The following is a 56,267-nucleotide window of genomic DNA, read 5'->3' on the forward strand; positions in this document are numbered from 1 at the left end:
ATCAGCAATGAGTAAGGCCCAATCAGCATTGATGGCGCGTGCATCACCTTGAGCTATTACATCTATTCTCTAACAGCTTCCGCAATCCCCTGCAGGTAATGTATAGTCCGCGTTTTACGGAGATCCCATGCTGACTAACTCATCCATTCGTCTGAACAAATACATTAGCGAGAGCGGTATCTGCTCACGCCGCGACGCCGATCGATACATCGAACAGGGCAACGTTTTCATCAACGGTAAACGCGCCACCGTTGGCGCCCAGGTATTTGCCGGCGATGTGGTGAAGGTTAACGGTCAGCTGATCGAACCGCGCAATGAAGAAGATCTGGTGCTGATCGCGCTGAACAAGCCGGTCGGCATCGTCACCACCACCGAAGACGGCGAGCGCGACAACATCGCCGACTTCGTCAACCACAGCAAACGCATTTTCCCGATCGGCCGCTTGGACAAAGATTCGCAGGGGCTGATCTTTCTGACCAACCACGGTGACCTGGTCAACAAGATCCTGCGCGCCGGCAACAATCACGAGAAAGAGTATCTGGTGACGGTCAACAAGCCGGTGACCGACGAGTTTATTCGCGGCATGGGCGCCGGCGTGCCGATGCTGGGCACGGTGACCAAAAAGTGCAAGGTGAAGAAAGAGGCACCTTTCGTGTTCCGCATCACGCTGGTGCAGGGGCTGAACCGCCAGATCCGCCGCATGTGCGAACACTTCGGCTACGAGGTCACCAAGCTGGAACGCACGCGCATCATGAACGTCAGCCTCAAAGGCTTGCCGCTGGGCGAATGGCGCGATCTGACCGATGACGAGCTGATCGAGCTGTTCAAACTGATTGAAGGCTCTTCATCCGAGGCCAAGCCGGCGAAGAAGGCCCCGGCCAAATCCGCCGCGGCGAAAAAACCGAGTGCCGGCGGCCCCAAAAGCGCCGACAAAGCCGCTGCGCCGGCCGGCCGCAAGCGCTTTACCCAGCCAGGGCGCAAGAAAAAAGGGCGTTAACCCCCCGCTCACGCTTCTCGCCAAGCCCGCCGTTGCGCGGGCTTTTTCATCATAAAAGTCAGCCACAGGCCGCCACTGAGTTCTCACCATAAAAAAGGCCCGCATCAAGCGGGCCAGTCAGTACCAGAGAAGTCTAGAGGAAGAATCAGAACGACCAGCGCAGGTTGGCGTTGACCGAATTAACGCGGGTATCGGCGCCGAATTGCCCCTGATAGCCGACATCCAGCGTCGCGGCGCGCGACAGTTTCACGCTCACGCCGATATCGCCCACCATCACGTTGTCATCCACGGCCTGGCCCTGAGTGACGAACGCGTCACTGCCGGCAAACGCCATGCGCGATGAGGTGTTCTTATCGCCGTAGGCGTGCTGCCAGCCGAGCGAGCCGTAGAGGCTGACGTTCTTCGGCAGCTCGGTCACGCCGCGCACCCCGAGCGTGGAGTAGAAGGTGTTCATCGTTTCATTGCGCACGCTCAGCGCCGCCGCGCCCCCCGACTCCTGGAAGCTGTCGGTATGCAGACGGATGTAGCTCAGGTTGATGAACGGTTCGACGTTCATCTCCGGCTGGCCGAAACGGTAGCCCGCTTCGGTGAACGCCAGCAGCGAGTTGGCATCGTAGTCCGACTTCAGCCGATCCGAGAAGCCGCTGAAATCGACGTTGCGCTTGCCTTCAATCTTGTGCCAGGTGTAACCCAGCGCGCCGCGCAGCGAGAACGCATCCTGCTGCCCCGCCGCATACAGGCCGAGGTGGTAGTTGTCGGTATCGGCCTTGGAACGGCGGCTGTCGACGTCGTAGTCGCCGCGGCTGTAACCGAAGTAGCCGCCGATACGCACGTTATGATCAGTCAGCTTGCGATCCGCCCCCAACAGGAAGCCGGTGGTGTTGCCATCCAGCTTGCCCACGTTGCCGTTGCCGCTGTTTTTGCCCCATGAACTGAAGGTCTGCCCCCAGACGCCGCTGTTTTGCGCCTGCGCCGGTTGCACCAGCGACATCGCCAACGGCGGTATCGGCAGGCTGTCGTTGTCGAACAGGCGCAGCATGCGCTGGTTCAGCACGTTGAACAGCTGGGTGCTGCCGGCGATCAGGTTAGACTGCATCGACGGATAGACTTCGCCGGACAGCTGATTGAACGCCTCGCGCGCTTCCGGCGCACTCAGCAGCAGCAGCGAGTTGTACAGCGCCAACGAAGGGCCGCTCTGCGTCAGCGTCGAGAGCGCACCGGCGGTATTCCACTGGTTGCCGCTTTCGGCCACCGTTTGGAAAATGCCCGGCTTGCCGCTGCCTGGGTTCTCGCCCCCCGGATTTTCACCGCCTGGGTTTTCCCCACCCGGGTTCTCGCCCCCTGGATTCTCACCGCCTGGGTTTTCTCCACCCGGGTTTTCGCCCCCTGGATTCTCACCGCCTGGGTTTTCTCCACCCGGGTTTTCGCCCCCTGGATTTTCACCGCCCGTGTCTTTCTGCGCGATGGTCAGATCCACGGCGTTGGCGCTGTGATTCAGCGCTACATCGAGGAAGGCAGACTTGGAGACCGCCGCCGCGAACTGGCCGTCAATGCCGCCGTCCGAGGTCAGAATGCGATAGCTTTGGCCGGTTTTATAGCTGGTTTGCGGATCCAGCGCCGTAACCTGCACCTTGGCCCGATCGCTGATGGTGGTTTTGCCCGCCACCAGCAACTGGTCGCTGCGGCCGTCGCCGGCGATATCGACGTCGTAGAAGGATTCGCCGATAAAGTTCAGGTAGCGTTTCAGCGTCAGCGTGCCGATATTGCCGTCGCCGGGCGAGATATGGCCGCCGGACTGGATCTCGGTCTGGCCCAGCGTGCCGTTGCCGCCCAATGTGCCGCCGGCCTTGATCGACGCGGCGCTGCTGTAGCCCTGCCCGTTATTGACGTCGGAACCCGCCGTCGCGTTGAGGATCAGCGTGCCGCCGTTCTCTGCGCTGAGGGTTTGGATCTCGAAGATGTCGTCTTCTTTCTGGGTATTGATGTCGCTGGCGATGATGAGCTTGCCGCCGCGCGCGGTGACGTTCGCCTGCAGCTCAGAGAGATCGCCGTTCAGCGTCGTGTGCCCGGCGCTGTTGATCACCTCGCCTTCGCCGCTCATCTTGTTGCTGAAAACGTAATTGCCGTCGGTATGGTTAAAGTACACATAGCTGCGGAACAATCCGCCCCGCAGGGCGATCGCCGTCTGGGCATCGATGGTGCCTGCGGCGCCCGCCGCGCCGAGCGTCGGCTCAGTCAACCCGGTGCCGGTGTCCATGTTGCCGCGGCTGCCGATAATCAGCGCGCCGCGGTTAGAGCCGGAGCCGGTCTTGCCCAGCACCACTTCGTTGCCGCCGGCGGAGAATGTCCCGCCGTCCATGACCGCCAGCACGCCGTTGCCGTAATCGCCGACGTTGACGCTGCTGCCGCTGGTAAACCGTGAGCCGTTGCCGGCGATCGTCAGCTCGGCGGTTTTACGCGCGCCGGAGACGCCCGCCACTTCGATGCTGCCAACGCTGACCGCGCCACCGTTCAGCACGTCCAGATCGCCGTAAAGCGTGAGCGCGCGGCCGACGTTCCATTGGGAATTGGCCCCGGTGACCGTGGCTTTCGGGCTCAGCGTATCGGTCTCGCCCGGCCCGCTACCATTGCCGATGCGCGCGTCAAAGGCGGTGTTCAGCACCGCGCCGTCTTCAATCGCCAGCGTGGATCGTGCCCCTAAATCGGTGCCGACGCTGAGAAAATTGCTGGTGACGCGAGAACCGGCGCCGGTGGCGATCAGATGGCTGTCGTAGCCACGCGTGGTGCCGACCACGATCTCTTTCGCGCTGGCCAGCGCGCCGTCTTCAACCCGCAGGGTGCCCCGCCCCAGATTCAGGCCGCCGCGCAGCACGAACTGATCGTTCACCGCGTTCAGCTCGGCGTTCGGCCCGCGGACCGTGACCAGGCTTTCATGAATTTGGCCGTTGAACATCCGGCCGATATTGATGTTATAGGCGCTGATCTTGCCATTATCGATCAGCAGGTTGCCGCTTTGATTACGGCCGACGTAAACGTCCCCGGTGTAGGCCAATGATTCGGTAATTTTTGCGTCGCCATCAAAAATGGCATCATCTGCGCGAGCGATATCGGCGGGCGCCAGCATCAACAGCGGCGCAGAAAATAGAGCGAGGTAAAGTTTGGAAAGCGGTGTTTTAACCGCTAAAGGATGCGATGTCTTGTCATTCACGGGCTATCTCCGTACTCGTTGGCATGATGGCGCGAAATTTATTGTTATAGGGAAACTCAATGCACTAGAGGAGGTGTAAGGCGTTATTTCGCGCACGCCGGTTTAGTGATCGTCGAAGCAAAAGCTTATTGCCCCCCGGCGCTGACGCTCCGACGATGGAAAACCAGGAAGCGGCAATACCGCCCCCAAAGCGAATTATTTATGCGTGACCACCGGCGTACAGGTCGGCGCGCTCAGCGACGGCGACGACCCTAAAATTCCCGGCATCATCAGCGACGAACAATCGAAAATGCGGCCTTTTTCCGTGGTGGCACGATAAGAAAGTTTTTGGCCGCCCAGCGCATCTGGCTGTGCGCCATTGACATTGGTCACGGTAATTTCGTCCGATGAGCCCAGGCCCAGCATTTTGGCGGTTTCCGCCTGCAGTAATGGAATGGCCTGATCGGTTTTCAGGGTGGAACAACCGGCTATCATCATCGTAACGGTTAAAGCGATAAGTGGTTTTTTCATAAATTATCCTTTATAACCAATCAGTTAAAATTATCGATTGGCTTTATGTTTTCTCTTATCCAAATCCTCGAATAATATATTTCCCTTTCCTAAACGAAAAAACCCTCCTAAAGTAGGGAGGGTTGATAATAATTCATCAGACCTATCTGAACTGTGAAGGCGAAAGGAGAATCCTTTGGGGCAGGATTATGCGTTGGTCGTTGATGACCATCCATTGGTAGCAAGCGGTATCGCTAACTTTCTCAGCACGCATTGCCGATTCAAACAGGCACATGTGGTGACCAATGAAGAAAATTGCTACCGTCATATTAGGGAAAATGGCCCGCCGCGTTTACTGGTGATCGATTTTTGGCTCTCTTCCGGTACGGCGTTGAAATTACTCAAAGAAGTAAAACAACGTTATTCTCAGGTGCGCATTTTGGTGGTCAGCGGCGACGAAAATAACGATATCTGGCAGAAAGTGCACAATGCCGGCGGGCATGGGTTCGTATTAAAAAATGAACCCCCGGAATTATTCGCCAGAGCGGTTTTTGCGTTGAATAATAATCAGGAGTGGTTCCCGGAAGGAAATGAATCCGCCATTAAAAACAGTCATGAACATTTAAATAAATTCAATTTAACGCCGAGACAAATCGACGTATTAACTATGATACTGCGCGGCCTGCCGAATAAAAGGATCGCGACGCAGCTGTCTATTTCCGAACCCACCGTGAAAGAGCATATCAGTAATATCTTGAAAAAGATCGGCGTCAACAGCCGGGTAGAAGCCATCACGCTGTTGCACGGCAAACGGGATCCGTCACAATGAAGTTTTTCCAGAATTTACAAAATGATGGCATCTCCTCACGCGCGCAGATCCGCCTGCTGGACAACACCTTCATGCGGTTGGTGTTCAGCTTCACCGCCGTGCCTTTCGTCGGCATCCCGTTCGCCATCTGGATTTATTTGCTGGGGGATGAACTCGGCCCAACCATTGCCTGGATCATGGTTTACCTGCTATGCGCCGTGGCGATCAGAATATGGCATCGGCGCTACCAACGCGAGGCCAAAGAAAATGATGAAGACGCCGTGCTGCGCCGCTGGCTGCCGCGCATTAATAAGGTGGCGTTTATTCACGGATTGGGGATCTCATCACTCTATTTAATTACGCCGCAGACCCATAACTTTGACTTTTTTCTGCTGCTCAATATCAGCATCGCCGCGATCGTCGCCGCCAACGCAACGCATCTGACGCCGGTTATCAGCACCTTTACCCGCTTTTTCTTCGCTTCCTGGGGGCTGCTGAACCTCGGCATCATCTGGCGGCTGGAAGACGTGATGTTCATCGTGCTGATGCTGAACTTGCTGTACGGCTTCGCCATTTACCGCCACGCGTTAACCTCGCATGCGTTCTTTATCCAGCAGGCGTTGCTCGAAGAACAAAGCTCCCGCCTGGCGGAACAGTTCCGGCAAGCTAAAGAGGAGGCGGAACAGGCGCTGCTGGACAAGAACCAGTTCCTGACCACCGCCAGCCACGATCTGCGCCAGCCGGTGCACGCCATGGGCTTTCTGATCGAAGCCATCATCCACAAGAACCGCGACGACAGCCTGACGCCGCAGCTGCTGGATCTGCAACAGAGCGTGCGTTCGGTGCATTTGATGTTCAATTCGCTGCTCGATCTCAGCAAGATCGAGTCCGGCAACGTGCGCACCGCCGCCACCCATGTGGATATCGGCGCCCTGCTCGACTCGGTGATCACCCTGTTCCGCGAAGAGGCCAACAGCCGCGCCCTGGCGCTGCGCACCTGGCGGCCTAAACGGCGCATCAGCGTGATGGGCGATCCGCTGCTGGTGCGGCAATCGTTGATCAACCTGATCCAAAACGCCCTGCGCTACACGCAACGGGGCGGCGTGCTGATCGCCATCCGCCCGCGCGGCACCGAGTGCCTGGTGGAAGTGTGGGACACCGGCGTGGGCATCGCCGACGAAGAGAAAAGCAAAATCTTCTCCCCTTACTACCGCCCCGAACTGGCGTGGAAAATCGACAGCGCCGGCCACGGGCTGGGGCTGGCGGTGGTGGCGCGCTGCGCCAAGCTGATGAAGGTGAAGTACGGCATGCACTCCGTCGAAGGCAAAGGTTCGCGCTTCTGGATGCGCTTCACGCAATACATCGGCGAAGACAAAGCGCCGGAAACCGCGGCCGCCTACGACAACACCGCCACGCCCATCCGCTATGCGCCGCTGCGCGGCGCCTGCCTGGTGGTGGACGACGATCCTTTGGTGACTTCAGCCTGGGAGAGCCTGATGAGCACCTGGGGCATCACCGTGCGCTGCGCGGCCTCCGCCGAGGAAGCCTTCGCCATCGTCGACGACGGTTTTACGCCGTTCGCCGTGCTGTGCGACCAGCGCCTGCGTTCCGGCGAGAGCGGTTTCGACATCCTGAAAGCGCTGTTCGAACGCCTGCCGGACGTGAGCGGCGCCATGGTCAGCGGCGAGTTCAACTCGCAGATATTGCAAGAGGCCGAGCAGGAAGGCTATCTGGTGCTGCGCAAACCGCTGGAGCCGGCCAGGCTGCATGCGCTGCTGACGCAGTGGGGGGCCGGCTAGCGCGAGGCGGAATCTTAGCGGGCCAGATGACGCAGCAGGCCTTCAAGATTGCGCTCCCCCTCCGGGGTTTGCGCTCCGGCCTTCAGCCCGCCGCGAATCAACCGCTCCGCGGCCGGGCGTGCGAACAATCCTGCCCAGGCGTCGTGCTCGCGATAAAAACCGGCCTGCAGATCCGGCGCAGGCATCGCCTGTTTGGCCGCCGCAATCACGCCCTCTGGCAATGCCGCGATATTGCGCGCTAACCGATCGACGAAATCATCGAGCTCGGCAGCAGGCAAGGCGCGGTTAATCCAGCCGTAGCGTTCTGCGGTAGCGGCATCGAAAAGCTCAGCGCCCAGGATCACTTCCAGAGCGCGGCCGCGCGTCATTCGGCTCGTCAGATACTGCGTCGCGCCGCCGCCGGGCGTAATGCCCATCAAGGCCTCGCACTGGGCCAGTCCCGCCGCTTCCCGTGCAGCGAAAGCCATATCGGCCGCCGCCACAAACTCGGCGCCGCCGCCGCGCGCCAGCCCAGCCAGCTTAACGAGAGTAACCTGCGGCTGGCTGCGCAGCAGTTCGCCAAACGCCTGGAACGGATTAAGCCCCTCCGGCGCGTTGCTCGCCAGTTCGTCGAAAGCGTGCGGCTCATCGATCAAGGTCATGTCGACGTGAGCAATAAAGAATTCTGGGTTTGCGCTCTGGAACACCAACACCCGCGTATCCGGATCGTCACGCACCGCGAGCAATAAACGGCTGATTTCCGACATCAGCGCCACATCAAGTACGTTTACCGGTGGGTTATCGATAGCGATCGTCATCACGCCGTGCGCATGAGACAGCCTGAGTTTGCTGAAATTTGTATCTGTCATCTCAATGTCCTTTTACCTGGGGTACAAGTGCGGGTTATTCGCGCCGTGTTTCGAATGGTATACTTTGCATACCTGGCGTCAATTACGCACCTTAAGCATCCCAGGGATGCAGGAAGATACCGATGGATAAGACCGATGTTGTTTACCGCGCCGACTGCCCGAGCCGCATCGTGCTCGATCAGATTGCCGATAAATGGTCCATGATGGTGCTGGAAGTGCTGCGCGAGCCGCAGCGTTTCAACGCCATCAAGCGCCGTCTGGATGGTGTCACGCAACGCGTGCTGACCCAGACCCTGCGCAAATTGGAACGCAACGGCATGGTGCATCGCAAAGTGTTGGATGGGCGGGTGCTTGGCGTCGAGTATTCGCTGACGCCGCTCGGCAAATCCCTGCAGGGGCCGTTCTCGATACTGTTCGACTGGACGTTAGGGAATATTGAGGCGATTCAGGAGTGCCAGCGCAAGTATGATGAGCAGGACGGGTGATGCGATCCCCCATAGTCTTTCACTTGCAGGAAAACGAGGGTTAGGCGCCATAGGGCTATCAGGGCATGATGAATCGCTTAAACAGCAGCTGCTGGATGTCCTGATGGTATGACAATGGGGTCAATACAGTGCCTTACGGTACGCGTGTACTCCAAGGCCACCTGCTGTTCCACTGCAATCCCTTAATGTTGAGCACTGTAATGTTTAAAGCACATCCAACAGCAGTTCCTTCGAGAACACGCGCCCTTCCGCTTTATCCTTCTCTGACAGCGTCAGCAATTTCAGCAGAGTAATGGCGTTATCTCGCTCCTGCTGCTCATAGGATTCTATAACGTAGTGGATGCTCTCTACTTTCATCGTGCCCCCAGGCGCTATCAATCATACCAAGGTCTGAACATAGGCCATATTTCGACCACAAACAATGTTCGGCTTTACCCATAACTTACCTCATGGCTGACAACAGGCAGAAAAGACATGGCCATACAAAGAAAAACCCTCTGTAAAAACAGAGGGTTTTAGTCACTAAGACCTAGTTACGAACAGGCTGAGGGAAGTGTCAAATCACTCCCACTCAATTATAAATTACCTGAAAATGCCCATGTAAATCAGTATCTTGCCACCATGACGATTTGCCCAACCATGCAAAATACCATGTTCAAATCAGAGAGGTAGAGCGCGCTCTGTATCGGCGTCATCCGACCTCTCATCACCTGCCGACGCCGTGGCCATCTGACGCAACAGAATGGCCAGTTCGGCCGGGTTGCCGTCGCGGCGGACTTCAGCAAGCAGCTCCGCTGCATAGGTCGGATCGCCGCGGAAGTGTTCGGCCATCGCCGTGTCATGCGATCTATCTCTCACGTACTCTCCTCATCCCGCTTACGCTTCGGTCAAATGCTCCTATGGGCCAGTCAATGTTACCAGTTCACCACATCTCCTACACCATAACTTTCGAGGTCAAATCTGCTTACTTAGACTTAGCGATTGAAAACGGAAAGCCTTGGCCTTTGTCATTAGCAGCAGAGCATGCGATAACATACCATCCAACACAATGATGCAGACAAATCATGCGGAACATACTTAATCGAGTTATGAGAAGAAAATCCTCCGACGAAGAGAGTGCTGTGAAAACATATTCAGGCCCAAACACGCCCCTAGCAAATTATCTAGCATACTATAGCAATCTCAAGTCTCCGGGTTACGCCGTTCTAATAACGGGACCATGGGGTGTTGGAAAAACTTATCAAGTAAAGCAATTAATACCAGATTCTGAGAGTTACTTTGTTAGCCTGTACGGCATTGATACTGTAGATGGCATTCACGATGCGGTGCTTGCATCATGCTTGCCGAGCCTCAATGCCAGCGAATATGTATCAACAATCGGAGAGGTAGGAAAGGCAATGGGCGATAAGTACGCTCTTGCTGGCTTCGCGAACAGTGTATGGAATGTTTTTCTAAGACAACGGTTAAAACCAGATCGGACGATTATTTTTGATGATTTAGAACGCAGCTCTTTATGGACAAATCAAAAGAGTGAATTACTGGGTGCAATTAATCACTATGTAGAACATCGCGGCTTCCGCGTTATAGTTATTTGTCACGATGAGCGCATAGCTGATCAACTAGCCGAGCTTAAGGAAAAAACATTTGGCCATACTGTTATGGTCGAACCACAAATTCATGCGGCTTTTGAAGCGTTTCTAACTGATATTCAAGATAAAGTTGCACAAGATTTTGTCACCAAAAGAAAATCAATTATCGAGGAAGTTTGGTCGCAATCCGAGCAGTCTTCTTTGAGAATACTGAAACACGTTATCAACGATGTTGCTAGACTTCGTTTAATAATGAAAGACAGGCATCTAGAAAATAAAGACGCTATAGAGCACATTATAAAATTTTTCTGCGCCTTGGATATAGAGGTGCGTGCGGGAAATTTAACACGAGATCTACTCCTTAACCGGATGAAACTACATATCGCGGAGAGGATGGATCGCAACAATCAAGACGATATTCGGCCATTAAGTAAAGTAATTTCAAAATATTCATCATCTGATATTACAGGCTCAATTCTCAGCGATGAAATTTTAGAGTCAACCCTCATAGAGGGTAGATTTGATTCTGAAATGCTTGCAGCATGGCTCGATCAAACACCTTATTTTATCCAAGCCTCAGATACCCCTCCGTGGCTCATAGTAATGAAATTCGATGAGCTCGATGATGAAATTATTAAAGAAGGCATATCTCGGATGCAAAAGCAGTTCGATGAGCGTGCCGTAACTGAAATCGGAGAGTTTCTTCACATCGCGGCACTTCGGCTAATGATGGTTGAACAGGGCGTTATTGCCCACTCTATGGAAGAAGAAACATCACTCTGCACCACGTATATTGACGACCTTTTAGCAACCAAAAGATTGCCTCCAAAACCTTTGGAATACTCATTTGAGAGGCTATTTGAGGCTTATGGTGGTTATGGTTATTGGGTTTCAGAGGTTGCGAGACCACATTTCAGGGCCATTTGTGAGCACGTAGACCAAGCGCGGCATCAAGCGCTAGAGGCCACTTATCCAAGTCATGCCGCAGAAATTTTGCGTCAACTCAAAGAAGATCAAGCGTCTATTTTTAAGACAATTTCACCAACAAACTCTGGAAGCAACACTCTCGCGCATGTTCCTATCCTCAATCATATACCTGTGAATTCTTTCTTGGACGCTTGGCTTAGCGGTCCGCGCAGTGGATGGCGACAAACAACTATGGCACTCGACAATCGATATGAACATGGTCAACTCGATCGGAACTTGAGTACCGAAAGACCTTGGTTAATTGACCTAGAGCGGGAAATGAATGCGCGAATAGATAAGGAGACTGGTCTCGACGCATTTCGATTGAAGCGAATAAAGCCAAAAATATTTAGTGAGTTACAAGAAATAGAGGCACCAGATCAAAGATAGGGAAATATGGATTGCGCAATCCAAAAGCATCGTATGGTGGCAGGTGATCCCACCTCCACCATAGTTCTTGGACCTAAAAACCGAGAGCGCTAGATCAAATTTCCACCCCTGCACTCTGACCATCTTTGCTGCCGCGACGGCGAGAAGTTTTCCTTGAGTCAGCCTTACCTGAATTCTCCATTTCCTTATGCTCGGCCGTCTCGCGGCGCACCTGCTCCATCGCCGGATCGGTGAACGTGACCTTGAGGCCGTGCATACCGGCGAGTTGGGCGACTTCAAGCCGGAACTCGTCTGTGCCTTCCACGATGAGGGCTTGGCCCTCGAACCGCTTGGACGCCAGTTCGAGCGCAACCAGTGCCGCGCCGGTCGTGGCTTTCTGCGCCTGAACGTGCGTCTTCCGGTCGATCACCATGCCGCCGTCGATGGTGCTGTACGCCACCGTCCCGTCTTTCCGGGCCTTGGGCTTGAGCTTGTCGAGAACGACAGCTTTGGCCTTGTCGGCCCGGTCGGCAGTCAGTAGCTCCCCGTTCCAGCGGCGTGTCCGTTCCTCGCGGTCGCGCAGCACGGCCAGCGCCTCGGAGTTGCCGCGCTCCGCCTGCTGCGTTAGCCAGTCGGCCCAAGTGGGCATCGTCGTCTGTTTGAACAGTGCCTGACGGCGAGCGTCTGCGCTCTGCCGGTTCTTCTGGCGCGAGGCGTCGGCCTGCTGTTTGATAGTGCCGTACATCAGGCGTTTGATCGACCCCTTGCCCGCGACCTTCAAAAGCATTCGCTCTGTCTGGCTCCACTGCCTCACTTGCGCATTGAAAGCCGCACTCTCGCGCTTGATCTGGTCGAGGCCCTGACGGCGGGCCAGAATGGCCGCCTGTCGCTCGCGCTGGTAGTGGTTGAACAGGCCCGCTGTCGTCGGGTTGTCCGGCCGCCGGGGTCGTGGCTCGTACCGCTTGCGGTTCGCCTTCGCCTCGGCCTGCCGTTCGGAAGGCTGGAACGGGCCAAGACGGTCGGTCAGGGCCTTCATGGAAAGGTCGCGACCGACGTTGCTGGCCTTCGCCCAAATGCCTAAATCCGGCTCGCCGATGACAAGGCCAGCGCCGCGCTGGCGAACCTCTAGGCCGTGCTCGGCCGCTGCGTCGTGCAGCTCCTGCCAGCTCGTCGCCTGCCGCATCGCCGGGGCCAGCTCGCGAGCCGCGTACCCGGTCAGAGTCTCGATGCCGGAGTGCGCCTCCACGCTGGCCACCTTCGCGCCGATGCGGACTGGCTCTGCTTTATCTGCTGACTGCTTCTGTAGACGGGTATCGGACAGCTTGCGCAAGCCGTTCAGGGTTTTGGCTTCGGGAGGCTCCGATATGCTGAGGTCGCAAGCGTTTCTAAGGTGTTTACGGAATAGGCTATCGCGCTGCTCTGGGGCTTTCGCTGGCAACAGCTCAATGTCGCGGTTTTGATGCCGCTGCTTTGCCTCCAGACCATGAAACGTTCTTTGCAAGCCATGCTCTACCTCAAGACGCTCACAGGCCTCCATCAGGCGGAACTGATCGTAATAGGGTTCGATGTTCTGTAAACCGGTCGGGTGAACCTTGTTGATGGCTACATGCACATGCAGGTTATCGGTGTCGATGTGAACCGCTGATACACGCTGGTGCTCATCAAGGCCGATGGCAGCGCATAGTTCGTCTTCGATGGCGTGCAGCGTCTCAAGGTCTGGCTGCTCGCCGGGCGGGAAGGAATAGACAAAGTGGTAGGTCTTTTCCGCCTTCGACCTGGTGTTAGCCGCTTGCGTGGCTTGGATTAAGATTGCAGCATCTGCCGGATCATCCGTGCCGCAATTCGTGACCCGATAGCTGGCGACCTTCTCGCCCTCGGTCGTACCATTGGCGGAATCCAGAATGTAGTCGGCCGTGCGCTCCCAGCTCGTCGGGTCAATGCCGCCCTTGGCCGCCACCATATACTTGATTAACCGGGCTGGGCTTGAGGCCTTGCGTTCACGGTTGATGCGATGCGCGATCATTTGGAAATCCTCCCCATGAGCGCCCGCATGTCCTCTTGGATTGCGCGGAAATCCATCATCATCGTTTCCACGTCAATCGGTCGAGTACCCTGACCGCGTTTCTCAGCGAGCCACAATTTCAGCAATCCGGCCACCCGGCCTAGGTCGCCATTCACTTTTGCCAACTGGCGGACAGCTTCCAAATCGGCCCGTGAACCTATAGGCAGATTCAGCCCAACAGCGCGAAGGAAAGCGGCATTCGACAATCCCGCCTGATCGGCCCTTTCGGTTAACTCTTTTTTCTCATCAACGCTGACCCAAACCTCAATTCGCTCCCGCCGTGGACGTGTCCCACGCGAATGCGGCTTGATAGCCTCAATCGCATTTTCACCGGCCATAAGCCTTCCCTCTTTGGTGTAAATGTCGCGGAGCGACTGACAGCCTCGCAGAGCAAGATGCCGTCGAACCGCAGGTGAGTAAGGGGTGGTGTTGGACTGGTGCGGGCTTGCCCGTACCGGTACAACACACATCTTGCCGTACTGCTTCATGCGATTCTATGCGACTGGAGCAGAATCGCCAGTAAAATATGGCGCAATCGCGTACATTCGCGCTAATTCGCATACATTCGCGCAGCATCGCATTAATCAATTCTTCTAATCGCATAGAATCGCGTACATTCGCATAGAAACGCGTTTCCGACTGAGTTCATGAACATCAAGGACGGACTGACACCAAAAGGAAGGGTTTTGAGAGGCCATCTGCTAGGCCACCCAAATCTAAGCCTTGTAAATTGCTCGACTCGGGTGAGAACATAGCCTCCGTTTACGCGCTTTTTTTTCGAAACTCGATCATCAAGAAACAATGGAGTAATCATGGCACGAAAAACCCTCGCAGAGCGCCGTTCTGATGCCCTTTCGGAGCTTGAAATGGCGAAAGCCAGATTGGCAAAACTCGACAATGAGGCGGCAGAAAGAATCGGAAGAATTGCAATAAAGTCAGGATTGGTTAATCTTGAGCTGACGGACGATCAAGTCCGGGAAGAGTTCGACAAAATCGTGGAAAGGATCAGCAAGGGGAATTGATCATGAAGACAGCTCACCGCATCAGCACATTGGCCAATCAACTCAACGAACTGCAAGCCTGCCTTGGTCGAGCCAGTGGGCGGCCTAGCAAGAGCGTTATGGAAGCCCAGCGCATTGCGGCCGAGCTGGCTTCTTCACTCGAAGAGTGGCACCTTGAAACGCTGCACATCCCCGAAACGGAGCGTGACCTCTATCGCGCACAGAACCCCTACTACGCGGCCCACTAACGCGCCACGCCGTCTTATCAAAAGCTCACTTCGGTGGGCTTTTTTTGTCCGCAAAACGTATCAAACCGGACAGTCGCGTCTCTTCGCCACCCCAAGAAAATCCCGTTTCAAATCAGAATATTGGGAACTGCCTTCATCAAGATTGACGGACAGTTTACGGACACAAGCCATTGAATTCTATGCAGATACAAGATTATCCGCATATTTAAAACCGCCCCATATCGGTCAATAATCAAACCTCGGATGATGACAAAATGAGGTATTCGGTATGGTAATAGAATCGAAAAAAATGGCGGCTGGTACTGTCCGAAAATTCGGTCGAGGCGCGGCGGTAGCTCTGGCAATGGCAAGCGCAGGCCTTGGTGTAAGTCTCTACATTGCACCTGTCCCGGCTTACGCCATCTACTGCTCGAACTGCTCGACGTTCTATCAGCAGATGTTCGAGTACGCCGAAGCGGTCAACACGCAGCTGAACACCGCCCAGCAACTGGCAACGCAGATTCAGCAGTATCAGAACATGGTTACGCAGGGTCTGAGCCTGCCCAACTCCATGTTCGGCAGCATCGCGGCCGACCTGCAAAGCGTGGTGAATATCTACACGAAGTCGCAGGCCTTGGGCCGCCAAATCCAGAACATGGATTCGCAGTTCAACACGCAGTTTCCGGGCTTCGAGTCCTACCTGAATCAAGCTGCGAACTCGGCAGCAGTACCGGCGCGGGATCGTTATCAGAAGTGGTCAGAGCAGGGGCGCGACAACGTGAAAACGGCGATGGAAGCGGCGAACCTCAATACCGGCACTTTCGAGTCTGAGGACGCGCAGCTTGCCCGCATGGTTTCCCGTTCGCAGTCGGCCGCTGGCCGGATGCAGGCGATTCAGGCGGGCAATGAAATTGCCTCACAGAACGTACAGCAACTGCAAAAGCTGCGCGATCTGGTGGCCACGCAAATCAACATGCAGGGCAACTACATGGCCCAGCAAGGTGACCGGAGGGCCGCTAGCGAAGCCGCCGAACAACAATTCGAAGCTCGGAAGAATAACTGGGGACCTTCGGAGGACTTCTAATCATGTTGATATCTAAGACTTTTATCGCTGTGCTGTGCATCGCTTCTGCTCTTGGTGGTGCTGTTGTGTCCGGTGTCTTTGTTTCCGTCAGCACCAATTGCGCGACTGCTGAACGGCCTATGCCGACAGATGCCGATAAAAACTTCGAAGCCCGGAAAAACAACTGGGGTCCATCTGAGGATTTCTAACTATGCAACGTTCAGCACTACTCGCACTCATCGGTGCGGTGCTCTTGCTTTCGGCCGGCACTGCTGCGGCAGCAGGAGATATAACTCAAGGCAATGAAATGAATGGGCTTTTGCGGATGCTCTATGACGCCGCAAGTGAATGGTCACCACGACTACAGGGCTACGCACTCACATTGCTGGCTTCCCTTGCACTAATCCAATTGGTGTGGACGTTCATGCCTTTAGTCATGAAACAAGCTGACTTCGGCGAAATCGTCGGCGAGTTGATCCGCTTCTTCATGGCTATCGGCTTTTTCTACGCGATCATTGAGCATTCCGTTCCTTGGGCGACAGCCGTAGTAGACAGTTTTCGAGAAGCAGCGGGCACGGCTAGCGGTTTAGGCCGTGCGCTTCAGCCGGGCGATATGTTCGCGGTCGCCGTCGATTTCTCGCGCACCATCGTAGAGGGAATCTCAGTTTTCTCTCCGGGTAAAGCGGTCCTCATCGCGCTTGTTGGCTGTTTGGTTTTACTGTGCTTCGCCTTCATCGCGGCATTCATGTTTGTGACGCTTGTAGAGTCATACGTCATCATCAACGCCTCCGTGCTGTTCTTCGGCTTTGGTGGTTCGCAATGGACACGCGACTTTGCAATTGCTCCGCTCCGCTTCGTTATCGCAGTAGGTGCCAAGCTGTTCGTCCTAACGTTGATCGTAGGAATTATCGTCACGTCGGCGAAGTCTTGGTTAGCAGCGTATACCAACGACGAAGCGTCTCTGATGACATTGGCGGGCTTGGCTCTGGTATGCGCATACCTGACTAAGACTATTCCCGAATTGATCGGCGGGATGATTAGCGGCACGTCGATGGGCGGTGGATCAGCCATTGGTGGCATGGCTGCTGCCGGTGCAGCCGGTGCGGCGGCGGCGATCGCAACCATCGCCACGGCCGGTGCCGCTGCTCCGGCTGCTACCGGTGCTCTTGGCGCGGCCGGGAGTGGTAGTGCAGCGGGGGCAGGTGCGGCGGGTGCCGGTGGGCTTGGCGGCGGCGGTCTGGCGGCCGCGATCAATTCCAGCTTTGCCGGTGGTAGTGCTCCCGCCGCAGCCGCATCAGGTGGCGGGGCGGCCTCTGGCATCGGCGCGAGCACTGGCGGTCAAGCGGCGGCCAAGGGCGCGTCGTCGGCAGGTGCCAGAGTGGGCGGCAGCGGCGCACCAAAAACGCCGGGCGCAGCGCCGCAGCAGCCTAACAGCGGCGTACAGCAGGCCGCCAAGCAGGCCGGGAAGTCCGCGCAGGTCAATGACGACAAAGACCAGCAAGCGACACCAAAAGGGGGAGTTGTCAGCTCCGGCAACGCACTTTCCCAAGCGGCCAACGGTGGCGCAAAGATGCTCGGCGTGATGGCCTCGATGGCAGTACCGGGCATGGAGAACGCGCACGGCTTGTCTCTTGGCGCGGGATCTGCGTCACCTGTTCCCGACGATACGAGTTCGGCCGCTCCAGCCAATGGAGCGGAATCTGCCGCGGAACCTACACAAGCGGAATCTAACGTCATCCGTCCGGCCTCGGACAACAGCTCTACTCCCGGCCACCTCGCCTCGCTCAACGTGCCGGGCATGACCTCGAATAACGACCAACCGGAGAAATAACCATGATGGACATTCTGATGTTCGGTGGATTTGTAGTACTTGCCTCGACTTTCGCCATCGGCATGTGGGCGCTCGGCCGGTGGCTGCGTAGCAAGGGCTACGGACCACAGCTCGATAGGCTGGATCGCCAATACACGGCCTTGCAGCTTCGAGTAAGCCCGCTCGCCTTGTCGGCTTCCTACCGCATGTTTTCCGGGGCGCAGGCTCTGAATCGCCTACCTTTGCTGGGCAGCAAGAATAACGCCGCCTTGAACCAGCAAGTTTTGATGGCCATCCAAGCCGCGCAGGAAGCCCAGAGGCAAGAAAAGCGCGACAATCGCTGATCGCTGGCCAGCCTCACAGACAACCCCGCCTAAGTGCGGGGTTTTGTTTGCCTGCCGCGCTCCCTCCGTCTATTACACACCGTGTAAGGCCCTGTGCTGCACTCTGAGCAATTTTCTGGGATAGGCGCACCAACCCCATCACTGCACCCTTAAAAAGCGTTTTTGGCGGCTCCTACGGCCTTCTGGTGGGGCGCGATGGGTCATTCGCCCCCAGGCCTTTCCTTTTGGTGTCTATTCAGATGCCGCAGACGGCACGATGCACCAGGTGCTCGAGGTGGTGTGTGTTCGACGGAGCGAACCGCCCTTCCTTTGGTGTCTAACGGCCGAAGGCGGACCAAGAGCAGCAAGCGATGAGCTGCGCCATCAAGGCGCGGCGCTAAATGCGTATGCTGGAGATTCTTAGAGAATCTTGGATGGAATTTGCGAACGGCCCGCAAAGGCCCGCCGTTGCTGGGTTTTCAGAAACTGGCCGGGTACTGTTAAACAGGGGGTGAGGTGCCGTTAAACAGGGGGAGCAGCGTTACGGTCGGATGCCTTGGGTCGCCCGATTTCCCATTTGCCCTTAGCGTACTCGTCCAGCCTCCAACCCACGGCAGCAAGCTCGGCCAGCGCCTTGGGGCGGAGCGAACGCCTTTCATGCGGGAGGGGAGCTGCCGCGAAGCGGTGGGAACCCCGCAGGGGGCCACGCTTTTGGATCGTGGCGCGATTTCGCAAGAATAGGAGTTCCGAACTAACGGGTGGGGGCCATCGACTTATGCACAGGCAAAAGGGTTTTAAACAGTTTTATATATAGTTTTAAAAGATTTAGCGTAAAAAGAAGGAAATTTAATCTTTTAATTCAATGAATTACGCGCGACGCCGGTTCCTAATAGACGGATACCGGTTCCTAATAGACGGCGAAACGGTTCCTAATAGACGGTTTCAGGTTCCTAATAGACGCTTTATCCACAGCGTGGCGGGTTGTTCCCACTTTGTCCGCCAACTGTCCGTCAATCAAAATGAAAAAAGCCCGCAACGGGGCTCTTTTGCGATCTCACTCACCGTCTATTAGGAACCGCCCAGCGGTTCCGACGAGGAATTGCGGTGCCTCATGACCAGTAGAGGGCCATCCTTCCCCGCTTCTTCGCACAAGGCATATTCAGGCAGGTCATCGGCTTTGATGATCCCGCGAAGGAAGAAACAGAATTTTTTGAACGAGCCACCGCTTCCGCTGCGTTCGTAAAGGGTCTTGAAAGCCCATTTAGCGCTATCCCTGCCTGCGGCACGGCGAGCCAGTCGGTAGATAAAGCGTCCTATGCCCGGCTCGATCAAAAAGTAGTCCCGATGTACTGTAAGTACCTCCGGCCGCTTGCCCTCGGTGACTTCTCGATAAATCCACTCGGGGGCTTCAATCTCGACAGAACTTATCTTCTTGGTGTCCGTGCGTGACAGAACACGATAGCGCGCGATCAGCCCCTCGGCTTCGGTTGTCCGGAACTTGCCGCTTTCGCGCACTGTCTTGATGGTAGTACCCCGCAACCGATCTAGCGCGGCTTCCACTCCTTGAACCTGACTACTACCGTTACCACGTCGGGCAAATCTGAGGATGTCGCTAACATGCAGCCGAAACACTCTCCCCGGCTTGCCACCCTTTCCTTCTCGATAGCGGTTCATAGCTTCGGTCAAGTGAGACACCATCATCAGCACAATGTCGTAGTCCCAAACGGAGGCCATTCCGTGCGCTCCTGCGGACACTTCCACGTATCCATCCGGCAGGTCGTAGCGGATCAGTTCTCCGGCTCGCTTGTCCTTCTTGGACAAACGGAACACGGCCACATCCATGACGCTGCGATTGTCGCGGCCGCCCACGTCATAAAGGCTGGGCACAAAAAAATCTGGCTGGGCGTCGCCTTGTGGAGGCCTGCGGACAAGTGACAACGCTTTGTCCCGCTCTTTCGCCCTTTCCATCTGTTCATGCACGGTCGAGACGTTAGACGGTCTACCGCGTTCAGCAGCCGCAGTTCGGTCACTGTTCCGCTTCCTGATATTTTCAAGGCGTTCCAGTAGCCCGCCAGAGTCGCCTATTACCGCGCCTATGGGCTTGAGACCGCTGTTTCGGCTACTCATGCGTGCGGCCCAACCGGTGCCCTATTAAGCCCAGTACAAGCGGTCTATTCGTAAATGTCGCCTGCAAGTCGGTCGCCACAATTCAGGCGCCCATTCCGGGACGAGGGGCCGAGCCGGAATGTTTGCATGCATCAATCCATGCCTCGACCTCGGCTAAATCCCACACGACCTTGCGGCTACTAAGTGCGATGCGCTGAGGGAATTTCCCCTGCTTTTCGAAGTTGTAGATCGTGCGCTCGCACAGTGGAATCATCTCTAGCAGCTGCTTTTTGCTAATGAGAACTTTACGCGCGCTCCTTAATTCTCTTTCCACACCGAATACCTCATTTTGTCATCGTCTGAGGTTCAATTATTGCTACACAATGCCGGTGATTTCCAGCATTTAATCCCATAATTTTTCAATTAAATCAATCACTTAGTGTCCGTAAATACACGGTTTGACGGACAATCTTGATAACGCAAACCGCTGTTTTTATTAGGTTATAAATAGGCGCTGAAAGCCAATTTATTGCGTCCGGAAATTCATACGTTTTACGGACAAAAAAATGCCCACCGAAGTGGGCATTTCGCTACAGAATGCAGGTCTCTAGGCTCCGAATCAGTCCTTGAGGCGGGGCTTCCTGATTGTCCACTCGTCGATCATGTCCGCCCAATCCTGTAGCATCGCTCGGCGCTGATCGCGGTATTCGGCCTTGTTGTAGACGGCTCGCACGCCCTTCTGTTCGTGCGCGAGGCACTTCTCAATCCAGTCGGTGTTATAGCCCGCCTCATGCAGCAGCGTGCTAGCTGTGCGCCGCAAGTCGTGCGGTCCAAACTTGCCAAGTGACTGCCCTTCCTTCTGCGCCAGACGATAGGTCAGCGTGAGCACCTGATTGAGCGTAGCGCTGCTCATGGGTAAGTCAGAGTCATAGCGCGATGGCAGAACGTACTCCGAACCGCCCGCGAACGTTTTCAGGGCGGTGAATATCTCCAGCACCTGCCTAGACAGAAACACCAAATGGGGATTTCGGCGCTTCATCCGTTCCTTGGGGATTGTCCAGAGCGCATCGATGAAATTGATTTCGCTCCACGTTGCATTGGTCAGTTCGCTTTTGCGTACCATCGTGAGCAACAGCAGTTTGGCGGCCGCTCGAATGGAAGGTGTGGTGCCGATACGCTCCATATACTGGTACATCAACCCGATTTCCTCGGGCGTCAGTGCTCGGTCTCGCGGCTCGAACTTGGCGATAGTTGACGGGCGCACCAGATCGGCCGGGTTCTCAACCTTCTGACCGCGCTCGATGGCCCAACGAAAGACCAGCATCATAATCTCACGGCAAACTACCGCCGTTGATGGCCTACCTTGTTCCACAATGGCATCAGTCAGCGCCCGCAAATCCTCGTGGGTAATTTCTATGAGTTTCCGGTTGCCAAACTTCGGCTTTAGATCGCGCTCGTATGTTCCACGGCGCATGTTGCGGGTGGTTTCGCTCATTTGATAACCGCGCAACCACTTCTCGGCCCACGCGCCGAATGTCTCAGCATCCTTGACGCGTGCCTTGTCCCGTGCCTTCTCCTTGGCCGGTGACTTCCCTGCGGCGATCATCTTCTTGGCTTCGCCCAGCCGTTCGCGGGCTTCCGCTAGCGTGATCCCGCCGACACCGTAACGGCCGAAGGTGATGGTCTCCTGCCTGCCGTGGATCGAGTAGTTGTAGCGGAATGAAATCGAACCCGCAGGCGTGATGGCCACGTAGAGCCCGTCACGGTCATTCACTTTATAGAGCTTGTCCTTTGGCTTGAGGTTGCGCAGCTTGGTATCAGTCAGCATGGTCGGGTTGGGTTTCCTCTCAAAAATACCATGCTCAAAAAAGCCCCACAAATCCTCAAAAAACTTGTTTAAGGACAATGCGTTACCTAAATTCGATACCATGAACACCCCATCAGAGGCGGCATGGTATCGAGTGCCGAACATGGCATCAGGTTCAAATCGTACCATCTACCATGCCATAGAAACGGGGTGCTTGGCGATGCGTAAATTTGCCAGACAGTGCTACGCCAAGAACGAAAAAAGCCCGCAGTTACGCGGGCTTAGAGGTATTTTAATGCTCTTTGGTGCCGGTCTATGCCGGACGCCAGATCACTCCCACTCGATCGTCGCCGGCGGCTTGCCGCTGATGTCGTACACCACGCGGGAGATGCCGTCCACTTCGTTGATGATGCGGTTGGAGACGCGGCCGAGGAAGTCATACGGCAGGTGCGCCCAGTGCGCGGTCATGAAGTCGATGGTTTCTACCGCACGCAGGGAGACCACCCAGTCGTATTTGCGGCCGTCGCCCATCACGCCGACCGAACGCACCGGCAGGAACACGGTGAACGCCTGGCTGACTTTGTTGTACAGGTCGGCTTTGTGCAGCTCTTCGATGAAGATAGCGTCAGCGCGGCGCAGCAGATCGCAGTACTCTTTCTTCACTTCGCCCAGCACGCGCACGCCCAGACCCGGGCCCGGGAACGGGTGACGGAACAGCATGTCGTACGGCAGGCCCAGCTCCAGGCCGATCTTGCGCACTTCGTCTTTGAACAGCTCTTTCAGCGGCTCGACCAGGCCCAGCTTCATCTCTTTCGGCAGGCCGCCCACGTTGTGGTGCGATTTGATCACGTGCGCTTTGCCGGTGGCGGAAGCGGCGGATTCGATCACGTCCGGGTAGATGGTGCCCTGTGCCAGCCATTTCACCTGCTCTTGCTTGCAGGCTTCTTCGTCGAACACTTCAACGAACACGCGGCCGATGATCTTGCGCTTGGCTTCCGGCTCGTCCACGCCCGCCAGCGCGGTCAGGAAGCGGTTTTCCGCTTCGACGTGCACGATGTTCAGGCCGAAGTGGTCGCCGAACATTTCCATTACCTGCTTGGCTTCGTTCAGGCGCAGCAGGCCGTTGTCGACGAACACGCAGGTCAGGCGTTTGCCGATGGCGCGGTGCAACAGCATCGCGGTGACGGAGGAGTCAACGCCGCCGGACAGGCCGAGGATCACGTGGTCTTCACCCACCTGCTCGCGGATGCGCTCGACCGCATCTTCGATGATGGTGGCCGGGGTCCACAGGGCTTCACACTGGCAGATGTCCAGTACGAAGCGCTCCAGCATGCGCTGGCCCTGGCGAGTGTGGGTCACTTCCGGGTGGAACTGCACGCCGTAGAAGCGTTTTTCTTCGTTGGCCATAATGGCGAACGGGCAGGTGTCGGTGCTGGCGACGGTCACGAAGTCGGACGGGATCGCGGTCACTTTGTCGCCGTGGCTCATCCACACGTCCAGCAGCGGTTTGCCGGCCGGGCTGATGGCGTCTTCGATGTCGCGCAGCAGCGCGCTCTCTTTGACGATTTCCACCTGCGCGTAGCCGAACTCGCGTTCGGTGGAACCCTGCACATGGCCACCCAGCTGCATCGCCATGGTCTGCATGCCGTAGCACACGCCCAGCACCGGCACACCGGCGTTGAACACATAGTCAGGGGCGCGCGGGCTGCCGGCTTCGGTGGTGCTTTCCGGGCCGCCGGAGAGGATGATGCCGCTTGGGTTGAATTCGCGGATCTGCTCTTCGCTAACGTCCCAGGCCCACAGTTCGCAGTAAACGCCGATTTCGCGCACGCGGCGGGCGACCAGTTGGGTGTATTGCGAACCGAAGTCCAGTATCAGGATGCGATGCTTATGGATATTTTGTGTCATGTGAGGCGAATTCCAGCAACAAGAGAAAAAGAGCGAAAATGTGTGTTTCGGGATGGGGCTTAACGCCCCACCCCGGCCTCTCACTCAGGAGAGGTTAAGGCATTAGCCCATGCGGTAGTTCGGCGACTCTTTGGTGATGGTCACGTCGTGCACGTGGCTTTCCTGAATGCCGGCGCCGCTGATGCGCACGAACTCCGCCTTGGTGCGCAGATCGTCGATGGTGGCGCAGCCGGTCAGGCCCATGCAGGAGCGCAGGCCGCCCATCTGCTGGTGCACGATGGCTTTCAGCATGCCTTTATAGGCCACGCGGCCTTCGATACCTTCCGGCACCAGTTTGTCGGCGGCGTTATCGGTCTGGAAGTAACGGTCGGAAGAGCCTTTGGACATCGCGCCCAGCGAGCCCATGCCGCGGTAAGATTTGAACGAACGGCCCTGATACAGCTCGATTTCGCCCGGGGATTCTTCGGTGCCCGCCAGCATGGAGCCGACCATCACGCAGGATGCGCCCGCGGCGATCGCTTTGGCGATGTCGCCGGAGAAGCGGATGCCGCCGTCGGCGATAACCGGGATGCCGGTGCCTTCCAGCGCTTCCACCGCGTCGGCGATGGCGGTGATCTGCGGTACGCCCACGCCGGTCACGATGCGGGTAGTACAGATGGAGCCAGGGCCGATACCGACTTTCACCGCGCTCACGCCGGCTTCAGCCAGCGCTTTGGCGCCCGCTGCGGTCGCGACGTTGCCGCCGACGATCTGCAGATCCGGGTATTTGGCGCGGGTTTCGCGGATGCGCTGCAACACGCCTTCGGAGTGGCCGTGCGAGGAGTCGATCAGCAGAACGTCAACGCCTGCCGCCACCAGCGCGTCAACGCGCTCTTCGTTGCCGGCGCCGGCGCCGACCGCCGCGCCCACGCGCAGACGGCCGTGCTCGTCTTTACAGGCGTTCGGTTTGCGTTCCGCTTTTTGGAAGTCTTTAACGGTGATCATGCCCAGCAGGTGGAAGCTGTCGTCCACCACCAGCGCTTTTTCTACGCGCTTTTCGTGCATCTTCTGCAGTACCACGTCGCGCGCTTCACCTTCTTTCACGGTGACCAGGCGATCTTTCGGCGTCATGACCGCGGTGACCGGCTGGGTCAGATCGGTCACGAAGCGCACGTCGCGGCCGGTGATGATGCCGACCAGCTCATTGTCTTCGGTGACGACCGGGTAACCGGCAAAGCCGTTGCGCGCGGTCAGCTCTTTCACTTCCTGCAGCGTGGTGGATGGGGTAACGGTCTGCGGGTCGGTAACTACGCCGCTTTCATGCTTCTTCACGCGGCTGACTTCTTCAGCCTGGCGCTCGATGGACATGTTTTTGTGGATGAAGCCCAGGCCGCCTTCCTGCGCCAGCGCGATGGCCAGGCCGGATTCGGTAACGGTATCCATGGCTGCGGACAGCATAGGGATGTTCAGGCGGATGGTTTTGGTCAGTTGAGTGCCGAGCTCTGCGGTGTTAGGCAGAACCGTGGAGTGGGCTGGAACCAGGAGGACGTCGTCAAACGTCAGAGCTTCTTTAGCGATACGTAGCATGGGCAATATCTCACCAGGGTGGGCTGTGAAAAAGATAAAATATTGCCGCGGCATTATACAGAGCGGAATCGGTTGCCTCCAGCACTTTCTTACAAAAAGTCTTGATTACCTTTTTCAGCCATGTAGTATCGACCAATTAAGTGATTGTTTTGAAATTTGATCTGGGTCACATGTCGCTACCTGTTTCGCCTTCCATTTTTACCGTAAGCCGCCTCAATCAGACGGTTCGCCAACTGCTGGAAATGGAAATGGGGCAGATTTGGCTCTCCGCCGAGATCTCCAACCTCTCCCAGCCCGCCTCCGGCCACTGGTATTTCACGCTGAAAGACGATCGCGCCCAGGTGCGCTGCGCGATGTTCCGCAACAGCAACCGCCGCGTCACCTTCCGGCCGCAAAACGGCCAGCAGGTCCTGGTGCGCGCCAGCATTACGCTGTATGAACCGCGCGGCGACTACCAGCTGATCGCCGAGAGCATGCAGCCCGCCGGCGACGGCCTGCTGCAGCAACAGTTCGAGCAGCTGAAACAGCGCCTGAGCGCCGAAGGGCTGTTCGATCAGCAGTTCAAGCAGCCGCTGCCCGCCCCGGCCAAACGCGTCGGGGTGATCACCTCCGCCAGCGGCGCGGCGCTGCACGATATTCTGCAGGTATTGCAGCGGCGCGATCCGTCGTTGCCGATCGTCATCTACCCCACCTCGGTGCAGGGAGCCGAAGCGCCGATGCAGATCGTGCGCGCCATCGAGGCCGCCAACCGCCGCGACGAATGCGACGTGCTGATCGTCGGCCGCGGCGGCGGTTCGCTGGAAGATCTGTGGAGCTTCAACGACGAACGCGTGGCGCGGGCGATCTTCGCCAGCCGCATTCCGATCGTCAGCGCCGTCGGCCATGAAACCGACGTCACCATCGCCGACTTCGTCGCCGATCTGCGCGCGCCGACCCCTTCCGCCGCCGCCGAACTGGTCAGCCGCAATCAGCTCGAGCTGTTGCGCCAGCTGCAGTCGCAGCAGCAGCGGCTGGAGATGGCGATGGATTACTACCTGGCGCAGCGCCAGCAGCAGTTCACCCGCATTCACCACCGTTTACAGCAGCAGCATCCGCATCTGCGCCTGGCGCGCCAGCAGACGCTGCTGTTCAAGCTGCAGCGCCGGATGGAAGACGGCATGCAGCAACAGCTGCGCCTGGCCGCCCGCCGCAGCGAACGCGCCCAGCAGCGGCTGGCGCAGGTGCAGCCGCAGGGCCGCATTCACCGCTACCAACAGCGCGTGCAGCAGCAGGAATACCGCCTGCAGCAAGCGATGGAGCGGCAGCTCAACGCCTACCGCCAGCGCTTCGGCGTGGCCTGCAGCCAGTTGGAAACCGTCAGCCCGCTGGCGACGCTGGCGCGCGGCTACAGCGTGACGCAAACCCCGCGCGGCGAGCTGCTGAAAACCACCAAGCAGGCGCAGGTCGGCGAACTGCTGAAAACCCGCCTGCAGGACGGCTGGGTGGAAAGCGAGGTGAAAACCATCACCGTCGCCAAGAAGCCGCGCAAGAAACGCGCGGCCGAGTAACCCCTACTCCAGCGTAAAACGCTCGCCCGGTTCGCCGTTCACCCACAGCGCGCGCATTTCGCCTTCCGGCAGGCTGAGCGCCAACGTGCGCCAGGCCGGGCGGAAACGCCCTTCCGTCGTGATATCCAGCATGATGCGCTGATGGTCGCAGCGCATTTCCCAACGCAGCCACAGCGCATCGCCCTGTCGCCAGCCTTCGCTTTCACCGTCGTCCTCAAACAACAGCCCGCTGCTTGCGCCGCAGCCCTTGAGCGGAAACAGCCGCAGCTCGCGCCGATCGTCGGCGGCCACGTCCACATGCGCCAGCCGCTGCGACAGCGGCAGCGCCGCCCCGGCGCGCACCAGCAGCGGCAAACGCTCCAGCGGAGCCGCCAGCGTCACCGTCTGGCCGTCGCCGAACCACTGGCCGCTGTAGAAGCAGTACCAGCCTTCGCCGTTGTCCGGCAGATACACCGAACGCCGGCGCTGCCCCGGCTCCACTACGCTGGCCACCAGCAGATCGCGGCCGATCAGAAAATCGTCGTTCTCGTCGAAGGTGCGCGCATCCTGTTCATGATCGAGAAAGGTCGGGCGCAGCATCGGCTCGTCGTCCGCGCAGGCCTGCCATAGCAGGGTGTAGAAATACGGCAGCAGCCGGTAACGCAGGTTGATCGCCTCGCGCACCGCCGGGGTGGCGGCCGGGTACATCCAGGGTTCATTGACCGTGGCGTCGTCGTTCCAGGAGTGGATAGTGAAACGCGGATGCATCACGCCGTTTTGTACCCAGCGTACCAGCAGTTCCGCGTCCGGTTTGTCGCCGGAGAAGCCGCCGACGTCGTGGCCGAGGTTATACAACCCCGACAGGCTCATGCCCAGCCCCATGCGGATGTTGTAGCGCAACGTCTGCCAGCTGGTGCGGTTGTCGCCGCTCCAGGTCTGCACGTAGCGCTGCATGCCGGCGCAGCCGGAGCGCGAGATCAGGTACGGCCGCTTCTGCGGCGCGAAGCGCTGCTGGGCCTCCATCGAGGCGCGCATCATCAGCAGCGGCATCACCGGGCGGATGTGCTTGATGGCGATCGGCCGCCCGAAGCCGTGGCAGCGCGCTTCGCCGTCCCACACTTCGTACTCGTTGTTGTCGTTCCAGGTCGAGTCGATGCCCATCTCCAGCAGCTGCTGCGTGACACCCTGCTGCCACCAGCGCACCGCCGCCGGGTTGGTGAAGTCGAGGTGCGATCCCTCATCGTCCCAGAAGCTGGAGCGCTCGGGTGCGTCGCTTTGCGAATCGCGGATAAACAGCCCCTGCGCCGCCACCTCCTGATACTGCGGGTGATCCTGCAGCAGGCACGGCTTGATGTTGGCCGCCAGCCTGAGGCCGGCGTCGTGAAACGCCTGGCTCAGTTGCTTGGGCTGCGGCACCTTGTCGTAGTTCCAGTTGAACACGTAGCGCTTGTTATTGATCGAGGTGTAGCCCGACGACAGCTGGAAAGAGTCGCAGGGAATGGCGTGTTGACGGCACAGCGCGATGAACTGCTGCAGCTGCTGCTGGGCATCCGGCGCGTCGGTGTAGTGCATGGTCGAACCGCTGTAGCCCAGGCTCCACTTCGGCCCGAAGTGGGTGCGGCCGGTCAGGCGCACGAAGGCCTTGGTGACGTCCAAGACCTTCGGCCCGAGGAACAGGTAGTAATCCAGATCGCCCGCTTCGGCCTGATAGCGGCGATAGGCCGCGTGGTAGTTGTCGATCTCGTTGCCCAGATCCAACCAGCTGCTGCTCAGGTTGTCGTAAAACAGGCCGAAGCTCGCCTCCGGCCCGCGGGTGATGGTGAACGGAATGTGCTTGTACAGCGGATCGGTGCTGGCGGCGTTGTAGCCCATCGCGTCCAGGTTGCGCATTTCGAAGCGGCGGCCGGTGCGTTCCAGATCGCCGGCCTTCTCCCCCAGGCCGTAATAACGCTCATCGGCGAAACGCCGCTGATAGTGCGCCACGCCGTCGCCGTGCGCATTGAGCAGGTAGGCGCTGGTCGGCCGGTCCGCCGCCAGCGGCCGCCATTCGCCGGCGGCGTTGCAATATTCCCATTCCAGCCACAGCGGCTGATGCACCGTCACGCGCAGCAGCGGCGTACTGACCATCAGCCGCTCGCCCTCCTGGCGCAGCTGATAGCCCGGCAGGCTGAAGCCGGCGACGCTGAGCCGATCGCGCCCCTCCCAGGGCACATCCTCCTGCGGCGCGATGCTCCAGGTGCGATCCAGCGCCAGTTCGCCCTCACGTTTGATCAACACGCGGAATAGACCGTCTTCCAGCACGTACAGGCAGAAACGGTGGCGTTCATCGACCAGCAGCTCAACGTGGTCGGCATGCTGCGCCGCCAGCGTCCAGTTTTTCAAGGTTTTCATAAGCATTCCACTTAGCTGTGTGAAGGTGTTTTCTTACCGCCGCGTTCGGCGATCAGGGCAATCAGGAACAGGGCGCCGATCAGGTCGAAGAAACCCATGGCGATGAACAGCGGGTTGAAGCCGATGGTGTCGGATACCGCGCCGATCAGCAGCGTGAACAGGAAGCTGGCGATCCAGGCGCTGGATCCGCGCATGCCGTTGACCGTCGCCATCTGGTTTTTATCGAACGACTCCACCACCAAGGCGCTGAGCATGCAGGAGATCACCTGGTGGCCGAAGCCGCCGATCGAGATCAGCGCGATCGCCACATAGGGATCTTGGGTGATCGCCACGAACGCCAGCGACACCATCAGGAAAGCGCCGGTCACCGAGCTGGCGACCACCGAGTTGACGCGGCTGCAGCCGAACCATTTGCGGTACAGGGTGGTGAGATAGCCGCTGGCGACGCTGCCGATATCCGCCGCCAGGAACGGCAGCCAGGCGAACATCGCGATCTGTTTCAGATCCATGCCGCGTTCGGTGGCCAGGTACAGCGGCACCCAGAAGCTGAATACCGCCCAGGCCGGCTCGGCGAGAAAGGCCGGGATGGCGATGCCGTAAAACTTCTTGTTCTTGCACAGGCTGGCCAGCGAGGTGAGGAACGGCAGCTTCGGCAACACCGGCTCGTTGTCTTCGCGGATCAGATCCAACTCTTGCTGGCTGAGGTTCGGGTGCTGCTGCGGCGAGTGGTAGAACAGCCACCACAGCACCACCCAGATCAGCGCCAGCCCGCCGGAGAACAGGAAGGCGCCCTGCCAGCCGAAAGAGACGTGAGCGATGACGATGATCGGCGGCGCCAGCATGGCGCCGATGGAGAAACCGACGCCGGCCCAGCCGGCGGCGATCGGCCGCTCCTTCTTCGGAAACCAGTCGGAGATCGCCTTGGCGTTGGCCGGGGTGGCCGCCGCCTCCGCGCCCCCCATGAAGAAACGCAGAATGGCCAGTTGCAGCCAGCTGCCGGCGCCGGCGTGCAGCATGCACACCACCGCCCAGATGCCGGCGCAGATCAGAAAGCCCATCTTCAGGCCGATAACGTCGATCAGCCAGCCGCAGATCGGCTGAAACACCGTGTAGGCCAGCTGGAACGACGCCACCACCCAGGCATATTGCTCGGTGCTCATGTTCAGGCTGGTTTTCAGCTCCGGCGCCAGAATGCCCAGCGAGTTGCGGGTGATGTAGTTGACCGTGACACCCAGCAAGAACAGCGCCAGCATCCACCAGCGCAGCGATTTGAACTTGCGCCGGCCGCTCTGCGCGACCGCCTGATTGATCTCCACACTCATCGGTTCTCTCCCCGCGGCCGCCGGCTACGGCGACGCGCGTTTTGGTAGGGTACGTTGTGCTATCAAACACGGGGCGGTGAAAACGGGTCGGCGCCATCTCATTGGCCGACAGACAATCACAACCCCATGATTTATTTTTGTTTTCATTTTCGCACACCGTTAAAATTGGACTGACAGATCGCTAAAATTGGTGTACCAATGCAGACTACTCAGCGAGAGCGCGCAGCGAAACGCTGTTTTTTGCAAAGATTTTCACAGGCGGGTGAAAAAATAGTCATAATGACCAAGAAATCCGGTCAAGACGCTGAAAATCTGCAATGAAAATATTCTCACGGACGAATTTGAAGGAGATCACAGAATGAACGGAAAGCTGAAAATTCAGGAGATCGCTCGCCAAACCGGGCTGTCGATCAGCACCGTTTCCCGCGTGCTGGCGGGCAAGGCCAACACCAGCGCCGAGGCGCGCCGCAAGGTGCTGGACTGTGCGCAGCAAAACGGCATTCTGCAGGGCATTTCCAGCGGCCGACTGATGCTGAACAACGTGATGGTGTTCGCGCCGCAGCGCGCGTTCGACGTGCGCACCGACATCTTCTACTACAAGGTCATTCAGGGTATCGCCGCCGCGCTGATGGAGCACGAGGTGCGCATCCGCTACTGCGGGCTGGAAGAGCAACACAGCGACGGCGCGCTGTTTCTGGAAAAGATGAGCGACCCGCACACCGAAGCGGCGCTGATCATCGGCATCGACGACGAGCATATCCACACCCTGGCCGCCGATCTGCACAAGCCCTGCGTGCTGATCAACTGCAGCGATCGGCAGATGCGGCTGGACAGCGTCTCACCGGATCATCAGCTGATCGGCGACTATTCCGCCAGCTACCTGTTTCAGCAGGGGCACAGCCATATCCTCAATCTGCAATGCCTGCGCCGCCACACCATGGAGCTGCGGCTGGCGGGCATCCGCCAGGCCTACGCCCGGCATCATTTGCCGTTCGACGACGGCCGCCATCTGATCACCACCTCCGGCTTCGGCGGCGAAGAGGCCGAGCAGGCGCTGACCACCTATCTCGACGGCATCCACGGCCACTCCCCGCTGCCGACGGCGATCCTGGCCGGCGGCGACTACATGGCGGTCGGGGCGGTCAAAGCGCTCAACAAGCGGGGGCTGAGCGTGCCGGGCGACGTCTCGGTGATGAGTACCGACGGCTTCAACCTGGCGGAAATCCACGATGTGCCGCTGACCTCGGTGCAGGTGCCGCGCGATGAGCTGGGTTACGAGGCGATCCAGCTGCTGCAACGGCGCATGCTGCGCGCCGACGCGCCGCCGTGCAATCTGCTGCTGCACGGCCGGCTGGCGGTGCGCGCCTCGGTGCGGCGCATCAGCCCGCACAAGACCGCGCCGGCGGTGAGCACGCATGACCACAGGCTTTATGACGAGTAGGCTACACTTAGGCACAGTGCATTCATTCGATGAGGTAAAATTTTTGCCTAAGGAGAGCCACTATGCCAGCCCAGCGCATGCGTTCCGTCATTCCTCCCTACATGCTGCGCCGCATCATTGAACACGGCAACGCCCCGCAGCGCGACTGTGCGCTGCACACGCTGAACCACGTGCAAAGCCTGCTCGGCAACAAGCCGCTGCGTTCGCCGACCGAGAAAAACGCCCGAGCCGGTGAAGCGCTCCGCGATATCTACGACGCCCAGAACGGCACCCAGCTGCCCGGCAAACAGGTGCGCAAAGAGGGCCAGCCCAGCAACCACGATGTGGCGGTGGACGAAGCCTACGACTATCTCGGCGTCACCTACGATTTCTTCTGGCAGGCCTATCGCCGCAATTCACTGGATAACCAGGGGCTGCCGCTGGTCGGCAGCGTACACTACGGCAAGGAGTACCAGAACGCCTTCTGGAACGGCCAGCAGATGGTGTTCGGCGACGGCGACGGCGAGATCTTCAACCGTTTCACCATCGCCATCGACGTGGTCGGCCACGAGCTGGCGCACGGCGTGACCGAGAGCGAAGCCGGGTTGATCTACTATCAGCAGTCCGGGGCGCTCAACGAGTCGTTGTCCGACGTATTCGGTTCGTTGGTCAAGCAGTTCCACCTGCAGCAAACCGCCGATAAAGCCGACTGGCTGATCGGCGCCGGGCTGCTCGCCGAGGGCATCAAAGGCCAAGGGCTGCGCTCGATGTCGGCACCCGGCACCGCCTACGACGATCCGCTGCTGGGCAAAGACCCGCAGCCCGCCAGCATGAAGGATTATATCCAGACCAAGGAAGACAACGGCGGCGTGCACCTCAACTCCGGTATCCCCAACCGCGCCTTCTACCTGGCGGCGACGGCGCTGGGCGGCTTCGCCTGGGAGAAAGCCGGTTACGTCTGGTATGACACGGTGTGCGACAAAGCGCTGCCGCAAAACGCCGACTTCGCCACCTTCGCCCGCACCACGGTGAAACATGCGCTAGCGCGTTTCGACCAGAGCGTGGCGGACAAGGTGCAGCAAGCCTGGCATCAGGTGGGGGTGGAATAATGAAACCGCTGCCGACGCTCAATCAGGATACGGTCATTGAGCTGGCGCGCGAGGGAGGCTTCGCCTACATTCCCAAACTGGCGGGCCAGCGCCGCATCGCGCTGGCCGATATCACGCCGGAGCAGCGGCAGCGCCTGAATCAGTTGCTGAACCAGACGCTGCCCTATGCGCAGGAAGAAGGCCAGCCCAGCTCCCCCGGCTGCGGCGACCAGCGCTACTACCGCGTGCAAATCAACTACACCAGCCCCACCCTGAGCACTGAGATCGTGCTGTTAATCCCGGAAAGCAGCGCGCCGCAGGCGCTGGTGGATCTGTGGAAAACCGGCCAGGTGGATGAGTGAGGGCTTACAGCGGCTGATAGCTGAAATTCACCCGTTTTTTGGAGATCAGCCCGTGCCCGTTCTGGCACAGGTAATCCACCGCCCCGCAGGCTTTCAATTCTTGCAGCGGCTGCCCGCACGCCGGGCAGCTCGCCAGCTGCCGATAATCGCGCTGGCAGGCTTCACAATGGTAGTGACCCGCTACCCACTTCATGGTCTGACGGCAGTGCGGACAGTGCGCTTCCATAACGACTCCAGGTTAAATCGCGCCCCATGAGCGCAAGAAATAAATCCCCAACGCGGTGGTGAAGAACGAACCGACGGTGGTGATGGCGATAATGTTGGCCGCCAGCGTGGCGTTGCCGCCCATGGCGCGCGTCATCACATAGCTGCCCGACGCGGTCGGCGTGGCGGAAAACAGGAAGATAATGCCCAGCGCCGCCCCCTGAAACCCGCACAGCCAGCCGGCCAGCGTCATCAGGCACGGCACCAGAAACAGCTTGGCCGCCGACGACAGCGCAGCCACGTTGGACGAACGGAACATGGCGCGAAAATCCAGGCTGGCGCCGGTGCACAGCAGCGCCAGCGGCAGCGACAGCGCAGAGATATAGCTGCCGGTCTGGCGGATCACGGTCGGGATGCCCAGCCCGGTTTGCGCGTACAGCAGCCCGCACACCAGGCCGATGATCAGCGGGTTGGTAACGATGCTGCGCAGCAAAGACAGGTGGCTGATTTTCTTGCCCTGCCCGCCCTGCAGGCTGCGCGTTAGGGTGATGACCGACAGTATGTTGAACAGGATCACCGTCACCGTCAGGTACAGCGAAGCGAGCGCAATGCCTTCGCTGCCGTAGGCGGTCATGGCGTAGGCCAGGCCAACGATGGCGGTATTGGCGCGGAAACCTCCCTGCACGAACACCCCGCGCTCACGCGGTTCTTTCACCAGCCACTTGGCGGCCAGCTCCAGGAGCAGGAAGGTCGCCAGCGTGCCGACCGCGCCGAACAGCACCAGCGGCAGGTTGCCGAGCAGCTGCGGGTGGTTGGTGGCGATGCTGAAAAACAGCAGGCATGGCAGCGCCAGATTGAACACCAGGCGGGTCGCGCCGTCGACGAAGCGGTCATCCATCAGGCGCCAATGGCGCAGCAGGATCCCCAGCAGCATCATCAACAGATTCGGCACGGTGACGTTAAACGCAAAACTCCAGGTTTCCCAGGACATGGTGTTCCTTCAGGCAGGCGAGGTAATCTTCAGATAATAAAACGATTTCGGGCCAATAAAAAAGGGGCGCGGCATCACTGCCGCGCCCCTCATGAGCGATTACTTGCTCTTTTTCAGGTGGCTCATCAGGCGCTTGCGTTTACGCATCTGGGTCGGCGTCAGCAGGTTGCGTTTGCCGGCGAACGGGTTGTCGCCCTCTTTGAACTGGATGCGGATCGGCGTCCCCATCACGTTCAGCGAGCGGCGGAAGTAGTTCATCAGGTAGCGTTTGTACGAATCGGCCAGATCGCTGACCTGGTTGCCGTGGATCACCACGATCGGCGGGTTGTAACCGCCGGCGTGAGCGTATTTCAGCTTCACGCGGCGGCCGCGCACCAACGGTGGCTGGTGATCGTCAACCGCCATCTGCATGATTTTGGTCAGCATCGAGGTGTTTACGCGGCGGGTTGCGCACTCGTAGGCTTCCTGTACCGATTCGAACAGGTTGCCGACGCCGCTGCCGTGCAGAGCGGAAATGAAGTGCACGCGCGCGAAGTCGACGAAGCCCAGACGCAGGTCGAGCATCTCTTTCACGTGCTCGCGATCTTCTTCGCTCATGCCGTCCCACTTGTTGACCGCAATCACCAGTGAGCGCCCACTATTGAGGATAAAGCCGAGCAGCGAGAGATCCTGATCGGAGATGCCTTCACGCGCGTCGATCACCAGCAGCACCACGTTGGCGTCTTCAATCGCCTGCAGGGTCTTGATCACCGAGAACTTCTCGACGGTTTCAGTCACCTTGCCGCGTTTACGCACCCCGGCAGTGTCGATCAGCACGTATTCGCGTTCGTCGCGCACCATTGGAATGTAGATGCTGTCGCGTGTGGTGCCCGGCATGTCATACACCACCACGCGCTCCTCGCCGAGGATGCGGTTAGTGAGCGTAGACTTACCGACGTTCGGGCGACCGACAATCGCCAGCTTGATCGGCAGATCCTGCGGGTTGAACGCTTCTTCCGGCTCTTCGTCTTCTTCGCCTTCCAGCGTTTCGCCGTTTTGCTCGGCCCAGTAAGCGGCGTTGGCCTCTTCCTCGGTCAGCTCGACGTCTTCCGGTTTTTCCGGCACAAACGGCACCAGCACGTGTTCGATCAGTTGGGTCACGCCACGGCCGTGGGAAGCGGCGATAGCGAACACTTCACCCAGACCGAGCGAGTAGAAATCGGCGGTGGCGGTGTCAGGATCCAGGCCGTCGGTCTTGTTGGCCACCAGGAAGGTCGCCTTCTGGCGGCTGCGCAGGTGCTGGGCGATGCCCTGATCCGCCGGCATCAGGCCGGCGCGGGCGTCGACCATGAACAGCACGATGTCCGCCTCTTCGATCGCCAGCAGCGACTGACCGGCCATGCGCGTTTCAACGCCGTCTTCGGTGCCGTCGATACCGCCGGTATCGACGATGATGAATTCATTGCCTTCGATTTCAGCACGACCATACTTGCGGTCACGCGTCAGCCCCGGGAAATCCGCCACCAGCGCATCGCGCGTATGGGTTAAACGGTTGAACAAGGTGGATTTACCCACATTCGGGCGCCCGACCAGCGCGACGACAGGTATCATTGTTGAAGCCTCATTACTTAATAATCAATGCGTTACTGCACTGTGGATAGACACCAGCGGTACAGCTTATAAAAATACGAAACGGCCCCTGAACATTCAGGAGCCGTTTTCAAGCCTTGCGACGAGCGGCGTTAGCGGGTGAAAGCGTAAACTTTCCCGCCGCGAGCCTGGATGATCAGCTTGTCGCCGGCCACCATCGGCGCAGACAGGAAGCCGGAGCTGTCCACTTCCTGCTGGGCGACAAAACGGCCATCGGTGGTGTTGATCCAGTGCAGATAGCCTTCGGCGTCACCGGTCACCAGATAACCATTATACATCACCGGCGGCGTCAGGTTGCGGTGCAGCAGATCGCTCTGCGTCCACACGGTCACGCCGCCTTCGGTGCTGAGCGCGACTACGCGATCGTTCTGGTCGATCAGGTAGATGCGGCCCGCGTCGACGATGAAATCGTTCACCGAACCCAGCTCGCGTTTCCAGATAATCTGGCCGGAACGCAGATCCAGCGCCGTCAGGTTGCCGTTGTAACCCAGCGCGTAGACCACGCCGTCAACGATCACCGGCGTGGTGTCCACGTCGTTCAGGCGATCGATTTCGGTCGCGCCGCTCGGCTGAGAAATACGCTGTTGCCAGATCAGTTGTCCCTGCTGCATCAGCACGGCGCTGACGCGGCCGTTGTCACCGCCGACGATGGCGGCGCCAAAGGCGACGGCCGGCGCGGATTCACCGCGCAGCGACAGCGAAGGCATGTCCAGGTTAACCGTCCATTTCACCGCGCCGTCGGCTTCGTTCAACGCCTGCAGCATGCCGTTGGAGGTGTGCACCAACACCATGCCGTCGCTGACAACCGGACGGGAGATCGCTTCGCCGGCCACTTTGGTCTGCCAGGCGATGGCGCCGTCGGCGGTGTTCAATGCGTAAACCACCGCTTTTTCGCTGCCGACGTAAACCTTGTCACCCGCGACCGTCAGGCCGCCCGACAGCAGCGCAGACAGGTTACTGGAGAAGAAGCCGGTCTTCTCGGAGAGATTGACCTTCCACTTCTCGTTGCCGCTGTCGGCGTCCATCGCTTTCACGATGCCGAAGCGATCGGCGGCGTAAATGGTGCTGTCCTGATAGGCCGGACGCAGGTGGGAGTAATACTCACCGATGCCGTCGCCCACCGAGGTGCTCCACGCCTTGCTCGGCGTAAACTGATTTTCAACTTTCGGCAACGGCGACATGGTAACCACGTCTTCTTCGCTGTTAAACAGCGAGCAACCACTCAGCAAGGCAGCGGAAACCAGTCCGACCAAGAGTGTTTTACGCAATTGCATGGGAATTCCCCTTAGCTGGACAAGTTATTCAATTTCATGCGCAGCAGAACCTGCAGCGCCTGAGAAGCGTTGGACTCAATGCCTTTGCTGTAAGCTTCGCGCGCGCCCTTGGCGTCGCCCTTGGCCAGCAGCACATCGCCGCGCACATCCTGCATCATCGCCGCCCAGCCTTCGCCTTTCACGCCATCCAGCGTTTTCAGCGCTTCATCCAGCTTTTTCTCCTGCAGCTGGACGCGCGCCAGACGCAGGTCGATCATCGCCAACAGGTTGTCGTCTTTGGTCTGGCCCTGCGCCAGCGCCAATTGCTGTTCCGCCTTGGCGAAATCATTCTGTTCGACAAAGTGCTTGGCCAACTGCAGCGCGGCCAATACGCCGTAGCTGTTGCCGTTAGCCTGGACAAATTTCTCCGCGGCAGCCACGTCATCCGGCTTGCCGGCCGCCAGACGATCGCTGGCTTCCTGATAGGATTGCGACGCAGCCATCATGTTGGAGTTTTCATGGCTCTGCCAGTAACGCCAGCCAACCAGGGCACCAATTCCGAGCACCACGCCCACCGCCAGCGCTTTGCCGTTCTCGGCAAAGAACCGACGCAGTGCGTCGACTTGTTCGTTTTCAGTGGTATAGACTTCCACGGTGTCCTTCTCCTTAACCTAACATCAAAGCCAGACGCGCAGCGACTTCGCTTTGCGCCAGCGTTTCTTGTTCACCACTGCGCAGGTCTTTCACCACCACCTGCTGCGCCGCCACTTCGCTCTCACCCAGGATCAGCGCGATGCGCGCGCCCCATTTGTCCGCACGGGTGATCTGCTTCTTGAAGTTGCCGCCGCCGTAATTGGTCATCAGCTTCAGCTGCGGCGCCGCGTCGCGCACCTGTTCAGCCAGCTGCATCGCCGCGCTCTGGGTGCCCGCGCCGGAAGAGATGACGTACACGTCGATAGCCGACGGCGCCTTGAATTCCGGGTTAACCGCCTGCACCAGCAACACCAGGCGCTCCAGGCCCATGGCGAAACCGACCGCCGGGGTGGCGCGGCCGCCCAGTTGCTCGACCAGGCCGTCGTAACGGCCGCCCGCGCAGACGGTGCCCTGCGCGCCCAGGCTGGTGGTTACCCACTCAAACACGGTGCGGTTGTAGTAATCCAGACCGCGCACCAGGCGCTCGTTAACGGTATATGGGATACCTGCCTGCGCCAAAAGTTCACACAGACCGGCGAAGTGAGCACGGGATTCTTCATCCAGGTACTCGGACAGGCGCGGCGCGTCGTTCAACAGCGCCTGCACCTCAGGATTCTTGGAGTCCAGCACGCGCAGCGGGTTGCTGTACATGCGGCGTTTGCAGTCTTCGTCCAGCACCTCGACGTGCTGCTCCAGGAACGCCACCAACGCGTCGCGGTAGTTGGCGCGCGCCTCCAGCGAACCGATGGAGTTCAACTCCAGCTTGACGTGCTCGGCGATGCCCAGCGCTTTCCACCAGCGGGCGGTCAGCAGGATCAGCTCGGCGTCGACGTCCGGGCCTTGCAGGCCGAACACTTCCGCGCCCAGCTGATGGAACTGACGGTAACGACCCTTCTGCGGGCGCTCGTAGCGGAACATCGGGCCGATGTACCACAGACGCTGTTCCTGATTGTACAGCAGACCATGTTCGATGCCGGCGCGCACGCAGCCGGCCGTCCCTTCCGGACGCAGCGTCAGGCTTTCGCCGTTGCGGTCTTCGAAGGTATACATCTCTTTTTCCACGACGTCGGTCACTTCACCGATCGCGCGTTTGAATAACGGGGTCTGCTCTACAATCGGCAACCGGATTTCGCTGTAACCGTAGCTGCCCAGCACCTGCTTGAGGGTGCCTTCAATACGCTGCCATAATGCCGTTTCTTCCGGCAGGTAGTCGTTCATGCCGCGAATGGCTTGAATGTTCTTTGCCACGTGAGTTCTCTGTCCGTTGTCTGTAAAAATGAACCTGATTATAGGGACTTTGCCGCCCGGTATTCAACGCGGATGCGGTTTTCTGCCCTTCAGGTTCATAAACAAGCGGGCCAACAGGCCCGCCGTGTAGCGATAACGCTTATTTTTCCAGCAGATTGACCGTGATGCGGTTGCTTTCGTCCATCATCGCGGCCTTGGCGCGAATTTTCGCTTCCAGCTGGTCGATCATCTGTTCGTTGTCGAAACGCTCTTTCTGGCGCACGCCGTCTTCATAGAAGCCGCTCTTCTTGTGGCCGCCGGTCACGCCCATGGTGGACACCAGCGCTTCGCCCGGGCCGTTCACCACGCAGCCGATGATCGAAACGTCCATCGGCGTGATGATATCCTCCAGGCGCTGCTCCAGCGCGTTCACCGTGCCGATCACGTCGAATTCCTGACGCGAACAGGTCGGGCAGGCGATAAAGTTGATACCGCGCGCGCGGATGCGCAGCGACTTCAGGATATCGAAACCGACCTTCACTTCTTCGACCGGATCCGCCGCCAGCGAGATGCGCAGGGTGTCGCCGATGCCTTCAGACAGCAGCATGCCCAGGCCGATGGCCGATTTGACCGACCCACTGCGCGCGCCGCCGGCTTCGGTGATGCCCAGATGCAGCGGCTGATCGATGCGCGAGGCCAGCAGGCGGTAGGATTGCACCGCCAGGAACACGTCCGACGCCTTGACGCTGACCTTGAACTGGTCGAAGTTGAGGCGATCGAGGATGTCCACGTGGCGCATGGCGGATTCCAGCAGCGCTTCCGGCGTAGGTTCGCCGTACTTTTCCTGCAGGTCTTTCTCCAGAGAGCCGCCGTTGACGCCGATGCGAATCGGGATGTTCTTGTCGCGGGCGCAGTCCACCACCGAGCGAATGCGCGATTCGTTGCCGATGTTGCCCGGGTTGATGCGCAGGCAGTCTACGCCGTATTCGGCAACCTGCAGCGCGATGCGATAATCGAAGTGGATATCGGCGACCAGCGGCACGTTGACCTGCTGCTTGATCAGCTTGAATGCCTCGGCGGCGTCCATGGTAGGAACCGAAACGCGGACGATGTCGACGCCCACGCGCTCCAGCGCTTTGATCTGATTAACCGTTGCTTCAACATCGGTGGTACGGGTGTTGGTCATCGACTGCACGGCAATCGGCGCGCCATCACCAATAGGCACCTTGCCGACGTAAATGCGTGTAGATTTTCGACGGTTGATGGGCGCTTGGTTATGCATTACTTACTCTCCATTGCTGCTCTGACATCACGACCGGTGCCGCGCGATTACTGCGCGGCGACGGTCAGGCGAGCAACACGGTTTGACTTAACGAACCGGCTTAAATCAACCGGCTTACCCTGATACTGGATCTGTACTGCCGCCGGCGCGCCGATGGTCAGTTTATACGGCGCAGTGCCGGCCAGGTTCAGCTTGCCACCCTGCTTCTGGGTGCCGCTGAACAGCGTCTTACCGCTCGCGTCGGTCACCTGCAGCCAGCAGTCGGCAGAGAAATCCATCACCAGCGCATTCGGATCGGCCACCGGCGCAGCCACGCCCGCATCGGCGGTCGGCAACGGCGCCTGTGCCGCCGGCGCGGTTTCCGGCAGGGTGGTCTGGCTTGGCGACACCACGGCAGGCTGCTGCTGAGCCGCGCTCGGCGCCTGGGCGGTCGCCGCCGGCGCCTGAGCCGCTGCGCCAGTATCGGCCGGCGCGGCGCTGTTGTCGGTCAACGGCACGTTGGTGCCGGCATCGGCATTGCCGTCGGTCAGCGGCACGGACTGCCCTTCGTTATTCTGCGAAAGCTGCGCGGAGGACTGATCGGCCATGGTGGCGATCTCTTCCTGCTGGGCCTTGTGGTTTTGCCACCACCAGGCGCCGGTCAGGCCGATCACCACGAACACGATAAGCCAGGTGAAGCTCATCAGCCAGCCGTCGCGTTTCTTGCGGCGTTTGCCCAGCGAGAAGCTTTGCATCGGCGCCACTTTCGCCATCTTCAACGGCGCCTGCTTGGCCAGCATCGGCAGCAGTTCGTCTTCCGGCAAATGCACCAGCTTGGCGTAGGAACGGATGTAGCCGCGCACGAAAGTGGACGCGAGGTCAGCGGACACGCTGTCTTCCTCGATATCGCGCACGGTGGACATTTTGAGACACAGGCGTTCTGCAACGGTCTGTTGGCTCAGCCCGAGTTGCTCACGGGCCTGACGCAGGCGCTGGCCCGTCGTCATGGATACGGTTTTATCTTGGGAGGCTTCAGTATTCATTAGCTAAGAACTGCTGGTACTGTTTGGATTGTGGAAAACTTCGCGCTAGCTGCTTGCCATAGCGTTGAACGCTATCCTGACGGCCGGCTAACGCGGCGAAACGAATCTGTAACCATAAGCTGCTGGCGCTGGCCGGCAGAACATGCTGATAAACATCCAATAAAAGTTGCGACTGGGCGCGCTTCCCTTCTCCAAATTGCTTTTCGGCCTCCGCCAACAGCGGAGTGCCTTTGTCCGGATCGACTTTCAGCGCGCGGCTCAACAGCGTGCGCGCCTCATCGTTTTGTCCGGCCTTGAGAAAACAGTAACCTGCGTTTTCCAGGCTGTCGGCGACCTGGCCATAATCGGGCGCCAGCGCCGCTGCGCTAAACTGCTGTTGCGCCGGTACATACTGCCCTAAACTGCAAAGAAACGCACCGTAATTATTCAATACGGTGCCATTGCCCGGCGCAAGTTTGAGCGCTTGCCGATAACGCTGTTCGGCCGCGGCATTTTCACCGATCCGCTGCTCATAGAGCGCCATGCCCAACTGCGTGCGGTAATCCTGCGGGGCCGCGTCCAGCGCCTTTTCCAGGTTCTGGCGCGCGGCGTCCATGTCGCCTTGCTGCAGGTACTCCAGGCCCAGCTGCAACCGCGTTTGGCCCGCCTCAGAGACTTGTGCTTCCTTTTCCGGCGCTGAACCGGAACACCCGGCCAACAACCCGGCCGCCAGCCACACACCCCACAGTTTCAGCTTCATGCCCGCATTCATTTCCTTATCGGCCGTCAGCTAACGCCCGCCAGCGACACGCTTTCGCATAACAGGCTGTTAGATAACAAAAAATGGTGCTATAGGATTCAGACCGCCCGTACGTTGATAGGTTCCCCGGCCATTTTCTTCTTCAGGGTACGCTTGGTACGGTCGATCACTTCACCCGCCAGTTGCCCGCAGGCGGCGTCGATATCGTCACCACGGGTTTTACGAACAATAGTCGTAAAGCCGTATTCCATCAACACCTTGGAGAAACGATCCACCCGGCTGTTGGAGCTGCGGCCGTAAGGGGCGCCCGGGAACGGGTTCCATGGGATCAGGTTGATCTTGCACGGCGTGTCTTTCAGCACTTCCGCCAGCTGATGCGCATCGTCGGTGCTGTCGTTGATATGATCCAGCATCACGTACTCGACGGTCACGCGGCCCTGGTTGGCGTTGGATTTCTCCAAATAGCGACGCACCGCGGACAGGAAGGTCTCGATGTTGTACTTGCGGTTGATCGGCACGATCTCATCGCGGATGGTGTCGTTCGGCGCGTGCAGCGAGATCGCCAGCGCCACGTCGATCATGTCGCCCAGCTTGTCCAGCGCCGGCACCACGCCGGAGGTAGACAGGGTCACGCGGCGTTTGGACAGGCCAAAGCCGAAGTCGTCCAGCATGATTTCCATCGCCGGCACCACGTTGTTCAGGTTGAGCAGCGGCTCGCCCATCCCCATCATTACCACGTTGGTGATCGGGCGTTGGCCGGTCACCTTCAGCGCGCCGATGATTTTCGCCGCGCGCCACACCTGGCCGATGATTTCCGACACGCGCAGGTTGCGGTTGAAGCCCTGCTGCGCCGTCGAACAGAATTTGCACTCCAGCGCGCAGCCTACCTGCGAGGAGACGCACAGCGTCGCGCGGTCGGCTTCCGGGATATACACGGTTTCGACCTGCTGATCGCCGACTTTAATCGCCCACTTGATGGTGCCGTCGGCCGAGCGCTGTTCCTCCGCCACTTCCGGCGCGCGGATTTCCGCCACGCGTTGCAGCTTGCCGCGCAGGACTTTGTTGATGTCGGTCATCTGCTCGAAATCGTCGCAGCAGTAGTGGTAAATCCACTTCATCACCTGATCGGCGCGGAACGGTTTCTCGCCCATTTCGGCGAAGAACTCGCGCATTTGCTGGCGGTTCAGGTCCAGCAGGTTGATTTTGGCCGCAGCCGGTTGCTCCACGTTAACGGAGGGGGTAGTCAGCGAATTATTTTCAGACACGGTGTGCTCGGACGTGATGGGTTCTAACATAATGATCTCTGGCCTCGTTATTACACGTTATGGCGCTAAAGAATGGACAGTAAGTTGTGCATTTCAGCCCGCATGATTCGGGTGGCGGCACTAAAAACACGCCCCTGACAAGTCGTCTTATCAGGGGCGCGGCATTGTACAAATTTTAGTAGCGGGTGGCTACGGCTGAAAGGCATTCAGGGCATTTTTATTGTTTCAGCCGGTGAATGCCTGGCTATCAGCAACGGCACGATTAACGTGCGCAGATTTCGCTTTCGTTGAAGAAGTAAGCGATTTCGCGCTGTGCGGATTCAACGGAATCGGAACCGTGAACGGCGTTAGCGGTGAAGCTGTCCGCGTAGTCGGCACGCAGGGTACCAGCCAGCGCGTTGTCCGGGTTGGTTGCGCCCATGATGTCGCGGTTGCGCTGCACGGCGTTTTCAGATTCCAGAACCTGCACCATGATTGGGCCGGAGGTCATGAACTCAACCAGACCGTCGAAGAATGGGCGGCCTTTGTGCTCAGCGTAGAAGCCTTCAGCTTGCTCGCGAGTCAGACGCAGCATTTTAGCGGCGATGATTTTGAAACCGGCGCGCTCGAAACGAGCGTAGATAGCGCCGATGTCGTTGTTGGCTACAGCGTTTGGTTTAACGATGGAAAAGGTACGTTCTACGGTCATGATGGCCTCTGTATGACTTCCAAAACAGGCCGGTCTGCAATGTTGCCGGCCTTCTCAAGTGGCGCAGATTATATGTGCGCCGTTAACGCTTGCCTACGGGAAAATCAACATTTCATTAAAAAAATATGATCTTCATGATTCATATTTGATCACGCGGCGGCGCTACTGGGTCTTGTCGGTAGACGGGATCAAATTGCGCAGCCAGCTGCCCCAGCGGCGCTGATAAAACGGCTGCGTATGGGAGATAAGATAGTGGCTGATGCCGCGCTCGTTCTCCGACACCAGGCAGAAATCCACCGGTTCGTCGTTCGGCGCCGTTTCGCTGGCGACGCTGCCGGCCTCGTTGATCAACGCCTCGATCTCCGCCGGCTCGGCGTCCACTTCCAGCCCGATCAGCAGATTCGGCTTCTCGTCCGCCGCCTGATCGTGCATCAGCGCCAGAAACGCGCGGCGCACCGGCTTGCGCTGGCTGAACAGCGTGGTCAACGCATCCACCATCGCCGACGGGTACTCTTCGGGCTGCCCCAGCAGGATTTGGGTCTCTTTATCGACGTAATGCTCCACCGGTTTGACGACGCCGCCGGTCGCCAGCAGCATCGCCACCTCTTCCGGGTAGAACTCCTTGCCGTACTCCGCCTTCGGATTGAGGAACAGATCCGCGCCCTGGGTGATTTCGAACAGCACCCGCGCCGGCATGGCGATGAACGGCTGTTCGTCCTCAACGGCTTTCTGCAGCGCTTCCAGCGAGGTGAAGAACGGAATGATGCTGCCGCCGTCCTGCTTCTCCCAATGCTGGATATTGACCGGCGTATCCGCGTTCAGCGCGATGTCGCCGTCCTGCTGCACCTGCTCGCTGTCGCCGAGGATCAGCACCGTGGCGTCGAGCAGTTCACGGAAGAACGCCGGGCGGTGGGCCGGCTCCGTCACCGCCAGCTTCAGCAGGCGTTCAAGTTCGTTTTCGCTCGGGGCGGCATCGTGATGATGGGCACTCATGGCAAACTCCAGGGATCAAATAGCGAGGCCCAGCATGCTGGGCCCCGAAGATAATGCGCATTCTAGCGCCCGACGCGGCGGGCGTTCAATTATTTGGCTTTGCTCAGCAGCAGGTTGGCCAGGGTACGCACGCCCAAACCGGTCGCGCCGGCCGACCACTGATCCACCGCGCCTTTGCGGTAGGTGGCGGAACAGTCGATGTGCAGCCAGCCTTGCTGGTAATTCTTGACGAAGTGCGACAGGAAGGCCGCCGCGGTGCTGGCGCCGGCGGTGTAGGCCGGGCCGGCCACGTTGTTCAGCTCGGCGAAGTTGGACGGCAGCTGGCTGCGGTGGAACTCGGCCAGCGGCAGACGCCAGAACGGCTCTTGCTCGGCGGTGGCGCTGTTCAGCAGCTCCTGCGCCAGCGCGTCGTCGAAGCTGAACAGCGCATGGTAGTCGTTGCCGACCGCGGTTTTGGCGGCGCCGGTCAGGGTGGCGCAGTCGATAATCAGCTGCGGGTTCTGCTCAGAAGCGTCGATCAGGCCGTCGGCCAGCACCAGGCGCCCTTCCGCATCGGTGTTCATCACCTCAACGGTTTTGCCGTTGCGGTAGCGAATGATGTCGCCCAGTTTGAAAGCGTTGCCGCTGACCATGTTGTCGGCGCAGCACAGGTACAGCTTCACACGCTGCTTCAGGCCGCGCGCCGCCGCCAGCGCCAGGGCGCCGGTGATGGTGGCCGCACCGCCCATGTCAGCCTTCATCGAGTCCATAAAGGCGCTCTGTTTCAGGCTATAACCGCCGGTATCGAAGGTGATGCCCTTGCCGACCAGGCAGGCGAACACCGGTGCGTCCGGATTACCGGTCGGGTTGAAGTCGAGCGCCAGCAGCACCGGTGGGCGCTCGGAGCCGCGGCCGACGGTGTGGATGCCGGCATAGTTCTGCTCGCGCAGATCTTCGCCCTTGGTGATGCGGTAGCTGACGGCATCGCAGCCGACGTCGCACATCAGATCGACGGCGCGGGTCGCCAGTTGCTCCGGCCCCAGCTCTTCCGCCGGCATGTTGATGGTGTCACGCACCCAGTCAACGATCTTCAGGCGCTTATCCAGCTCCTGACGTGCGGCTTCCGGCAGCTCGGCCCATTCGACGTTGCGCTGCCCTTTCGGCCCGCGGTAGCCCTGCCAAAACGCCCAGCTGTTTTCCAAGTCCCAACCGTCGCCGGCCAGCTTGACGTTTTTGATGCCCTGACCGTCAATTTTGCGGCCCGCGCGCTGGATCGCGCCCAGCTTGTCGGTGCCGGTCAGGTGAATGGTCATCCCTTCGCCGTTGGTGCTGAGCAGCGCTTTTTCGCCCCAACGGGCGTCGGCAGGTTGTTGCGACAGCGTGACCTGCATGAATTCTGTTGTCATAGCCTTCTTACTCCGGATGTTCCCTTTATTATTTCATTAGGGCTTTATTGCATACCCTATGGATTTCAAATTGCAGCTAGGCGCCCAGCGATCTCATCCCCAGGAGCTTACTCAGGTAAGTGACTGGGGTAAGACAAATCTGCCGGGAGCAGATTTGAACGCTGCTCGCAGCGGCCCCTTGGGGCGTGGCCCACGGATGGGCCACGTAACTACGTGCAGGTAACAACGCTGCGGTTTGAAAGACGACGGGTATGTCGGATACAAAATAAACGGGCCGCCCATGGCAGCCCGTTACGCTATTTACTCCGCTTCATCTAACCAGACCAGCAGGATCGCTTCCAGTATTTTTTCGTTGGAAGCCTGCGGATCGTCGTCGAACTCTTCCAGATCGCAGATCCACTGATGCATGTCGGTAAAACGCACGGTTTTCGGATCGGTGTCCGGGTATTGGTCGTACAGGGCTTCGCCGATTTCTCGGCTGTCGGTCCACTTCAGTCCCATTATGATCTCCGGGTTGGCGCTGCGGCTAACAATTAATGCTCACGCGCGTGGTTGACGGTGTAGCGCGGCATTTCGACCACCAGATCTTCGTCGGCGACCAGCGCCTGGCAGCTCAGGCGGCTTTCCGGCTCCAGCCCCCAGGCCTTGTCCAGCATGTCGTCTTCCAGCTCGCTGCTCTCTTCCAGCGAATCGAAGCCTTCACGCACGATGCAGTGGCAGGTGGTGCAGGCGCAGGATTTCTCGCAGGCGTGCTCGATTTCAATGCCGTTGCGCAGCGCAACGTTGAGGATCGACTCCCCTTTTTCAGCTTCCAGAACCGCCCCTTCCGGGCAAAGATCTTGATGGGGCAGGAAAACAATTTTAGGCATGGTTAAACCTCATCCACAGAATGGCCAGCCAGCGCGCGGCGAATGGAAGCGTCCATGCGGCGCGCGGCAAAATCTTGCGTTTGTGCATCTAATGTTTTGATGGCGTCTTCGATAGCGGCGGGATCTTCACCCTGCACCGCCTGCTGCAACGCCTGGGTCGCGGCGGCGATCGCCTGGCTTTCCGCCTCGCTCAGCAGCGCGGCGTCGCTGGCCAGCGCGCCCTGCAGGCTTTCCAGCACCCGCGCGGCTTCCACGCGTTGCTCCGCCAGCTTGCGCGCGCCCACGTCGCTTTGCGCGTTGGCCATCGAATCCTTGATCATGCCGGCGATTTCGCTGTCCGACAGGCCGTAAGACGGTTTCACCTGGATCGAAGCTTCGACGCCGGTGGATTTCTCCATCGCGGTGACGCTAAGCAGACCGTCGGCATCCACCTGGAAGGTGACGCGAATGTGCGCGCCCCCGGCAGGCAGCGGCGGCAGGCCGCGCAGCGTGAAACGCGCCAGCGAACGGCAGTCCTGCACCAGCTCGCGCTCGCCCTGCAGCACGTGGATCATCATCGCGCTCTGGCCGTCTTTAAAGGTGGTGAATTCCTGCGCGCGCGCCACCGGAATGGTGGTGTTGCGCGGGATCACTTTCTCCACCAGACCGCCCATGGTTTCGAGGCCCAGCGACAGCGGGATCACGTCCAGCAGCAGCATGTCGCTGTCCGGCTTGTTGCCCACCAGAATGTCGGCCTGGATCGCGGCGCCGATGGCGACCACTTTATCCGGATCGATCGACGTCAGCGGCGTGCGGCCGAAGAAGGCGCCCACCTGCTCACGCACCAGCGGCACGCGGGTGGAACCGCCGACCATCACCGCTTCCAGCACCTCGTCGGCGGCGACGCCGGCGTCTTTCAGCGCGCGGCGGCAGGCCATCAGCGTGCGTTTCACCAGCGGGGCGATCAGCGCTTCGAACTGGGCGCGGGTCACCTCGCCCTGCCAGCCGGCCACCTCGACGCGCACGCTGTCGGCATCGCTCAACGCGATTTTAGCGGCGATGGCGGCGTCCAGCAGCTGGCGCTGCACGCCGTGGTCGCTGCGATCGGCCACGCCGGCCTGCTCGCGCAGCCAGTCGGCCAGCAGGTGATCGAAGTCGTCGCCGCCCAGCGCGGAATCGCCGCCCGTGGCCAGCACTTCGAACACGCCGCGGCTGAGGCGCAGAATGGAGATATCAAAGGTGCCGCCGCCCAGATCGTAAACCGCGATCACCCCTTCCTGGCCGGAGTCCAGCCCGTAGGCGATCGCCGCCGCGGTCGGTTCGTTCAGCAGGCGCAGGACATGCAGGCCGGCCAGACGCGCCGCGTCTTTGGTGCCCTGGCGCTGCGCGTCGTCGAAGTAGGCGGGAACGGTGATCACCACGCCATCCAGCTCCCCTTCCAGCGCCGCTTGCGCGCGCGCGGACAGGGCCCGCAGGATATCGGCGGAGACGCCGACCGGGTTAACCGGGCCGCCGGCGGTGACGATCAGCGGCAGGCCGTTGTCGCTGGCCTGGAATTGATACGGCAGGTTCGGGTAACGTTGCTGCACGTCCGCCAACGAGCGGCCCATCATGCGCTTGATGGAGCTGACGGTATTGGCCGGATCCTGCGCCGCCTGTTGGCGCGCCTCCCAGCCGACGCGCTGCGCATCCGCCTGATAATGCACCACCGAAGGCAGCAAATGGCGGCCCTGTTCGTCGGCCAGCGTTTCCGCTTGCCCGCTGCGCACCGTGGCGACCAGCGAGTTGGTGGTGCCTAAGTCGATGCCGGCGGCCAGACGTCGCTGGTGCGGCGCGGCGCTGAGGCCAGGCTCACTAATTTGTAATAAGGCCATGTTGAAGCTTCCACAATCAGAATCAGAAGGTGTTACTCAAAACCCAGCAGTTTTTCTTCGAGTTGTTCAACCTGTTGCTGGAGTTTGTCCAAAAAGCGCAGCTTGCGCACGGTGTCGGCGGCGTCCGCCCACAGCTCGCCGTCCAGCTGCTGCAGCATCAGCGCGCTGCGCTGTTTGATGGAGACAGCCAGCCGCGCGCCGAAATCGGCCAGCAGGCTTTCCGCCTCCGGCTTGCGCTCAATGGCGTCGAGCTCTTCGCGCAGCTCCAGCTGTTCCATCAGGAACGCGGTGTCGCGCATCGTATGCTGTTCGTTGCCCAGCTCGAAGCCGTGCAAAGATAGCATATACTCCGCGCGTTTTAACGGGTGCTTCAGCGACTGGTAGGCTTCGTTGATGGTCGCCGCCTGCTGCAACGCCATCAGGCGTTCGCGCTCCGGCTGGTTGGCGAAACGATCGGGGTGAAATTGGCGCTGCAGATCCTGGAAGCGGGACGCAAGCAGGCTGCCGTCCACGGTGTAGCGAACTGGCAGCCCGAATAAAGTAAAGTAATCCATAGCGTGCTCTGGGCGTTAGCGGATGAAGTTCCCCCGCCGAAACGGGGGAGCACGATGGACTGTCAGACGTTGAAACTCTCGCCGCAGCCGCATTCGCTTGAGACGTTCGGGTTGTTGAACTTGAAGCCTTCGTTCAGGCCTTCCTTAACGAAATCAAGCTCGGTGCCGTCAAGGTAAACCAGGCTCTTGCCGTCGATGATCACCTTGATGCCTTTGTCTTCAAACACGATGTCGTCATCGTTGGCTTCGTCAACAAATTCCAGCACGTAGGCCATTCCGGAGCAGCCGGAAGTTCGCACTCCCAGACGCAGGCCGAGACCCTTGCCGCGGTTCGTCAAAAACGCCTGAACACGCTGCGCAGCGCTGTCGCTCATGGTAATAGACATCACAACCTCACACTTCAAATCAAAGCCCGGCGTGGCCGGGCCGACTCAGACAAATTACTCGGCGCTATGCTTGCTCTTATAGTCGGCAATCGCTGCTTTGATGGCGTCTTCAGCCAGGATCGAGCAGTGAATTTTGACCGGCGGCAATTCCAGCTCTTCGGCGATCTGGGTGTTTTTGATCGCTTCAGCCTGATCGAGCGACTTGCCCTTCATCCATTCGGTCACCAGCGAGCTGGAGGCGATGGCGGAACCGCAGCCGTAAGTTTTAAAGCGCGCGTCTTCGATGATGCCTTCATCGTTAACCTTGATTTGCAGCTTCATGACGTCGCCGCAAGCCGGTGCCCCTACCATGCCGCTACCGACGGTAGGATCTTCGTTGTCAAAGGAACCCACGTTGCGCGGGTTTTCATAATGATCGATTACTTTTTCGCTGTAAGCCATGACCTTGCTCCTGAAACCTGAGAATTAATGATGCGCCCATTCGATGCTGTTGATGTCCACGCCCTGCTTGAACATCTCCCACAGTGGAGACAGATCGCGCAGACGGCCGATGGATTTACGCACCAGTTGAATGGTGTAGTCGATCTCTTCTTCCGTGGTGAAACGCCCCAGGGAGAAACGGATCGAGCTGTGCGCCAATTCATCGCTCATGCCCAGCGCGCGCAGCACGTAGGACGGCTCGAGGCTGGCGGAGGTACAGGCTGAACCGGAAGAAACGGCCAGGTCTTTCAGCGCCATGATCAGCGATTCGCCTTCAACGTAGTTGAAGCTGACGTTCAGGATGTTCGGTGCGCCGTGCTCCAGATCGCCGTTCAGATACACTTCTTCCATATCTTTCACGCCGTTCCACAGACGATCGCGCAGGGTGCGCAGACGCGCCATCTCTTCGGTCATCTCTTCTTTGGCGATGCGGTAAGCTTCGCCCATGCCGACGATCTGGTGGACAGGCAGGGTGCCGGAACGCATGCCGCGCTCGTGACCGCCGCCGTGTACCTGCGCTTCGATGCGGATGCGCGGCTTGCGGCGCACGTACAGCGCGCCGATGCCTTTCGGGCCATAGATTTTGTGGCCGGAGAACGACATCAGATCGACTTTCAGCTTGCTCAGATCGATAGGCAGTTTGCCCACGCTCTGGGTGGCGTCAACGTGGTAGATGATACCGCGCGCGCGGCACATTTCGCCGATCGCTTCGATGTCCTGCACCACGCCGATTTCGTTATTGACGTGCATGATGGAGACCAGAATGGTGTCATCGCGCAGCGCCGCTTCGAGATCCTGCAGGCTGATGATGCCGTTGCTCTGCGGCGCCAGATAGGTCACTTCGAACCCTTCGCGCTCCAGCTGACGGCAGGTGTCCAGCACGGCTTTGTGTTCGGTTTTGCTGGTGATGATGTGCTTGCCTTTTTTCTGGTAGAAATTGGCAGCGCCTTTGATCGCCAGGTTGTCGGATTCGGTCGCCCCGGAGGTGAAGACGATTTCGCGCGGGTCGGCGCCCACCAGTTCGGCGATTTGGTTACGGGCGATGTCTACCGCCTCTTCCGCCTGCCAACCGAAACGGTGGGAACGGGAAGCCGGGTTGCCGAAAGTGCCGTCCAGGGTCAAAAACTGCATCATCTTCTCAGCAACGCGCGGGTCAACCGGCGTCGTTGCTGAGTAATCCAGATAAATCGGTAATTTCATTGCTCTTGTGCTCCGTACATCACTTCCAAAAACTAAAATAATTTCGCCAGCTGCTTATGCGCGCAGATTAACGTTGATAGTTTCTTGCGGACGACCGTTGGCCGTGCGGCGCGTATCGTTGTTTTGACGATCCGCCACCACCAGCACTTCCTGGTTGTTGACCAGTTCTGCCAGCGTAATGTTGTTCAGGAACCCGCTGATGCGCTCGCTCAGATCGCGCCACAGGGCGTGGGTCAAGCAGCGATCGCCGCCCTGACAGCCTTCTTTGCCCTGGCACCGGGTTGCATCTACCGATTCATCGACGGCAGTGATGACAGCGCCAACGGCGATCTCACCCGCGTCTTTACCCAGCAGATAACCACCGCCCGGGCCGCGCACGCTGGCCACCAGGCCATTCTTGCGCAGACGGGAGAATAATTGTTCCAGATAAGAGAGCGAAATACCCTGGCGTTCGGAAATGTCCGCCAGTGGCACCGGCCCTTCCTGGGAATGCAGCGCTACGTCGAGCATAGCGGTTACGGCATAACGGCCTTTGGATGTCAGTCTCATAGCTCAATGGTTACCTGTTGGTCAAATATGGCCGAAAGTCTGACATTCCTGAGTAAAACAGTCAACTATTTAACCTAGTAATTGACTCAAGTATTAGCACGTTTTGAACTTAGCAAGAACAAAGGTATATAAAATACATGTTATAACCTTTGGATAACTAATACTATTGTCACCCGCCGCTATGCCACATCAATTAATTACCTTGATGTTTATCCTGTTTCTCGATCGACGTCAGCATGCCGCGCAGGATATTCAGCTCCTGCCCTTCCGGGCGCGCGCGGGTGAACAGCCGACGCAGGCGGCTCATCACCTGGCCCGGATGGGACGGGCGAATAAAGCCGGTGCGCTGCAGCGTCTGCTCCAGGTGCTGATAGAAACGCTCGAGGTCATCCACCAGCGGGTACGGCGTCTCTTCCAGCTGCGGCGCGCCCGCCTGTTGGCGATCGAGGTAAGCCACGCGCACTTCATACGCCAGGATCTGCACCGCCATCGCCAGGTTCAGCGAGCTGTAGTCCGGGTTGGCCGGAATGGCGACGTGGTAGTGGCACTTCTGCAATTCATCGTTGGTCAGCCCGACGCGTTCGCGGCCGAACACCAGCGCCACCGGCGCGTGTTCGCCCTCGTGCACCGCGCGCACGCCGCATTCACGCGGCTCCAGCATCGGCCACGGCAAGGTGCGAGAACGGGCGCTGGTGCCCACCACCAGGCTACAGCCGGCGATGGCGTCATCGAGGGTGTCGACGATAGTGGCGTTGCCGATCACGTCACTGGCGCCGGCGGCCAGGGCGATGGCCTGAGAATCGGGTTTGATCAGCGGATTAACCAGATAAAGGTTGGTTAAACCCATGGTTTTCATGGCTCTGGCGGTCGAGCCCATGTTGCCGGTATGTGAAGTCTCTACCAGAACAATGCGGATATTGTGCAGCATACAAACTCTGAGCGTGGCGGAAAATCGCAGCATCTTAACACAGCCGTAGGCAATTTGCCGAACAGCTGCTATACTTCGCGCCGTTTCCTGTTCTTTAACATCCTAGTTGGAAGATACCCATGCATCCGATGCTGACTATCGCCGTGCGCGCTGCGCGCAAGGCCGGTAACCTGATTGCCAAAAACTACGAAACCCCGGACGCTGTAGAAGCGAGCCAGAAAGGGACCAATGACTTCGTCACCAACGTCGATCGCGATGCAGAGCATCTGATCATCGACGTCATCCGCAAGTCTTATCCGCAACACAGTATCGTGAGCGAAGAACGCGGTGAGCTGATCGGCGAAGATCGCGATGTGCAATGGGTGATCGATCCACTGGATGGCACTGCAAACTTCATCAAACGTTTCCCTCATTTCTCCGTTTCCATCGCCGTACGCATCAAAGGCCGTACTGAAGTGGCCGTGGTTTACGATCCGATGCGCAACGAACTGTTCACCGCCACTCGCGGCCAGGGCGCACAGCTCAACGGCTACCGCCTGCGCGGCACCAACGCCAAAGATCTGGATGGCACCATCCTGGCGACCGGCTTCCCGTTCAAGGTCAAACAGCACGCAACGCCTTACATCAACATCGTCGGCAAGCTGTTCACCCAGTGCGCAGACTTCCGCCGCACCGGTTCCGCGGCGCTGGATCTGGCCTATGTGGCCGCCGGCCGCGTAGACGGTTTCTTCGAAATCGGCCTGAAGCCGTGGGACTTCGCCGCGGGCGAACTGCTGGTGCGTGAAGCCGGCGGCCTGGTGACCGACTTCGTCGGCGGCCACAACCACTTCAGCTCCGGCAACGTGGTGGCAGGCAACCCGCGCGTAGTGAAAGCCATGCTGGCCACCATGCGTGAAGAACTGAGCGAAGCGCTGAAGCGTTAATCGCCAGAAGCGAATCGAAAAAAGCGCTGCCGATGCAGCGCTTTTTTTATGCCCGTTAGCGGGAGAAGGGACGGATGCCGCCGCCGAATTCCGGCTGCGCGCTGACGTACAGCAACAGCCCGGCGGCCAGCAGGATCAGGCCGCCGGCCAGCGCCAACGCCCCCCAGGCCACCGCGCTCCAGGCGGCGGGCGCGCGCGAACGGCTGAGGCGCACCGCCAGCCGGCGGCTGTAATGTACCAGCAGCGCCAGCATCGAGATGGTCAACGAGGTGCCGAACGCCATCGCCAGCGCGGAGATCACTCCCCAGCCGAACACGCCGATCACTTTGGAGAACAGCAGCACCAAAATCGCCCCCGAACAGGGGCGCATGCCCATCGCCAGCACGATGGCGGCCTGAGTGCGCCAGTCGCTTCCCGCCTGCAGCTCGCTGTCGCTCGGCAGATGCCGGTGGCCGCAGCCGCAATTGGCGCTGTGCACATGATCCGCCGCCAGCGGCGTCAGGCTGTTGATGCGCAGCGCCGGCGCCGGGCGCATCGCCTTGATCGCCGCAAACAGGCGTTTCAGCGCGCGCCAACTCAGCAGCACGCCAAGCAGCATCACCAGAATAAAGCTGCCCTTCTCCAGCCAGAAACTGCTTTGGTGCAGCTGGCGCGAAGAGAGCTGCAATACCACCAGCATCAGCGTGACCAGCGCGATCGCTACCCCACCCTGCACCAGCGAGGCGGCGAAGGTCAGCTTCAGGCTGCTTTTCAGCCGCGCCGGATGGGTAGCCAGGTAGGTGGCGATCACCACTTTGCCGTGGCCGGGGCCGAGCGCATGCAAGACGCCATAGCCAAGGCTGAACAGCATCAGCGCCAGCCCGGCCTGCTGCGGCGCGGCCTTCACCTGCTGCAACAGCCCCGCCATCTGCTGGTGCAGCGCTTTTTGCCACACCACGCTCTGCATCAGCAACTGCGGCCAATAGTGCCACGCCAGCAGCGCGGCGGCCGCCAGCGCCAGCGTGAACGGCAGCAGCGGCCACAGGCCGAAGGCCCAGTGGCGCCGGCTCGTCGTCGGTTGCGAGAGATTTAACGACATTGCAGCGTCACCCGCTGGGCGAACTGCTGCCCCAGCGCCAGGTCTTCACCGGGCGAGTCGTTCTTGTCGAGCGACAGCGCATAGGCCTGCAGCGACGCATTCGGCTTCGGCGTCATCAGCTTGTAGCTGCACAGCTGCGCCATCTCCGGCGGCAGATGCAGCGCATTTTGGTCTTTATAGGTCATATCCACGAAATAAGTCGGATCGTAAGTAGAAAGTTCGAACGGCTTGCCCGCCAGCGGCTGTGGCTCGGCCAACGGCAGCACGAACTCCAGCACCGCCTGATTGCCCTGGCGCGACAGGTGATATTCGCTGGGCAAGTTCAGGTATTTCACCGGCTTGCCGTCGCGGTAAAGATCGGTGAAATAGTGCTGCCCCAGCACGTTGGCCATCACTTCCGCCGCCAGCTTTTTCCACACTTCCGAATCGCTCTTGGCGTTTTTCGCATCGTAGAGCAGATCCGCCGAGGTGATTTCATCCATCACCCACACCATTTTCAGGCCGACCAGCCGCTGGTCTTTGGCGACGAAGGTGGT

54 protein-coding genes and 1 pseudogene (1 of these 55 cut by a window edge) are annotated in these 56,267 nt (G+C 59.2%); 16 read left to right on the plus strand and 39 right to left on the minus strand.

Going from position 1 to position 56,267, the window contains the following annotated elements; genetic code table 11:
- Positions 1–127: 127 nt before the first annotated feature.
- Positions 128–997, plus strand: a complete 870-nt coding sequence (gene rluF / locus SSARUM_RS17820) for a 23S rRNA pseudouridine(2604) synthase RluF (RefSeq protein WP_021504493.1) — start codon at positions 128–130, stop codon at positions 995–997.
- 145 nt (positions 998–1,142) lie between these two features.
- On the opposite strand, the gene SSARUM_RS17825 is transcribed toward rluF, so the two are convergent.
- The gene (locus SSARUM_RS17825) at positions 1,143–4,205 is read right to left on the minus strand and encodes an autotransporter outer membrane beta-barrel domain-containing protein (RefSeq protein ID WP_060388329.1); all 3,063 of its coding nucleotides are present in this window, start codon (positions 4,203–4,205) and stop codon (positions 1,143–1,145) included.
- Between the two features lie 195 nt (positions 4,206–4,400).
- The gene (locus tag SSARUM_RS17830; RefSeq protein WP_025303891.1) at positions 4,401–4,715 is read right to left on the minus strand and encodes a putative periplasmic lipoprotein; all 315 of its coding nucleotides are present in this window, start codon (positions 4,713–4,715) and stop codon (positions 4,401–4,403) included.
- A 175-nt stretch (positions 4,716–4,890) separates the two neighbouring features.
- Here SSARUM_RS17830 and SSARUM_RS17835 point away from each other — a divergent pair, with 175 nt between their 5' ends.
- Together SSARUM_RS17835 and SSARUM_RS17840 are read left to right on the plus strand one after the other, a co-directional pair.
- Entirely contained in the window at positions 4,891–5,523 is a 633-nt protein-coding gene (locus tag SSARUM_RS17835; protein WP_060430456.1) for a response regulator transcription factor, read from the plus strand.
- Entirely contained in the window at positions 5,520–7,301 is a 1,782-nt protein-coding gene (locus tag SSARUM_RS17840) for a hybrid sensor histidine kinase/response regulator (protein WP_039568510.1), read from the plus strand. The genes SSARUM_RS17835 and SSARUM_RS17840 overlap by 4 nt, the downstream gene beginning before the upstream one ends.
- Positions 7,302–7,315: 14 nt before the next feature.
- Here the strand turns inward: SSARUM_RS17840 and SSARUM_RS17845 are convergent, their stop codons facing one another.
- Complete coding sequence (locus tag SSARUM_RS17845) at positions 7,316–8,149, minus strand: enoyl-CoA hydratase/isomerase family protein (RefSeq protein ID WP_039568513.1); 834 nt, start codon at positions 8,147–8,149, stop codon at positions 7,316–7,318.
- Positions 8,150–8,271: 122 nt separating this feature from the next.
- Here SSARUM_RS17845 and SSARUM_RS17850 point away from each other — a divergent pair, with 122 nt between their 5' ends.
- The gene (locus SSARUM_RS17850; protein WP_060388328.1) at positions 8,272–8,634 is read left to right on the plus strand and encodes a winged helix-turn-helix transcriptional regulator; all 363 of its coding nucleotides are present in this window, start codon (positions 8,272–8,274) and stop codon (positions 8,632–8,634) included.
- 204 nt (positions 8,635–8,838) lie between these two features.
- Here SSARUM_RS17850 and SSARUM_RS17855 read toward each other — a convergent pair.
- Positions 8,839–8,970 (minus strand): annotated as a pseudogene (locus tag SSARUM_RS17855) (type II toxin-antitoxin system Phd/YefM family antitoxin); the annotation flags it as partial.
- A gap of 324 nt (positions 8,971–9,294) precedes the next feature.
- Positions 9,295–9,492 (minus strand): addiction module antidote protein, encoded by a 198-nt coding sequence (locus SSARUM_RS17860; RefSeq protein ID WP_282493651.1) that lies wholly within the window; start codon positions 9,490–9,492, stop codon positions 9,295–9,297.
- 263 nt (positions 9,493–9,755) lie between these two features.
- Between SSARUM_RS17860 and SSARUM_RS17865 the strand changes: the two genes are divergently transcribed.
- Complete coding sequence (locus tag SSARUM_RS17865; RefSeq protein WP_282493652.1) at positions 9,756–11,579, plus strand: P-loop NTPase fold protein; 1,824 nt, start codon at positions 9,756–9,758, stop codon at positions 11,577–11,579.
- Between the two features lie 94 nt (positions 11,580–11,673).
- Here the strand turns inward: SSARUM_RS17865 and traI are convergent, their stop codons facing one another.
- Positions 11,674–13,581 (minus strand): TraI/MobA(P) family conjugative relaxase, encoded by a 1,908-nt coding sequence (gene traI, locus SSARUM_RS17870; protein ID WP_282493653.1) that lies wholly within the window; start codon positions 13,579–13,581, stop codon positions 11,674–11,676.
- Positions 13,578–13,958, minus strand: coding sequence for a plasmid mobilization protein (locus SSARUM_RS17875; protein ID WP_278387581.1), 381 nt, complete (start codon positions 13,956–13,958; stop codon positions 13,578–13,580). Before SSARUM_RS17875 ends, traI begins: the two co-directional genes overlap by 4 nt.
- Before the next feature lie 474 nt (positions 13,959–14,432).
- On the opposite strand from SSARUM_RS17875, the gene SSARUM_RS17880 reads away from it, so the two are divergent.
- From SSARUM_RS17880 to SSARUM_RS17905, 6 genes are all read left to right on the plus strand, one after another.
- Entirely contained in the window at positions 14,433–14,642 is a 210-nt protein-coding gene (locus tag SSARUM_RS17880) for a TraC family protein (RefSeq protein ID WP_000101767.1), read from the plus strand.
- 2 nt (positions 14,643–14,644) lie between these two features.
- Complete coding sequence (locus tag SSARUM_RS17885) at positions 14,645–14,869, plus strand: hypothetical protein (RefSeq protein ID WP_282493658.1); 225 nt, start codon at positions 14,645–14,647, stop codon at positions 14,867–14,869.
- A gap of 268 nt (positions 14,870–15,137) precedes the next feature.
- A complete protein-coding gene (gene trbJ / locus SSARUM_RS17890; protein WP_282493660.1) occupies positions 15,138–15,932 on the plus strand; it encodes a P-type conjugative transfer protein TrbJ in 795 nt (264 codons plus the stop codon).
- 2 nt (positions 15,933–15,934) lie between these two features.
- The gene (locus SSARUM_RS17895) at positions 15,935–16,120 is read left to right on the plus strand and encodes a hypothetical protein (RefSeq protein ID WP_032437099.1); all 186 of its coding nucleotides are present in this window, start codon (positions 15,935–15,937) and stop codon (positions 16,118–16,120) included.
- Between the two features lie 2 nt (positions 16,121–16,122).
- A complete protein-coding gene (gene trbL, locus SSARUM_RS17900; protein ID WP_282493662.1) occupies positions 16,123–17,742 on the plus strand; it encodes a P-type conjugative transfer protein TrbL in 1,620 nt (539 codons plus the stop codon).
- A 2-nt stretch (positions 17,743–17,744) separates the two neighbouring features.
- Positions 17,745–18,065: a hypothetical protein gene (locus SSARUM_RS17905; protein WP_113368496.1), complete on the plus strand. Its 321-nt coding sequence runs from the start codon at positions 17,745–17,747 to the stop codon at positions 18,063–18,065.
- 501 nt (positions 18,066–18,566) lie between these two features.
- Here SSARUM_RS17905 and SSARUM_RS24680 read toward each other — a convergent pair.
- The 6 genes from SSARUM_RS24680 to guaB all read right to left on the minus strand — a co-directional run bounded on the left by SSARUM_RS24680 (position 18,567) and on the right by guaB (position 25,431).
- Positions 18,567–18,656, minus strand: a complete 90-nt coding sequence (locus SSARUM_RS24680) for a hypothetical protein (RefSeq protein ID WP_458575474.1) — start codon at positions 18,654–18,656, stop codon at positions 18,567–18,569.
- A gap of 456 nt (positions 18,657–19,112) precedes the next feature.
- Complete coding sequence (locus SSARUM_RS17915) at positions 19,113–20,171, minus strand: replication initiator protein A (RefSeq protein ID WP_325985195.1); 1,059 nt, start codon at positions 20,169–20,171, stop codon at positions 19,113–19,115.
- A gap of 82 nt (positions 20,172–20,253) precedes the next feature.
- Positions 20,254–20,484 carry a helix-turn-helix transcriptional regulator gene (locus SSARUM_RS17920; RefSeq protein ID WP_227406373.1) on the minus strand — a complete coding sequence of 77 codons (231 nt, stop codon included), beginning with the start codon at positions 20,482–20,484 and terminating at the stop codon, positions 20,254–20,256.
- Between the two features lie 285 nt (positions 20,485–20,769).
- Positions 20,770–21,978, minus strand: coding sequence for a tyrosine-type recombinase/integrase (locus tag SSARUM_RS17925; RefSeq protein WP_086621265.1), 1,209 nt, complete (start codon positions 21,976–21,978; stop codon positions 20,770–20,772).
- A 309-nt stretch (positions 21,979–22,287) separates the two neighbouring features.
- Positions 22,288–23,865, minus strand: coding sequence for a glutamine-hydrolyzing GMP synthase (guaA, locus tag SSARUM_RS17930; protein ID WP_039568517.1), 1,578 nt, complete (start codon positions 23,863–23,865; stop codon positions 22,288–22,290).
- A 102-nt stretch (positions 23,866–23,967) separates the two neighbouring features.
- Positions 23,968–25,431, minus strand: a complete 1,464-nt coding sequence (guaB, locus tag SSARUM_RS17935) for an IMP dehydrogenase (RefSeq protein WP_033635581.1) — start codon at positions 25,429–25,431, stop codon at positions 23,968–23,970.
- Positions 25,432–25,601: 170 nt separating this feature from the next.
- Between guaB and xseA the strand changes: the two genes are divergently transcribed.
- A complete protein-coding gene (gene xseA / locus SSARUM_RS17940; protein ID WP_031299944.1) occupies positions 25,602–26,978 on the plus strand; it encodes an exodeoxyribonuclease VII large subunit in 1,377 nt (458 codons plus the stop codon).
- 3 nt (positions 26,979–26,981) lie between these two features.
- Here the strand turns inward: xseA and SSARUM_RS17945 are convergent, their stop codons facing one another.
- Together SSARUM_RS17945 and SSARUM_RS17950 are read right to left on the minus strand one after the other, a co-directional pair.
- Positions 26,982–29,348: a glycoside hydrolase family 31 protein gene (locus SSARUM_RS17945; protein ID WP_033648907.1), complete on the minus strand. Its 2,367-nt coding sequence runs from the start codon at positions 29,346–29,348 to the stop codon at positions 26,982–26,984.
- An 11-nt stretch (positions 29,349–29,359) separates the two neighbouring features.
- Positions 29,360–30,670, minus strand: a complete 1,311-nt coding sequence (locus tag SSARUM_RS17950; RefSeq protein WP_033635583.1) for an MFS transporter — start codon at positions 30,668–30,670, stop codon at positions 29,360–29,362.
- A 358-nt stretch (positions 30,671–31,028) separates the two neighbouring features.
- Here SSARUM_RS17950 and SSARUM_RS17955 point away from each other — a divergent pair, with 358 nt between their 5' ends.
- The 3 genes from SSARUM_RS17955 (at position 31,029) to SSARUM_RS17965 (ending at position 33,540) form a co-directional block, all read left to right on the plus strand.
- Positions 31,029–32,111, plus strand: coding sequence for a LacI family DNA-binding transcriptional regulator (locus SSARUM_RS17955; protein ID WP_033654276.1), 1,083 nt, complete (start codon positions 31,029–31,031; stop codon positions 32,109–32,111).
- A gap of 62 nt (positions 32,112–32,173) precedes the next feature.
- On the plus strand, positions 32,174–33,199 hold the full coding sequence (locus SSARUM_RS17960) for a M4 family metallopeptidase (RefSeq protein ID WP_060430480.1): 1,026 nt from the start codon (positions 32,174–32,176) through the stop codon (positions 33,197–33,199).
- On the plus strand, positions 33,199–33,540 hold the full coding sequence (locus tag SSARUM_RS17965; RefSeq protein WP_033648911.1) for a protealysin inhibitor emfourin: 342 nt from the start codon (positions 33,199–33,201) through the stop codon (positions 33,538–33,540). Before SSARUM_RS17960 ends, SSARUM_RS17965 begins: the two co-directional genes overlap by 1 nt.
- A gap of 4 nt (positions 33,541–33,544) precedes the next feature.
- On the opposite strand, the gene SSARUM_RS17970 is transcribed toward SSARUM_RS17965, so the two are convergent.
- The 22 genes from SSARUM_RS17970 to trmJ all read right to left on the minus strand — a co-directional run bounded on the left by SSARUM_RS17970 (position 33,545) and on the right by trmJ (position 53,730).
- Positions 33,545–33,766: a zinc ribbon domain-containing protein gene (locus SSARUM_RS17970; protein WP_033654277.1), complete on the minus strand. Its 222-nt coding sequence runs from the start codon at positions 33,764–33,766 to the stop codon at positions 33,545–33,547.
- A 12-nt stretch (positions 33,767–33,778) separates the two neighbouring features.
- Entirely contained in the window at positions 33,779–34,735 is a 957-nt protein-coding gene (locus SSARUM_RS17975; protein WP_033648913.1) for an AEC family transporter, read from the minus strand.
- 99 nt (positions 34,736–34,834) lie between these two features.
- Positions 34,835–36,325, minus strand: coding sequence for a ribosome biogenesis GTPase Der (gene der / locus SSARUM_RS17980; protein WP_004941442.1), 1,491 nt, complete (start codon positions 36,323–36,325; stop codon positions 34,835–34,837).
- 131 nt (positions 36,326–36,456) lie between these two features.
- Complete coding sequence (gene bamB, locus SSARUM_RS17985; RefSeq protein WP_033635590.1) at positions 36,457–37,638, minus strand: outer membrane protein assembly factor BamB; 1,182 nt, start codon at positions 37,636–37,638, stop codon at positions 36,457–36,459.
- Between the two features lie 11 nt (positions 37,639–37,649).
- A complete protein-coding gene (locus SSARUM_RS17990) occupies positions 37,650–38,270 on the minus strand; it encodes a YfgM family protein (RefSeq protein WP_033635592.1) in 621 nt (206 codons plus the stop codon).
- 13 nt (positions 38,271–38,283) lie between these two features.
- The gene (hisS, locus tag SSARUM_RS17995) at positions 38,284–39,558 is read right to left on the minus strand and encodes a histidine--tRNA ligase (protein ID WP_033635593.1); all 1,275 of its coding nucleotides are present in this window, start codon (positions 39,556–39,558) and stop codon (positions 38,284–38,286) included.
- A 139-nt stretch (positions 39,559–39,697) separates the two neighbouring features.
- Complete coding sequence (ispG, locus tag SSARUM_RS18000; RefSeq protein ID WP_016929756.1) at positions 39,698–40,819, minus strand: flavodoxin-dependent (E)-4-hydroxy-3-methylbut-2-enyl-diphosphate synthase; 1,122 nt, start codon at positions 40,817–40,819, stop codon at positions 39,698–39,700.
- A 47-nt stretch (positions 40,820–40,866) separates the two neighbouring features.
- Positions 40,867–41,841, minus strand: coding sequence for a cytoskeleton protein RodZ (rodZ, locus tag SSARUM_RS18005; protein WP_039568532.1), 975 nt, complete (start codon positions 41,839–41,841; stop codon positions 40,867–40,869).
- Positions 41,831–42,580 carry a type IV pilus biogenesis/stability protein PilW gene (gene pilW, locus SSARUM_RS18010; RefSeq protein ID WP_039568691.1) on the minus strand — a complete coding sequence of 250 codons (750 nt, stop codon included), beginning with the start codon at positions 42,578–42,580 and terminating at the stop codon, positions 41,831–41,833. The genes rodZ and pilW overlap by 11 nt, the downstream gene beginning before the upstream one ends.
- Before the next feature lie 98 nt (positions 42,581–42,678).
- The gene (rlmN, locus tag SSARUM_RS18015) at positions 42,679–43,875 is read right to left on the minus strand and encodes a dual-specificity RNA methyltransferase RlmN (RefSeq protein WP_004941426.1); all 1,197 of its coding nucleotides are present in this window, start codon (positions 43,873–43,875) and stop codon (positions 42,679–42,681) included.
- 232 nt (positions 43,876–44,107) lie between these two features.
- Positions 44,108–44,533 carry a nucleoside-diphosphate kinase gene (gene ndk, locus SSARUM_RS18020; RefSeq protein WP_004941424.1) on the minus strand — a complete coding sequence of 142 codons (426 nt, stop codon included), beginning with the start codon at positions 44,531–44,533 and terminating at the stop codon, positions 44,108–44,110.
- 162 nt (positions 44,534–44,695) lie between these two features.
- The gene (sseB, locus tag SSARUM_RS18025) at positions 44,696–45,526 is read right to left on the minus strand and encodes an enhanced serine sensitivity protein SseB (RefSeq protein ID WP_033635596.1); all 831 of its coding nucleotides are present in this window, start codon (positions 45,524–45,526) and stop codon (positions 44,696–44,698) included.
- A gap of 89 nt (positions 45,527–45,615) precedes the next feature.
- Positions 45,616–46,911 (minus strand): aminopeptidase PepB, encoded by a 1,296-nt coding sequence (gene pepB / locus SSARUM_RS18030; protein WP_047570920.1) that lies wholly within the window; start codon positions 46,909–46,911, stop codon positions 45,616–45,618.
- Between the two features lie 300 nt (positions 46,912–47,211).
- On the minus strand, positions 47,212–47,412 hold the full coding sequence (iscX, locus tag SSARUM_RS18035; RefSeq protein ID WP_006327336.1) for a Fe-S cluster assembly protein IscX: 201 nt from the start codon (positions 47,410–47,412) through the stop codon (positions 47,212–47,214).
- A 32-nt stretch (positions 47,413–47,444) separates the two neighbouring features.
- A complete protein-coding gene (gene fdx / locus SSARUM_RS18040; RefSeq protein ID WP_004941417.1) occupies positions 47,445–47,780 on the minus strand; it encodes an ISC system 2Fe-2S type ferredoxin in 336 nt (111 codons plus the stop codon).
- Between the two features lie 2 nt (positions 47,781–47,782).
- The gene (hscA, locus tag SSARUM_RS18045; RefSeq protein ID WP_033648918.1) at positions 47,783–49,633 is read right to left on the minus strand and encodes a Fe-S protein assembly chaperone HscA; all 1,851 of its coding nucleotides are present in this window, start codon (positions 49,631–49,633) and stop codon (positions 47,783–47,785) included.
- 32 nt (positions 49,634–49,665) lie between these two features.
- On the minus strand, positions 49,666–50,187 hold the full coding sequence (gene hscB / locus SSARUM_RS18050) for a co-chaperone HscB (RefSeq protein WP_033648919.1): 522 nt from the start codon (positions 50,185–50,187) through the stop codon (positions 49,666–49,668).
- Positions 50,188–50,249: 62 nt separating this feature from the next.
- Positions 50,250–50,573, minus strand: a complete 324-nt coding sequence (iscA, locus tag SSARUM_RS18055; protein ID WP_004941410.1) for an iron-sulfur cluster assembly protein IscA — start codon at positions 50,571–50,573, stop codon at positions 50,250–50,252.
- A 54-nt stretch (positions 50,574–50,627) separates the two neighbouring features.
- A complete protein-coding gene (iscU, locus tag SSARUM_RS18060; protein WP_033635600.1) occupies positions 50,628–51,014 on the minus strand; it encodes a Fe-S cluster assembly scaffold IscU in 387 nt (128 codons plus the stop codon).
- A gap of 24 nt (positions 51,015–51,038) precedes the next feature.
- Positions 51,039–52,253 carry a cysteine desulfurase gene (gene iscS / locus SSARUM_RS18065; RefSeq protein WP_016929764.1) on the minus strand — a complete coding sequence of 405 codons (1,215 nt, stop codon included), beginning with the start codon at positions 52,251–52,253 and terminating at the stop codon, positions 51,039–51,041.
- Positions 52,254–52,307: 54 nt separating this feature from the next.
- On the minus strand, positions 52,308–52,802 hold the full coding sequence (iscR, locus tag SSARUM_RS18070; RefSeq protein ID WP_004941404.1) for a Fe-S cluster assembly transcriptional regulator IscR: 495 nt from the start codon (positions 52,800–52,802) through the stop codon (positions 52,308–52,310).
- A 193-nt stretch (positions 52,803–52,995) separates the two neighbouring features.
- The gene (trmJ, locus tag SSARUM_RS18075) at positions 52,996–53,730 is read right to left on the minus strand and encodes a tRNA (cytosine(32)/uridine(32)-2'-O)-methyltransferase TrmJ (protein ID WP_025303916.1); all 735 of its coding nucleotides are present in this window, start codon (positions 53,728–53,730) and stop codon (positions 52,996–52,998) included.
- A gap of 119 nt (positions 53,731–53,849) precedes the next feature.
- Between trmJ and suhB the strand changes: the two genes are divergently transcribed.
- Positions 53,850–54,653 (plus strand): inositol-1-monophosphatase, encoded by an 804-nt coding sequence (suhB, locus tag SSARUM_RS18080; RefSeq protein WP_004941400.1) that lies wholly within the window; start codon positions 53,850–53,852, stop codon positions 54,651–54,653.
- A gap of 55 nt (positions 54,654–54,708) precedes the next feature.
- Here suhB and SSARUM_RS18085 read toward each other — a convergent pair whose 3' ends face one another.
- Entirely contained in the window at positions 54,709–55,731 is a 1,023-nt protein-coding gene (locus tag SSARUM_RS18085; RefSeq protein WP_016929766.1) for a nickel/cobalt transporter, read from the minus strand.
- Positions 55,722–56,267, minus strand: partial view of a DUF1007 family protein gene (locus SSARUM_RS18090; protein WP_060426182.1) — the 3' portion only. The gene runs 90 nt beyond the window's last position; only the last 546 of its 636 coding nucleotides appear in the window; its start codon lies beyond the right edge, outside the window — the gene reads right to left on this strand; the stop codon is at positions 55,722–55,724. Before SSARUM_RS18090 ends, SSARUM_RS18085 begins: the two co-directional genes overlap by 10 nt.

The organism is Serratia sarumanii (assembly GCF_029962605.1).
Classification (GTDB): Bacteria; Pseudomonadota; Gammaproteobacteria; order Enterobacterales; family Enterobacteriaceae; genus Serratia; species Serratia sarumanii.

What these genes read in the sequence shown, in the direction of transcription:
- rluF (WP_021504493.1), top strand. Translation starts at nt 128, where the DNA reads ATGCTGACTAACTCATCCATTCGTCTGAACAAATACATTAGCGAGAGC.
- SSARUM_RS17830 (WP_025303891.1), bottom strand. Translation starts at nt 4,715, where the DNA reads ATGAAAAAACCACTTATCGCTTTAACCGTTACGATGATGATAGCCGGT.
- SSARUM_RS17840 (WP_039568510.1), top strand. Translation starts at nt 5,520, where the DNA reads ATGAAGTTTTTCCAGAATTTACAAAATGATGGCATCTCCTCACGCGCG.
- SSARUM_RS17845 (WP_039568513.1), bottom strand. Translation starts at nt 8,149, where the DNA reads ATGACAGATACAAATTTCAGCAAACTCAGGCTGTCTCATGCGCACGGC.
- SSARUM_RS17850 (WP_060388328.1), top strand. Translation starts at nt 8,272, where the DNA reads ATGGATAAGACCGATGTTGTTTACCGCGCCGACTGCCCGAGCCGCATC.
- traI (WP_282493653.1), bottom strand. Translation starts at nt 13,581, where the DNA reads ATGATCGCGCATCGCATCAACCGTGAACGCAAGGCCTCAAGCCCAGCC.
- SSARUM_RS17875 (WP_278387581.1), bottom strand. Translation starts at nt 13,958, where the DNA reads ATGGCCGGTGAAAATGCGATTGAGGCTATCAAGCCGCATTCGCGTGGG.
- SSARUM_RS17880 (WP_000101767.1), top strand. Translation starts at nt 14,433, where the DNA reads ATGGCACGAAAAACCCTCGCAGAGCGCCGTTCTGATGCCCTTTCGGAG.
- SSARUM_RS17885 (WP_282493658.1), top strand. Translation starts at nt 14,645, where the DNA reads ATGAAGACAGCTCACCGCATCAGCACATTGGCCAATCAACTCAACGAA.
- trbJ (WP_282493660.1), top strand. Translation starts at nt 15,138, where the DNA reads ATGGTAATAGAATCGAAAAAAATGGCGGCTGGTACTGTCCGAAAATTC.
- SSARUM_RS17895 (WP_032437099.1), top strand. Translation starts at nt 15,935, where the DNA reads ATGTTGATATCTAAGACTTTTATCGCTGTGCTGTGCATCGCTTCTGCT.
- trbL (WP_282493662.1), top strand. Translation starts at nt 16,123, where the DNA reads ATGCAACGTTCAGCACTACTCGCACTCATCGGTGCGGTGCTCTTGCTT.
- SSARUM_RS17905 (WP_113368496.1), top strand. Translation starts at nt 17,745, where the DNA reads ATGATGGACATTCTGATGTTCGGTGGATTTGTAGTACTTGCCTCGACT.
- SSARUM_RS17915 (WP_325985195.1), bottom strand. Translation starts at nt 20,171, where the DNA reads ATGAGTAGCCGAAACAGCGGTCTCAAGCCCATAGGCGCGGTAATAGGC.
- SSARUM_RS17925 (WP_086621265.1), bottom strand. Translation starts at nt 21,978, where the DNA reads ATGCTGACTGATACCAAGCTGCGCAACCTCAAGCCAAAGGACAAGCTC.
- guaA (WP_039568517.1), bottom strand. Translation starts at nt 23,865, where the DNA reads ATGACACAAAATATCCATAAGCATCGCATCCTGATACTGGACTTCGGT.
- guaB (WP_033635581.1), bottom strand. Translation starts at nt 25,431, where the DNA reads ATGCTACGTATCGCTAAAGAAGCTCTGACGTTTGACGACGTCCTCCTG.
- xseA (WP_031299944.1), top strand. Translation starts at nt 25,602, where the DNA reads ATGTCGCTACCTGTTTCGCCTTCCATTTTTACCGTAAGCCGCCTCAAT.
- SSARUM_RS17945 (WP_033648907.1), bottom strand. Translation starts at nt 29,348, where the DNA reads ATGAAAACCTTGAAAAACTGGACGCTGGCGGCGCAGCATGCCGACCAC.
- SSARUM_RS17950 (WP_033635583.1), bottom strand. Translation starts at nt 30,670, where the DNA reads ATGAGTGTGGAGATCAATCAGGCGGTCGCGCAGAGCGGCCGGCGCAAG.
- SSARUM_RS17955 (WP_033654276.1), top strand. Translation starts at nt 31,029, where the DNA reads ATGAACGGAAAGCTGAAAATTCAGGAGATCGCTCGCCAAACCGGGCTG.
- SSARUM_RS17960 (WP_060430480.1), top strand. Translation starts at nt 32,174, where the DNA reads ATGCCAGCCCAGCGCATGCGTTCCGTCATTCCTCCCTACATGCTGCGC.
- SSARUM_RS17965 (WP_033648911.1), top strand. Translation starts at nt 33,199, where the DNA reads ATGAAACCGCTGCCGACGCTCAATCAGGATACGGTCATTGAGCTGGCG.
- SSARUM_RS17970 (WP_033654277.1), bottom strand. Translation starts at nt 33,766, where the DNA reads ATGGAAGCGCACTGTCCGCACTGCCGTCAGACCATGAAGTGGGTAGCG.
- SSARUM_RS17975 (WP_033648913.1), bottom strand. Translation starts at nt 34,735, where the DNA reads ATGTCCTGGGAAACCTGGAGTTTTGCGTTTAACGTCACCGTGCCGAAT.
- der (WP_004941442.1), bottom strand. Translation starts at nt 36,325, where the DNA reads ATGATACCTGTCGTCGCGCTGGTCGGGCGCCCGAATGTGGGTAAATCC.
- bamB (WP_033635590.1), bottom strand. Translation starts at nt 37,638, where the DNA reads ATGCAATTGCGTAAAACACTCTTGGTCGGACTGGTTTCCGCTGCCTTG.
- ispG (WP_016929756.1), bottom strand. Translation starts at nt 40,819, where the DNA reads ATGCATAACCAAGCGCCCATCAACCGTCGAAAATCTACACGCATTTAC.
- rodZ (WP_039568532.1), bottom strand. Translation starts at nt 41,841, where the DNA reads ATGAATACTGAAGCCTCCCAAGATAAAACCGTATCCATGACGACGGGC.
- pilW (WP_039568691.1), bottom strand. Translation starts at nt 42,580, where the DNA reads ATGAAGCTGAAACTGTGGGGTGTGTGGCTGGCGGCCGGGTTGTTGGCC.
- rlmN (WP_004941426.1), bottom strand. Translation starts at nt 43,875, where the DNA reads ATGTTAGAACCCATCACGTCCGAGCACACCGTGTCTGAAAATAATTCG.
- ndk (WP_004941424.1), bottom strand. Translation starts at nt 44,533, where the DNA reads ATGACCGTAGAACGTACCTTTTCCATCGTTAAACCAAACGCTGTAGCC.
- sseB (WP_033635596.1), bottom strand. Translation starts at nt 45,526, where the DNA reads ATGAGTGCCCATCATCACGATGCCGCCCCGAGCGAAAACGAACTTGAA.
- pepB (WP_047570920.1), bottom strand. Translation starts at nt 46,911, where the DNA reads ATGACAACAGAATTCATGCAGGTCACGCTGTCGCAACAACCTGCCGAC.
- iscX (WP_006327336.1), bottom strand. Translation starts at nt 47,412, where the DNA reads ATGGGACTGAAGTGGACCGACAGCCGAGAAATCGGCGAAGCCCTGTAC.
- fdx (WP_004941417.1), bottom strand. Translation starts at nt 47,780, where the DNA reads ATGCCTAAAATTGTTTTCCTGCCCCATCAAGATCTTTGCCCGGAAGGG.
- hscA (WP_033648918.1), bottom strand. Translation starts at nt 49,633, where the DNA reads ATGGCCTTATTACAAATTAGTGAGCCTGGCCTCAGCGCCGCGCCGCAC.
- hscB (WP_033648919.1), bottom strand. Translation starts at nt 50,187, where the DNA reads ATGGATTACTTTACTTTATTCGGGCTGCCAGTTCGCTACACCGTGGAC.
- iscA (WP_004941410.1), bottom strand. Translation starts at nt 50,573, where the DNA reads ATGTCTATTACCATGAGCGACAGCGCTGCGCAGCGTGTTCAGGCGTTT.
- iscU (WP_033635600.1), bottom strand. Translation starts at nt 51,014, where the DNA reads ATGGCTTACAGCGAAAAAGTAATCGATCATTATGAAAACCCGCGCAAC.
- iscS (WP_016929764.1), bottom strand. Translation starts at nt 52,253, where the DNA reads ATGAAATTACCGATTTATCTGGATTACTCAGCAACGACGCCGGTTGAC.
- iscR (WP_004941404.1), bottom strand. Translation starts at nt 52,802, where the DNA reads ATGAGACTGACATCCAAAGGCCGTTATGCCGTAACCGCTATGCTCGAC.
- trmJ (WP_025303916.1), bottom strand. Translation starts at nt 53,730, where the DNA reads ATGCTGCACAATATCCGCATTGTTCTGGTAGAGACTTCACATACCGGC.
- suhB (WP_004941400.1), top strand. Translation starts at nt 53,850, where the DNA reads ATGCATCCGATGCTGACTATCGCCGTGCGCGCTGCGCGCAAGGCCGGT.
- SSARUM_RS18085 (WP_016929766.1), bottom strand. Translation starts at nt 55,731, where the DNA reads ATGTCGTTAAATCTCTCGCAACCGACGACGAGCCGGCGCCACTGGGCC.